General features: G+C 71.7%; 61 protein-coding genes and 4 tRNA genes (2 of these 65 cut by a window edge). 33 read left to right on the top strand and 32 right to left on the bottom strand.

Going from position 1 to position 53572, the window contains the following annotated elements; translation table 11 throughout:
- The 3 genes from H4W81_RS07500 to H4W81_RS07510 form a co-directional block, all read right to left on the bottom strand.
- Positions 1-959: the 5' end (the start) of a 3-keto-alpha-glucoside-1,2-lyase-like domain-containing protein gene (locus H4W81_RS07500; protein ID WP_192774116.1), read on the bottom strand. 1507 nt of this gene lie to the left of the window's left edge; only the first 959 of its 2466 coding nucleotides appear in the window; the start codon lies at positions 957-959; its stop codon lies beyond the left edge, outside the window.
- Positions 960-1147: 188 nt separating this feature from the next.
- The gene (locus H4W81_RS07505) at positions 1148-2266 is read right to left on the bottom strand and encodes a bifunctional alpha/beta hydrolase/OsmC family protein (RefSeq protein ID WP_318781588.1); all 1119 of its coding nucleotides are present in this window, start codon (positions 2264-2266) and stop codon (positions 1148-1150) included.
- A gap of 253 nt (positions 2267-2519) precedes the next feature.
- A complete protein-coding gene (locus tag H4W81_RS07510; protein ID WP_192774117.1) occupies positions 2520-3032 on the bottom strand; it encodes a DUF3841 domain-containing protein in 513 nt (170 codons plus the stop codon).
- Positions 3033-3247: 215 nt separating this feature from the next.
- Between H4W81_RS07510 and H4W81_RS07515 the strand changes: the two genes are divergently transcribed.
- Entirely contained in the window at positions 3248-3670 is a 423-nt protein-coding gene (locus tag H4W81_RS07515; protein ID WP_192774118.1) for a hypothetical protein, read from the top strand.
- Between the two features lie 95 nt (positions 3671-3765).
- Here the strand turns inward: H4W81_RS07515 and H4W81_RS07520 are convergent, their stop codons facing one another.
- A complete protein-coding gene (locus H4W81_RS07520) occupies positions 3766-4440 on the bottom strand; it encodes a PRC-barrel domain-containing protein (protein WP_192774119.1) in 675 nt (224 codons plus the stop codon).
- Positions 4441-4720: 280 nt separating this feature from the next.
- Between H4W81_RS07520 and H4W81_RS07525 the strand changes: the two genes are divergently transcribed.
- Positions 4721-4984, top strand: a complete 264-nt coding sequence (locus H4W81_RS07525; RefSeq protein ID WP_192774120.1) for an SDR family NAD(P)-dependent oxidoreductase — start codon at positions 4721-4723, stop codon at positions 4982-4984.
- The gene (locus H4W81_RS07530) at positions 4981-5559 is read left to right on the top strand and encodes a TetR/AcrR family transcriptional regulator (RefSeq protein WP_192774121.1); all 579 of its coding nucleotides are present in this window, start codon (positions 4981-4983) and stop codon (positions 5557-5559) included. The genes H4W81_RS07525 and H4W81_RS07530 overlap by 4 nt, the downstream gene beginning before the upstream one ends.
- Positions 5560-5563: 4 nt before the next feature.
- On the opposite strand, the gene H4W81_RS07535 is transcribed toward H4W81_RS07530, so the two are convergent.
- Positions 5564-6628, bottom strand: a complete 1065-nt coding sequence (locus H4W81_RS07535) for a glycerophosphodiester phosphodiesterase (protein ID WP_192774122.1) — start codon at positions 6626-6628, stop codon at positions 5564-5566.
- Positions 6629-6814: 186 nt separating this feature from the next.
- Between H4W81_RS07535 and H4W81_RS07540 the strand changes: the two genes are divergently transcribed.
- The gene (locus H4W81_RS07540) at positions 6815-7636 is read left to right on the top strand and encodes an NAD(P)H-binding protein (protein WP_192774123.1); all 822 of its coding nucleotides are present in this window, start codon (positions 6815-6817) and stop codon (positions 7634-7636) included.
- A gap of 21 nt (positions 7637-7657) precedes the next feature.
- On the opposite strand, the gene H4W81_RS07545 is transcribed toward H4W81_RS07540, so the two are convergent.
- Positions 7658-8161, bottom strand: a complete 504-nt coding sequence (locus H4W81_RS07545; protein WP_192774124.1) for a DUF5946 family protein — start codon at positions 8159-8161, stop codon at positions 7658-7660.
- Positions 8162-8575: 414 nt separating this feature from the next.
- Here H4W81_RS07545 and H4W81_RS07550 point away from each other — a divergent pair, with 414 nt between their 5' ends.
- Both H4W81_RS07550 and H4W81_RS07555 read left to right on the top strand, forming a co-directional pair.
- The gene (locus H4W81_RS07550; protein WP_192774125.1) at positions 8576-9097 is read left to right on the top strand and encodes a SigE family RNA polymerase sigma factor; all 522 of its coding nucleotides are present in this window, start codon (positions 8576-8578) and stop codon (positions 9095-9097) included.
- Positions 9094-10341 carry a hypothetical protein gene (locus H4W81_RS07555; RefSeq protein WP_192774126.1) on the top strand — a complete coding sequence of 416 codons (1248 nt, stop codon included), beginning with the start codon at positions 9094-9096 and terminating at the stop codon, positions 10339-10341. Before H4W81_RS07550 ends, H4W81_RS07555 begins: the two co-directional genes overlap by 4 nt.
- Positions 10342-10367: 26 nt before the next feature.
- Here H4W81_RS07555 and H4W81_RS07560 read toward each other — a convergent pair whose 3' ends face one another.
- On the bottom strand, positions 10368-10949 hold the full coding sequence (locus H4W81_RS07560; RefSeq protein WP_192774127.1) for a helix-turn-helix domain-containing protein: 582 nt from the start codon (positions 10947-10949) through the stop codon (positions 10368-10370).
- 58 nt (positions 10950-11007) lie between these two features.
- Between H4W81_RS07560 and H4W81_RS07565 the strand changes: the two genes are divergently transcribed.
- The gene (locus H4W81_RS07565) at positions 11008-11655 is read left to right on the top strand and encodes an HAD-IA family hydrolase (RefSeq protein ID WP_192774128.1); all 648 of its coding nucleotides are present in this window, start codon (positions 11008-11010) and stop codon (positions 11653-11655) included.
- 70 nt (positions 11656-11725) lie between these two features.
- Here the strand turns inward: H4W81_RS07565 and H4W81_RS07570 are convergent, their stop codons facing one another.
- From H4W81_RS07570 to H4W81_RS07590, 6 genes are all read right to left on the bottom strand, one after another.
- Positions 11726-13006 (bottom strand): phytase, encoded by a 1281-nt coding sequence (locus tag H4W81_RS07570; RefSeq protein WP_192774129.1) that lies wholly within the window; start codon positions 13004-13006, stop codon positions 11726-11728.
- A gap of 102 nt (positions 13007-13108) precedes the next feature.
- Positions 13109-13261, bottom strand: coding sequence for a hypothetical protein (locus H4W81_RS49185; protein WP_318781589.1), 153 nt, complete (start codon positions 13259-13261; stop codon positions 13109-13111).
- Complete coding sequence (locus H4W81_RS46810; protein ID WP_225960918.1) at positions 13258-13512, bottom strand: hypothetical protein; 255 nt, start codon at positions 13510-13512, stop codon at positions 13258-13260. The genes H4W81_RS49185 and H4W81_RS46810 overlap by 4 nt, the downstream gene beginning before the upstream one ends.
- A 97-nt stretch (positions 13513-13609) precedes the next feature.
- Positions 13610-14809: an NAD(P)/FAD-dependent oxidoreductase gene (locus tag H4W81_RS07580; protein ID WP_318781590.1), complete on the bottom strand. Its 1200-nt coding sequence runs from the start codon at positions 14807-14809 to the stop codon at positions 13610-13612.
- Positions 14810-14881: 72 nt separating this feature from the next.
- Positions 14882-15142, bottom strand: coding sequence for a hypothetical protein (locus H4W81_RS07585; RefSeq protein ID WP_192774132.1), 261 nt, complete (start codon positions 15140-15142; stop codon positions 14882-14884).
- Positions 15143-15248: 106 nt separating this feature from the next.
- Positions 15249-15875 (bottom strand): CGNR zinc finger domain-containing protein, encoded by a 627-nt coding sequence (locus H4W81_RS07590; protein ID WP_192774133.1) that lies wholly within the window; start codon positions 15873-15875, stop codon positions 15249-15251.
- Positions 15876-15965: 90 nt separating this feature from the next.
- Here H4W81_RS07590 and H4W81_RS07595 point away from each other — a divergent pair, with 90 nt between their 5' ends.
- Entirely contained in the window at positions 15966-17210 is a 1245-nt protein-coding gene (locus H4W81_RS07595; RefSeq protein WP_192774134.1) for an MFS transporter, read from the top strand.
- 8 nt (positions 17211-17218) lie between these two features.
- Here H4W81_RS07595 and H4W81_RS07600 read toward each other — a convergent pair whose 3' ends face one another.
- Positions 17219-17848, bottom strand: a complete 630-nt coding sequence (locus tag H4W81_RS07600; protein WP_192774135.1) for a TetR/AcrR family transcriptional regulator — start codon at positions 17846-17848, stop codon at positions 17219-17221.
- A gap of 124 nt (positions 17849-17972) precedes the next feature.
- Here H4W81_RS07600 and H4W81_RS07605 point away from each other — a divergent pair, with 124 nt between their 5' ends.
- The 5 genes from H4W81_RS07605 (at position 17973) to H4W81_RS07625 (ending at position 23416) form a co-directional block, all read left to right on the top strand.
- Positions 17973-19337, top strand: a complete 1365-nt coding sequence (locus H4W81_RS07605; RefSeq protein ID WP_318781591.1) for a cytochrome ubiquinol oxidase subunit I — start codon at positions 17973-17975, stop codon at positions 19335-19337.
- Positions 19338-19339: 2 nt separating this feature from the next.
- The gene (locus H4W81_RS07610) at positions 19340-20368 is read left to right on the top strand and encodes a cytochrome d ubiquinol oxidase subunit II (RefSeq protein ID WP_192774137.1); all 1029 of its coding nucleotides are present in this window, start codon (positions 19340-19342) and stop codon (positions 20366-20368) included.
- A gap of 364 nt (positions 20369-20732) precedes the next feature.
- Positions 20733-21593 (top strand): TIGR03619 family F420-dependent LLM class oxidoreductase, encoded by an 861-nt coding sequence (locus H4W81_RS07615; protein WP_192774138.1) that lies wholly within the window; start codon positions 20733-20735, stop codon positions 21591-21593.
- Positions 21594-21782: 189 nt separating this feature from the next.
- The gene (locus H4W81_RS07620; RefSeq protein ID WP_192781459.1) at positions 21783-21965 is read left to right on the top strand and encodes a hypothetical protein; all 183 of its coding nucleotides are present in this window, start codon (positions 21783-21785) and stop codon (positions 21963-21965) included.
- Between the two features lie 29 nt (positions 21966-21994).
- Complete coding sequence (locus H4W81_RS07625) at positions 21995-23416, top strand: glycoside hydrolase family 6 protein (protein WP_318781592.1); 1422 nt, start codon at positions 21995-21997, stop codon at positions 23414-23416.
- A gap of 271 nt (positions 23417-23687) precedes the next feature.
- Here H4W81_RS07625 and H4W81_RS07630 read toward each other — a convergent pair whose 3' ends face one another.
- Positions 23688-25388: an AfsR/SARP family transcriptional regulator gene (locus tag H4W81_RS07630; protein ID WP_192774139.1), complete on the bottom strand. Its 1701-nt coding sequence runs from the start codon at positions 25386-25388 to the stop codon at positions 23688-23690.
- A 340-nt stretch (positions 25389-25728) separates the two neighbouring features.
- Between H4W81_RS07630 and H4W81_RS07635 the strand changes: the two genes are divergently transcribed.
- Positions 25729-26166 (top strand): hypothetical protein, encoded by a 438-nt coding sequence (locus H4W81_RS07635; protein ID WP_192774140.1) that lies wholly within the window; start codon positions 25729-25731, stop codon positions 26164-26166.
- A 231-nt stretch (positions 26167-26397) separates the two neighbouring features.
- Here H4W81_RS07635 and H4W81_RS07640 read toward each other — a convergent pair whose 3' ends face one another.
- The gene (locus H4W81_RS07640; RefSeq protein ID WP_192774141.1) at positions 26398-26952 is read right to left on the bottom strand and encodes a hypothetical protein; all 555 of its coding nucleotides are present in this window, start codon (positions 26950-26952) and stop codon (positions 26398-26400) included.
- A gap of 77 nt (positions 26953-27029) precedes the next feature.
- On the opposite strand from H4W81_RS07640, the gene H4W81_RS07645 reads away from it, so the two are divergent.
- The 7 genes from H4W81_RS07645 to ligD are packed head-to-tail and all read left to right on the top strand — an operon-like array spanning position 27030 to position 31541.
- The gene (locus tag H4W81_RS07645) at positions 27030-27776 is read left to right on the top strand and encodes a hypothetical protein (protein WP_192774142.1); all 747 of its coding nucleotides are present in this window, start codon (positions 27030-27032) and stop codon (positions 27774-27776) included.
- Positions 27773-28288: a hypothetical protein gene (locus H4W81_RS07650; protein WP_192774143.1), complete on the top strand. Its 516-nt coding sequence runs from the start codon at positions 27773-27775 to the stop codon at positions 28286-28288. The genes H4W81_RS07645 and H4W81_RS07650 overlap by 4 nt, the downstream gene beginning before the upstream one ends.
- Positions 28278-28820 (top strand): hypothetical protein, encoded by a 543-nt coding sequence (locus H4W81_RS07655; RefSeq protein ID WP_192774144.1) that lies wholly within the window; start codon positions 28278-28280, stop codon positions 28818-28820. The genes H4W81_RS07650 and H4W81_RS07655 overlap by 11 nt, the downstream gene beginning before the upstream one ends.
- Complete coding sequence (locus H4W81_RS07660) at positions 28817-28972, top strand: hypothetical protein (RefSeq protein ID WP_192774145.1); 156 nt, start codon at positions 28817-28819, stop codon at positions 28970-28972. Before H4W81_RS07655 ends, H4W81_RS07660 begins: the two co-directional genes overlap by 4 nt.
- Before the next feature lie 54 nt (positions 28973-29026).
- Complete coding sequence (locus H4W81_RS07665; RefSeq protein ID WP_192774146.1) at positions 29027-29545, top strand: hypothetical protein; 519 nt, start codon at positions 29027-29029, stop codon at positions 29543-29545.
- A 44-nt stretch (positions 29546-29589) separates the two neighbouring features.
- Positions 29590-30330: a crotonase/enoyl-CoA hydratase family protein gene (locus tag H4W81_RS07670; RefSeq protein WP_192774147.1), complete on the top strand. Its 741-nt coding sequence runs from the start codon at positions 29590-29592 to the stop codon at positions 30328-30330.
- 44 nt (positions 30331-30374) lie between these two features.
- Positions 30375-31541, top strand: coding sequence for a non-homologous end-joining DNA ligase (gene ligD / locus H4W81_RS07675; RefSeq protein WP_192774148.1), 1167 nt, complete (start codon positions 30375-30377; stop codon positions 31539-31541).
- Here ligD and H4W81_RS07680 read toward each other — a convergent pair.
- Entirely contained in the window at positions 31538-32653 is a 1116-nt protein-coding gene (locus H4W81_RS07680; RefSeq protein WP_192774149.1) for a hypothetical protein, read from the bottom strand. The two genes, ligD and H4W81_RS07680, sit on opposite strands and share 4 nt — an antisense overlap.
- 72 nt (positions 32654-32725) lie before the next feature.
- The gene (locus tag H4W81_RS07685) at positions 32726-33166 is read right to left on the bottom strand and encodes a nucleoside deaminase (RefSeq protein WP_192774150.1); all 441 of its coding nucleotides are present in this window, start codon (positions 33164-33166) and stop codon (positions 32726-32728) included.
- A 54-nt stretch (positions 33167-33220) separates the two neighbouring features.
- Between H4W81_RS07685 and H4W81_RS07690 the strand changes: the two genes are divergently transcribed.
- Positions 33221-33865, top strand: a complete 645-nt coding sequence (locus H4W81_RS07690; RefSeq protein WP_192774151.1) for a hypothetical protein — start codon at positions 33221-33223, stop codon at positions 33863-33865.
- Here H4W81_RS07690 and H4W81_RS07695 read toward each other — a convergent pair.
- The gene (locus tag H4W81_RS07695) at positions 33850-34245 is read right to left on the bottom strand and encodes a winged helix-turn-helix transcriptional regulator (RefSeq protein WP_192774152.1); all 396 of its coding nucleotides are present in this window, start codon (positions 34243-34245) and stop codon (positions 33850-33852) included. The two genes, H4W81_RS07690 and H4W81_RS07695, sit on opposite strands and share 16 nt — an antisense overlap.
- A 9-nt stretch (positions 34246-34254) precedes the next feature.
- Here H4W81_RS07695 and H4W81_RS07700 point away from each other — a divergent pair, with 9 nt between their 5' ends.
- Both H4W81_RS07700 and H4W81_RS07705 read left to right on the top strand, forming a co-directional pair.
- Entirely contained in the window at positions 34255-35484 is a 1230-nt protein-coding gene (locus H4W81_RS07700; RefSeq protein ID WP_192774153.1) for an LLM class flavin-dependent oxidoreductase, read from the top strand.
- Between the two features lie 44 nt (positions 35485-35528).
- Complete coding sequence (locus tag H4W81_RS07705; RefSeq protein ID WP_192774154.1) at positions 35529-36992, top strand: gamma-glutamyltransferase family protein; 1464 nt, start codon at positions 35529-35531, stop codon at positions 36990-36992.
- A 21-nt stretch (positions 36993-37013) separates the two neighbouring features.
- On the opposite strand, the gene nfi is transcribed toward H4W81_RS07705, so the two are convergent.
- Genes nfi through H4W81_RS07720 form a run of 3 tightly spaced genes read right to left on the bottom strand, consistent with a single transcriptional unit; the run spans position 37014 to position 38655 of the window.
- Complete coding sequence (nfi, locus tag H4W81_RS07710) at positions 37014-37643, bottom strand: deoxyribonuclease V (protein WP_192780682.1); 630 nt, start codon at positions 37641-37643, stop codon at positions 37014-37016.
- A gap of 30 nt (positions 37644-37673) precedes the next feature.
- Positions 37674-38156: a metallophosphoesterase family protein gene (locus tag H4W81_RS07715; protein WP_192774155.1), complete on the bottom strand. Its 483-nt coding sequence runs from the start codon at positions 38154-38156 to the stop codon at positions 37674-37676.
- Between the two features lie 7 nt (positions 38157-38163).
- Complete coding sequence (locus H4W81_RS07720) at positions 38164-38655, bottom strand: copper chaperone PCu(A)C (protein WP_192774156.1); 492 nt, start codon at positions 38653-38655, stop codon at positions 38164-38166.
- A 190-nt stretch (positions 38656-38845) separates the two neighbouring features.
- On the opposite strand from H4W81_RS07720, the gene H4W81_RS07725 reads away from it, so the two are divergent.
- Complete coding sequence (locus H4W81_RS07725) at positions 38846-39106, top strand: hypothetical protein (RefSeq protein WP_192774157.1); 261 nt, start codon at positions 38846-38848, stop codon at positions 39104-39106.
- Between the two features lie 67 nt (positions 39107-39173).
- Here the strand turns inward: H4W81_RS07725 and H4W81_RS07730 are convergent, their stop codons facing one another.
- Both H4W81_RS07730 and H4W81_RS07735 read right to left on the bottom strand, forming a co-directional pair.
- Positions 39174-39632, bottom strand: a complete 459-nt coding sequence (locus H4W81_RS07730; protein WP_225958501.1) for a GNAT family N-acetyltransferase — start codon at positions 39630-39632, stop codon at positions 39174-39176.
- A gap of 90 nt (positions 39633-39722) precedes the next feature.
- Positions 39723-39860: a hypothetical protein gene (locus tag H4W81_RS07735; RefSeq protein ID WP_192774158.1), complete on the bottom strand. Its 138-nt coding sequence runs from the start codon at positions 39858-39860 to the stop codon at positions 39723-39725.
- On the opposite strand from H4W81_RS07735, the gene H4W81_RS07740 reads away from it, so the two are divergent.
- Entirely contained in the window at positions 39859-40482 is a 624-nt protein-coding gene (locus H4W81_RS07740) for a TetR/AcrR family transcriptional regulator (protein WP_192774159.1), read from the top strand. The genes H4W81_RS07735 and H4W81_RS07740 overlap by 2 nt on opposite strands.
- Positions 40483-40539: 57 nt before the next feature.
- Positions 40540-41724: a cytochrome P450 family protein gene (locus tag H4W81_RS07745; RefSeq protein WP_192774160.1), complete on the top strand. Its 1185-nt coding sequence runs from the start codon at positions 40540-40542 to the stop codon at positions 41722-41724.
- Positions 41725-41736: 12 nt separating this feature from the next.
- Here H4W81_RS07745 and H4W81_RS07750 read toward each other — a convergent pair whose 3' ends face one another.
- Positions 41737-43308, bottom strand: a complete 1572-nt coding sequence (locus H4W81_RS07750) for a hypothetical protein (protein WP_192774161.1) — start codon at positions 43306-43308, stop codon at positions 41737-41739.
- Positions 43309-43422: 114 nt separating this feature from the next.
- On the opposite strand from H4W81_RS07750, the gene H4W81_RS07755 reads away from it, so the two are divergent.
- Entirely contained in the window at positions 43423-43836 is a 414-nt protein-coding gene (locus H4W81_RS07755; RefSeq protein WP_192774162.1) for a RidA family protein, read from the top strand.
- Between the two features lie 76 nt (positions 43837-43912).
- The gene (locus H4W81_RS07760; RefSeq protein ID WP_192774163.1) at positions 43913-45202 is read left to right on the top strand and encodes a hypothetical protein; all 1290 of its coding nucleotides are present in this window, start codon (positions 43913-43915) and stop codon (positions 45200-45202) included.
- Between the two features lies 1 nt (position 45203).
- Here the strand turns inward: H4W81_RS07760 and H4W81_RS07765 are convergent, their stop codons facing one another.
- Entirely contained in the window at positions 45204-46484 is a 1281-nt protein-coding gene (locus H4W81_RS07765) for a YibE/F family protein (RefSeq protein WP_318781593.1), read from the bottom strand.
- Positions 46485-46753: 269 nt separating this feature from the next.
- Between H4W81_RS07765 and H4W81_RS07770 the strand changes: the two genes are divergently transcribed.
- Positions 46754-47086: a YnfA family protein gene (locus tag H4W81_RS07770; protein WP_192774164.1), complete on the top strand. Its 333-nt coding sequence runs from the start codon at positions 46754-46756 to the stop codon at positions 47084-47086.
- A 62-nt stretch (positions 47087-47148) separates the two neighbouring features.
- Here the strand turns inward: H4W81_RS07770 and H4W81_RS07775 are convergent.
- The 5 genes from H4W81_RS07775 to H4W81_RS07795 form a co-directional block, all read right to left on the bottom strand.
- A tRNA-Val gene (locus tag H4W81_RS07775) sits at positions 47149-47220 on the bottom strand.
- A gap of 21 nt (positions 47221-47241) precedes the next feature.
- A tRNA-Gly gene (locus H4W81_RS07780) sits at positions 47242-47313 on the bottom strand.
- A gap of 51 nt (positions 47314-47364) precedes the next feature.
- A tRNA-Cys gene (locus H4W81_RS07785) sits at positions 47365-47435 on the bottom strand.
- Between the two features lie 15 nt (positions 47436-47450).
- Positions 47451-47522 (bottom strand) — tRNA-Gly (locus tag H4W81_RS07790).
- Positions 47523-47605: 83 nt separating this feature from the next.
- On the bottom strand, positions 47606-49390 hold the full coding sequence (locus H4W81_RS07795) for an N-acetylmuramoyl-L-alanine amidase (RefSeq protein ID WP_192774165.1): 1785 nt from the start codon (positions 49388-49390) through the stop codon (positions 47606-47608).
- Positions 49391-49608: 218 nt separating this feature from the next.
- On the opposite strand from H4W81_RS07795, the gene H4W81_RS07800 reads away from it, so the two are divergent.
- Together H4W81_RS07800 and glmS are read left to right on the top strand one after the other, a co-directional pair.
- Positions 49609-49884 carry a hypothetical protein gene (locus H4W81_RS07800; RefSeq protein WP_397129312.1) on the top strand — a complete coding sequence of 92 codons (276 nt, stop codon included), beginning with the start codon at positions 49609-49611 and terminating at the stop codon, positions 49882-49884.
- Between the two features lie 12 nt (positions 49885-49896).
- Positions 49897-51717, top strand: coding sequence for a glutamine--fructose-6-phosphate transaminase (isomerizing) (gene glmS, locus H4W81_RS07805; RefSeq protein WP_192774167.1), 1821 nt, complete (start codon positions 49897-49899; stop codon positions 51715-51717).
- A gap of 20 nt (positions 51718-51737) precedes the next feature.
- Here the strand turns inward: glmS and H4W81_RS07810 are convergent, their stop codons facing one another.
- On the bottom strand, positions 51738-53153 hold the full coding sequence (locus tag H4W81_RS07810; protein ID WP_225958502.1) for an alpha/beta hydrolase family protein: 1416 nt from the start codon (positions 53151-53153) through the stop codon (positions 51738-51740).
- A gap of 79 nt (positions 53154-53232) precedes the next feature.
- On the opposite strand from H4W81_RS07810, the gene H4W81_RS07815 reads away from it, so the two are divergent.
- On the top strand, positions 53233-53572 hold the 5' portion of the coding sequence (locus tag H4W81_RS07815; protein WP_192774168.1) for an ArsR/SmtB family transcription factor. 236 nt of this gene lie beyond the right edge of the window; 340 of the gene's 576 nt are visible here — the first part of the coding sequence; it begins with the start codon at positions 53233-53235; its stop codon lies off the right edge, out of view.

Raw genomic sequence — 53572 nt, forward strand, 5'->3', positions numbered from 1 at the left:
CCGCCGCGCGTGTCCAGGCGCGTCACGTGGCATTGGGGCACGATCATCAGCCGCTTGTCGGCGTCGATCCCGCCCGAGTCGGTCCAGGCGGCGCGGGCGGCCTGCACCAGGAGCGGGCCTGCGCTGAACTTGTTGTTCGGGAAGAACCCGGGCCGGCTGCTGGCCTGCACGGCCAGCGGGGCCTCCAGCTTCAGCTGGTCCGCCAACTCCTGGACGTGGTGCTCGCCGGCGCTCTCGGGGCCTATGCCCAGCAGGTGGGTCAGCCGTCCCAGCGAGAAGGGCCCGTCGCGCAGGGCCGGATGGTTGGGCAGCGTCGACAGGTCCATCGCGGCGGGGACGAGCTGCCGGCTCACCGCCTTGTAGAGACGCTCCCGCAGGGCCATGTGCAGCGGGCCGAAGATGAAGTCGTTGGTCTGGTCGACGCCGATCTGCTCGCCGGCCTTGTCGAGCCGGTCGTCCTGGAGGTCGTCAACCACGGCTTTCGGCCAGACCGCAGGCGACAGCTCCTCGGGCAGCGGCCGGGGCGCCCAGCCGCCCCAGTACAGCGACCGGCCGCCCACGCAGTACGCCAGCCCGGGAAACGGCACAGGGGAATGCCATGCCAGCCCCCACACCTCGTTGCGTGCCACCTTCTCCTTCCCGATCCGCCGCAGCGCGGCGATGCTCGTCGGGTCGGGGACGGCCAGGCCCAACATCGGCAGATTCTGGACGTGTTCGGGCAGCACGAACGGGCCGGCCTCGAGCACGAGAACCCGGTGCGTCCGAGAGACGTCGACGTGGAACATGTGCGCGGCCACCACCGCACCGAAGCTGCCGCCGCCGATGACGACGACATCGAACGGGCGGGCGCCGGGGAAGGCCTGGCCGTCTGTGCTGCTCATCGCCTCGGCCAGGGTGTTGCACACGTACCGACCGAGAACATCGCGGGAGAAGTCGGTCACCTGGGCCTGCGTCGCCATGGGCCCCGCCTTTCGTCAGCGCCCTGAAGACGCAGATCCACACATTCCGCTACGAATCTAACACACACAGCTACTCTCTGTAGTTAGTCGTGTGCCCATCGCTGACGCACTGCGGGCGTGATTCGTCATGACGAGCGCGGTGGCCGTGTGCTCCTCCGCGACGGGAAGCGCTTGATCGCGTCCAGGGGCTAACGTCGCTCCACCGTCTGGATGATCACTTCTCTGTTGAGCGTGCGATGCACGGGGCACTTGTCGGCGATCTCGAGGAGCTTGCGGCGCTGCTCCTCGTCCAGCGGGCCGTCCAGCCGGATCTCCCGCTCGATCTGGTCCAGCAGACCCTCACTGGTCTCGCAGTCGGCGCAGTCCTTGGCGTGTATCCGCCGGTGGCGCAGCCGTACCGACACCCCGTGGAGCGGGAGGCCCTTGCGGTCGGCGTACATGCGGATGGTCATGGACGTGCACCCGCCGAGCGCGGCGAGCAGAAGGTCGTACGGCGTGGGCCCCGCGTCGGCCCCGCCCACCGACACCGGCTCGTCCGCGGTGAACCGGTGTCCGCCGGCGGTGATCTCCTGCGTGTAGCGCCCGACCTCACGAACCTCCACCACGCCGTCCCGCTGTTCGGGCCGGGGCGGCGTCGGCGCGTCCACGTAGCGGCGCGCCCAGGCGGCGATCACACCGGCCGCGTACGCCGCATCGGCGTCGCCGCTCAGGAGGTGGTCGGTGCCGTCGAGCGAGACGAACGACTTCGGATGGCGGGCCGCGTCGAAGATCGTGCGGGCGTGGTCGATGCCGACGATCGCGTCTGTCGGGGCGTGCATGACGAGCAGGGCCTTGTGCAGGCCCGTGATGCGCTCGCGCTGCGGCTGGGCGGCGATGTCGTCCAGGAAGGCGCGGCTGACGCGGAAGCTCCTGCCCGCCAGGCTCACCTCCGCTGTCCCCTCGATGTCCTGGTGAGCGTCGGGGAACAACCCCGCCACGTGGGCGGGATCCGCGGGGGCGCCGATGGTGACCACCGCCCGGGACTCCGGGATCCGCTCGGCCGCGGCCAGAACCGCCGCCCCGCCCAGCGAGTGCCCGATGAGCAGGGCCGGCGGCGCGATGGTGTCGCGCAGATGGCCGGCGGCCCTGACGAGGTCCTCGATGGCCGAGGTGAACTTCGTGTTGCAGAAGTCGCCGCCGGGCTGCCCGAGCCCGGTGACGTCGAAGCGGAGGACGGCGATGCCGAGCGCGGCCAGTTCGCGGGCGATGCGGGAGGCGGCGGGCACGTCCTTTCCGCAGGTGAAGCAGTGCGCGAACAGCGCGACCACTCGGGGCGGGCCGTACGGGAGCTCGAGTCTCCCGGTCAGAGGCGTACCGGCTGATCCGGTGAAGGTCACACGCTCACTGCGGATTTGTCCGCCTTGTCCCGTCACGTGGAAAGCTTAGGCAACCTGCTCGCCGCGCGCTCCAACATCTGGCGCCGCAGCTGGATGAAACCGCAAAACGCCTGGCGACGTGCCTGGTCGCTCTCGACGTCGCGTCTGGCCTGTGCCGGCCAGCGACTCGGCGCTCGGGGCACGGTCAGGAGCTGATTTCCTCGTCCTCGTCCTCTTCCGGCCTGAACGGTTCCAACGGACGGACGCCGAGCACCCATCCGGCTGCGACACGCGGAAGGCAGGCCTGCACCCCGGCGAGCTCCTCTTGGCCGATCGACCAATCCATGTCCGGCGATCCCTCGCCCATGATGATCGCCTCCATGAAATCGTTCCAGCGCCCGTACGAGCTGAGCAGGACGGCCTCGTCCGGCACGTCCAGGTCGAGCACCACACAGCGGGCGTACTCCTCAGGGGTCTGCGGGCAGAGGAGCAGTTCCGCCGTCACCGCCACGCTGTTGTCGCGGGTGTCCGGCCCGGCCCACGCCCACACCGGCGGCCGGCCTCCGCAGTCGAGGCCGCGCCGTGCCATCTCCGCCACCATCTCCTCGTAGCAGGCCCGGTAGTTCCAGACCATGATCCGGGGCCAGTCCCCGACCAGCTCGCCGGCATCCTCCAGCGACTCGAGAACCGCTCGATGCTGGACCGTCCACAAACGCATCGGGCGATTGTGTCAGCGCGGGACAGAACGATCTACACATTTAATGCGGGACCCGGTGACGGTCCAGCGGGGCGGACAGGGGTTCGGCCGTGGCGCCTGCAGCCTCAGCTCCACCACCGCGACGTCCACGGTGGTGCTGCGGACTCCTCAGCGCGACTTGCTCGTCAACCCCCGGGAAGGACCCTGCGCTTGGTGCCACCCGCGCGGTGACGAAGATGGATCACTCGACCCCGGGCTCGCTCCCGGCGAACCGGCGCCCGCCGGCCCAAGCTCGGCTCCGGCGGATCCTCGCCATGGACGCGGCCGGGATGACCGTGTTCGCGCTGGCCTATCTCCTGGCCGCCGGCCCCGTCGCACGGGCTCTCGGCGTCGCAGAGCAGCTGGTGCTGGTCGCCGGGGCCCTCATGCTGGCGATCGGCGCAGGCGTCGGGCTGCTGGCGAGCCGCTCCCGCCCGCCGGCCGTCCCGGTACGGCTCGTCATCGCGATCGGGATCGCGTGGGCGCTGGCCAGCGTGGTCTCCCTGGCTCTCGGCTGGTTGCACCCCAGCACCGCCGGGACGGTATGGATCATCCTCCAGGCCGTCCCCGTGACGGTGTTCGCCGCCCTCCAGTCCGCCGCCCTGCGCACCCGAGCCTGACCCCCGCCCCTCTCCCTTGGGGAACGCCGGGTCAGGCGGATCACCGAGTGCCCCGGTCGTGGCCGCCGGGGCACTCTCTCAGCAGCGCGCCGCCGTCAGCGGTCGCGGCGCTTCCGCTCGTCGCGTACGTCGCCCTCGGCCTCCACGCGCTCCTTGCGCACCTTGCCCGAGACGGTCTTCTGCGCGTTCACCTGCTCCTTGGACAGCTGCTCCGTCTCGGTGACCACGTACTTGCGCAGCCGCGCCCGACCGGCCTCGCGCCGCTCCTTGCCGACGCGAAGGTGCTCTTCCGAGCGCGTCATCGCGTCGTCGGCCGACCTGCCTGCCTGGGAGGGGAGACCGGCGTCGGCATTCCCCCGGCCGGTGGCCCGCCCCGCCTGCTGACCGGGGACGACGCCCTGTCCGGGTACGGGTCTGCGGCCGTCTCCGCCCTGCCGGCCCGACACGGCGTTCCAGTCGAGCCCGTAGTAGCGATAGAGCTCGCGCTCCTCGTCCTGCGAGAGATGGCCGCCGGACTCGACGTCGGCGCGCGGCGCGTCCTTGATCATGGCCTTGTCATAGGCGACCTCGACCCGATCACCGTCCACCCGCGCGGCGCGCAGCGGAACGAAGGACTCGTGCATGCCGAACAACCCGGTCTTGACGGTCAGCCACTCGGGCTGGTCGGTGTGGTCGTCGAGGTAGACGTTCTTGACCTCGCCGACCCGGTCCCCGTTCCTGTCGTAGACCGTCTGTCCGATGACCGTCTGGATCTGCTCCTGCGTGATCACGTACAACTCCCCCTTGTGTGGTTCACCGAGGAATTGCCCGCGCTCCTGAGACAGTTATCCCGGTTTGCCGGATTGTGGACGCAATGCGTACCCGGCGGAGGCGGAGCGGGGAGCGGAAGGGGCGGCGGCAAAGATTCGCCCTGGACGGACAGACGGAGTCTGTGCCGCTTGTTTGTTCCCGATCAGGCTTCATCCGGCCGCTGTCTCAACTGCGTCGAAGCGATGATCGAGCTCCGCCCGTGCTTGATATTAGATCAATTCTCTAGAAAAATGCTCTAGCATGGCGTCCACAGTGGTGGTGACGGGCGGGAACCGCGGCATCGGATACGCGGTGTGCGAGCGGCTGGCCGGCGAGGGGTTCAAAGTGCTGCTGGTCGCGCGGGATCCGGAGCGCGGCGCGCGGGCCGTGGCGAGCATCGAGGGCGACGTGGGGTTCGTGGCGGGCGACCTCACGACGATCGCGTCCGTCAGGCGGCTGGCGCGGGACGCCGAGCTGGCCGGGCGCGTCTGGAAAGAGGCCGAGGCGCTAACGTCAGCGGGGTGAGCAGGCACAAGCGCAGCGAGGAGACGATCAGGCGGCTGCTCGACACCGCGCTGGAGATCTACCCCGGCGACTTCACCCTGCGGGCCATGACCACGCGCAGCGGCGTGAGCATGGGCAGCCTGTACCACCACTTCGGGAGCCTGGAAGGACTGGCGGCGACGCTGTACAGCCGGTGCATGGGCGACCTCCTCGACACCCTGCTCGCCGCCGTCGAGGGCGCCGAGACCGCCCGTGACGGTGTACGGCAGGCAGTGGTGGCCTACCTCGGCTTCACCGCTGATCACCCGGACCAGGCCCGCTTCATCCACGCGGCGCCGTACGCCATCGACCTGGGCCCGCACGCGGAGCGGATCGCGGCGGACAAGGCGCCGCGCCTGGACCGGCTGAGCGCCTGGATGCGGCCGCACATGGACGAGGGCACGGTCGCGAGGCTGCCGATGGCCCAGGTGGAGATGCTCCTGATCGGGCCGGTCGCGGAGGTGACCAGGCGGTGGCTGGCAGGCGCGCCGGAGATCGATCTGGCCGAGTCCGCCCGGGTGCTGCCCGAGCGCATCTGGCGGTCGCTGCGCGGGTAGTCGGCTACTCGGCGTGGCTCTTGGGGCGGTACTCCTTGGGGAGCTTGAAGCCGCGCTCGGCCATCACCTGGCGCAACCGGTCCGGATAGTCCGTGATGATGCCGTCCACCCCGTCGTCGATCAGCTTGTTCATCGTCGGCTCATCGTCGATCGTCCACGGAATCACCTTGAGGCCCAGACCGTGCGCCTGCTCCACCATCTCCCTCGTGACGTACGGCTGGTAGCCGGGGTCGGTGATCTTCCCGTTCTGCGGGAAGCCGTGCACCGGCGAGAACGCGTCCGCGCCGAAGGACTTGACCGCCTTGAGCGGGTCGCCGCCGAAGTCGTCGATGTCGATGCCGCCCAGCCACGGCGAGGCGCCGGGCCGTCCGGTCTGCAGGAAGTCGCGGTTGGTCAGCGCGACGATCGGCAGCCGCGGCTCGACCTCCCGCATCCGCATGAGGGCGCCCCAGTCGAAGCTCTGGATCGTGACCTGCCGCAGCAGCCCGGCGCGCCGGATCTCCTCCACCGCGACCTGCACGAACTGCTCCCTCGGCGCCGTCTCATGGGGCGCCCCGGCCTCGACCTTGGTCTCGACGTTCAGCGCGACCCGGCGCGCGCGATAGCTGTTGACCAGGTCGAACACCTCGCGGAGCAGCGCCATCCTGGCCCCGGGCACCGGGCGCTGTCCGGGGAACTCGGGCTTGGTCACCGAGCCGCAGTCCATCGTCCGCACCTGGGCGAGGGTCAGCGTGTTGATGTACTTGCCGACGTACGGGAACTCCGGGTCGTCCGGTACGGCGGGCGCGGTGTCGCGGCAGACCCTGCCGCTGATCCGCCGGTCGTGGGTGACGACCGCCTGGCCGTCCTCGGTGATCTGGATGTCGAGCTCCAGCGTGCTGACTCCCAGCTCCAGCGCGTTGGCGAAGGCGGGGAGCGTGCTCTCGACGACCAGCCCCAGCCCGCCCCTGTGAGCCTGTAGGTCGAAGCCGTGGCGGTTACCGGCCTCGGCGGCGCCGGCCGTACCGGCGGTGGCCGCCAGCGTGGCGCCGAGGACTGCGAACGCGGACAGCGCGCGCCATCTGCTCATGTGTCATCCGTCCGTCGAAGGGTCGTGCGGTCACTCGAAGATCCAGCCATGGTGAGGCCGCCGAGCGTACGGAAGTTGAGCACGAGGCAAAAGATGCATGAGATGTCATCCGCTAATGCGGAACGAATCTTGCCGCATTGGTTCCTAGTGTGGTCATCACAGCCCGCAAGGTGAAGGAGAACCACTATGACCATCCTCGTGACCGGTGCCACCGGAACCGTCGGCCGCCACGTCGTCGAGCAGCTCGTCGAGCGCGGTGAGCGGGTCCGCGCCCTCACCCGGAACCCAGCCAGGGCGAGCTTCCCCGCGGGCGTCGAGGTCGTGGCCGGCGACCTGACCGTGACCTCGACGCTGGAGGACGCGTTCGCGGGCGTCACCGCGGCGCACCTGATCAATTGCGGCGGCGACGACCTCGCGGTGCTCCAGAACGGCAAGGAGATCGTCGACCTCGCCGTCGCGTCGGGGGTGCGCAGGGTGACGGTGCTGAGCGCGTGGGACGACGGACCGCTGGAGCCCGCCGTACAGGCCAGCTCGCTGGAGTGGACGCTCGTGCAGCCCACCGAGTTCATGGCCAACGCGCTGGAGTGGGCGCAGCCCATCCGCGAGAGCGGTGAGGTGCGCGAGCCCTTCCCCGGCACCAAGACCGCGATGATCCACGAGGCGGACATCGCCGCGGTCATCGTCACGGCGCTGACCGAGGAGGGGCACTCGGGCCAGAGCTACTTCCTGACCGGCCCCGAGCTGCTGGACGTCCCCGACAAGCTGCGCCGCATCTCCGACGCCATCGGCCGCGAGATCGGCCTCGTCGAGCTGACCCGCGACCAGGCCAGGGCCGAGATGCTGGCGGCCGGCGTGCCGGAGGAGATGATCGCCTTCAAGTTCATGGTCTTCGGCGACCTGCCCTGGGGGCCCTACACCGTCCAGCCGACCCTCGAGAAGGTCACCGGACGGCCGGGGCGCACCTTCGCCCAGTGGGCGGCCGAGAACGCCGACAGGTTCCGCGCCTGACGCGGGAGCCGGTGGATCGCCTCAGGTGCCGAGGGCCAGGGCGTTCCACCGGCGGACCGTGGCGTGGTGCGGCGACCAGGCCTGCCACACCTCGCGGCCCCATGCCCAGACGAGTCGCTCGTGCTCCACCGCGTCCCGCGCGGCGAGCACGTCGACGGCGGTCATCAGGCCGTGCAGCGGGGGCGGCCGCAGCCAGTGGAAGTAGCCGGGCCGGTCGGCCATCATCCGCTTGTGCAGCATGGCGCCGTCGCGCGGATCGGCGGCGCCCTCGACGAACAGGCACAGCGTCATGAGGCACAGGGCCACACTCTGGATCTCCCTCCGGCTGTCGCCGGCGGGGTGCTGCACGATGTAGGCGTCGACGACGAGCTGGTGGACGTGGCGATACTCGGCGATGCCGTACGAGCGGGCCAGCAGCTCGCCGTAGCGTTCCCGGCACTCGGCCGAGGCGCCGCGCTCGCGGGGGAGCGGCCCCCCGGTGGCCGGGGCCACCAGCCCGCATCCTGGGCAGAAGGTCGTGGTCATCGCTCCCACGCTATGGACTCCCGTACCGTGAGGGTCAACCGCCCAGCGCCACCGCGATGGCCCAGCCGACGTAGCCCGCGTTCACCACCACCCCTCCGACGCCTCCGCGCCGAGGTCGGGATCCCGCTCGTCCGGCTGCGGCAGTGGGGGCGCGCCTGAGAAGCTCGATCGCGCACCTGTCCGGCCATCACGTGGCGCAGGCCGCGGCCGCCGCCGGCTTCGCCGACCAGGCCCACCTGACGCGGACCGCCCGCGGCTTGCTCGGCCGAACCCCCTCCTCGATACGGCGGTGACGCGCATGCCGTCGCCGCGAGGTCCGCGGTGGCGACGATCCGGTGAAAAGGTCGTGGCGGAGGCATAGCGTCATCCCTCCGGGAGCGTCTCAAGGGCGACAACCGAACTGTGGAGGTGATCGTGGACGCCGCAGAAGAGCGACGTTTCCGCGACTTCGTTTCGGCGCGGTCCCCCGCATTGATGCGCCTGGCGTTCCTGCTGACCGGCGGTGACCAGCACGCGGCGGAGGACCTGCTCCAGGCCGCCCTGGCCAAGACGGTCGCCAGGTGGCACGCCGTGGACGCGCCGGAGGCGTACGTGCGCCAGGTGATGTACCGCCAGCAGGTCTCGTGGTGGCGCCGGGGGGCGCTCCGCCGGGAGACCACGGTCGCCGAGCCGCCGGAGTGGGCCGTCCAGGACGCGACGCACGCCGTCGAGGTGGGCATCGTCGTCCGGCGCGCGCTGGCCAAGCTGGCGCCCAGGCAGCGGGCGGTGCTGGTCCTGCGCTACTTCGAGGATCTGCCGGAGGCCGAGGTCGCGGCGGTTCTGGGCTGCTCCGTGGGCACCGTGCGCAGCACCACCCATCGTTCGCTGGCCAGGCTCCGGGCCCTGGCGCCCGAGCTGGCCGAGCCGTACAAGATCATTGGGGAGGCGATGGCGTGAAGATCGACGATGTCGTGAAGGACACCCTGGGCCGGTGGGCCGAGGAGGCCACGGTGCCGCAGGGGCTCGCCGATCGGGCGCTCGGCAGGCGCAGGCGGAACCGGATCAGGGCGTTCGCGGTGATGGCAGGGGCCACCGCGACCGTCGTGGCGGCCGCTCTCACCGTGCCGGCCCTGGTGCAGGGGAGCGGTGGCGAGTCCGGTGTCATCCTCGTCGAGGGGAAGGTCGCCGACGATCCCGCGATCTCCCTGACGGGACCGCTGGAGGTGTCGGCCGACCCGGACGCCACGCCGCCCACCAAGCTGGTGGCGACCGAGAAGGTGGCCATGTACGCCTACCACACCTGGGACTACGAGAAGATCTCGGACACGCGGCAGATCCTCAAGCGGACCTGGTACCTCTACAACCCCGACACGGCGACCTACGAGAAGACCCCGTGGGCCGCCGTCGACGTGGCGGACGGCGGGCACGTCGCGGTGCTGGAGGAGCCCCAGGCCCGCCGGGTCGGCCTGCTGGGGCCGGGCGGCCAGGTGCGGTGGATCGACCTCGAGCAGCCCGCCTCCCAGCTCAAGTGGTCTCCCGACGGCCGGAAGCTGCTGCTCGTCAGCTACGCCGCCAACCCCAACGAGCAAGGCGTCTTCGACGAGGACGGGTCGTCGAGAGAGGTCGTCCCCGTCACGCGCACCGGCTTCTCCGTCGTGGACGTGGCCGCCGGTCAAGCGTACTTCCGCCCGCTCCCCGCCGGCGGCGACACCGCCTGGGCCCGGAACGTGGACCTGCACTGGAGCGACGACGGAACCCTGATCTGGGACTGGGACACCGGCAGCGAGTCGTCGCCGCCCCCCAGGCGGTTCTACGACCTGGACGGCAGACCGCACGCGGCCCCGCCGAACCCGGCCGACACCGGCCAGGAGGCAGGGCTCTCGCCCACCGGCCGTTTCTCGGCCATCCACAGCCCTGACAGGAGCGCGATCGCGGCGGTACTGGACACGTCCTCCGGCGTGACCACTCCGCTCAAGCCCGTCGCGGGGCACTGGATCGAGCAGGTCGTCATCTGGTCCGGTGACGACCACCTGATCACGTGGGCCTGCGAGCTCAAGGGCTCGGACGGTTGCGAGGTCAGCGAGTTCCGCAACCGCCTGCTGCTGGTGAGCGTCGACGGCAGGCAGGCGATGCCGCTCACCGGGTTCCGGGAGAACAGCCAGAAGCCCGGCTCGTGGGAGCCGCTCTTCGCCCGCCGCTGAGGCGCCCGCCCGCACCCTGACGGCGTTCACTGCGCTGTTCTGGGATAGCGGCCGTCGTGTGCGCCGATGTAGATCACCACGACGGTGTATCGGGTCGTCCGGTCCTCGGCGGCGCGATAGGTGTGGGGCCGGTCGCCGCGCAGCGAGAGGGCGTCGAGGGCGGGGACGACGAAGGTGGCGCCGCCGATGTCGACCTGGAGGACGCCCTCGGTGACGTGGATGAGTTCCTTGGTGCCGGCCGGGTGCCCGGCGTCGTGAATCGCGTCGCCGGGGTGGAGGATGTGCTCCCACAGCTCGTGGCGGCCGTCGCCGACCAGGAGCGCGGTGGTGCTGCGGCCGTGCCGGGAGACGAGAGCGTCGGCGCGGCGGGCGAGCGAGCCGAGCTGCGTGGGCGTCTCCACCAGTTCGCTGATCGGGATCTTCAGGGCGTGGCACAGCCGGGCCAGGGTAGCCACGCTGGGGTGCGTGCGAGCGGTCTCGATCTGGTGGATCATCCCGCGGCTCACCCCGCTGGCCGCGGCCAGGTCGTCCAGCCGCCAGCCGCGCAGTCCGCGGGCGGCGCGCAGGTTGGCGGCGAGGGTCTGGCCGACCTCTTCGACGATGTCCACGATCACTCGCTCTCGATGCCAAAATAGTGGTATTGACGTCTATAATAGTGTGATCGGCATGAGGTGGTCAGGTAAGTACGAAGCGATCTTGTTCGATCTGGACGGCGTGCTGGTCGACTCACTGGGCGTGATCGAGCGCATCCTGCGGGAGTGGGCAGCCGAGCACGGCCTCAACGGCGACGAGGCGGTGGCGCTGTCGCACGGCCGTCGCGACATCGACCTGATCCGGTTACTGGCGCCGCACCTGGACGCCGAGGCCGAGACCGCGCGCATCGTGGCCAGGGAGGAACACGACACAGCGGGGCTGCGGGCGCTGCCCGGCGCCGCTGACCTGTTGGCCGCGCTGCCGTCCACGCTATGGGCCGTGGTGACCTCGGGCACGCGGGCGGTCGCCACCGCGCGCCTCCGCGCGGCGGGCCTCCCCGCGCCCACGCTCCTGCTCGGCGCCGAGGACGTGCCGGTGGGCAAGCCCGACCCGACCGGCTACCAGTGGGCCGCGCAGCTGCTCGGCCGCGGCGCGCGGCACTGCCTGGTAGTGGAGGACGCCGAGGCCGGCGCCAGAGCCGCGGGGGCCGCCGGCATGGACTGCGTGGGAATCGGCCCCGCCCTGGAGGGCCGTCGTGACCTGACCGTCGCGCACATGCCGGACCTGAGCCACCTCCGCGTCTCCGTCGAGGGGGACGTCCTGGTGGTCGGCGCGCTCTGACGGATGCCGCGAGCGTGCGGAGGCTCGGTGACGACGCGCGTCACCGAGCCTCCAGGTGGCCCGAGGTGATCTATCCCTGGCCGCGCGGATCCCAGCCATCGGTGTCCACGTCCAGGTCGAGTTCGTCGGCGATGTCTCCCCAGCCGACGAACGTGAAGTTCGTGACCTCCCTGTCGCCGTCCCCGGGGGTGTCGGCCCCGTCGTGCGCGACGAACAGCCCCTCGTCGAAGTCGCCCAGCGGGATGTTGAGCACGGCCGACCCGTCGCTGTGATCGACGCCGTCGACGCCGTCGTCCGCTCCGACGCGGAACCGGCCGAGGTAGGCGTTGGAGCCCTCCCTGCGGTAGACGGCGAAGGTGCTGTCGCCCTGGCTGGAGGCCAGCAGGTAGCCCTTGCCGTCCGCGCGGTGGTAGATCGTCAGTCCCTCGGCGTCGGCCGCCAGGCGCCGGCCGCCGTAGCCGGGGTCCGCGCCGAGGACGCAGTCCTCCGTCTCGGGGTCGTACGTGCCGGGCACGCCGTACTCGCGGACCTTGTCCATGAGCACCGGGGCGCCGGTGAGGTCGGCGCGCATCCGCCAGATGCCGACGTCCTCCTGAGCCGCGTAGAGGACGTCGGCGCGCTGGTCCACGACCATGCCTTCGACCTGGGGCAGTTCGTCCGGCTCGAGGCAGGGCGTCCAGGTCTGGCCGTTCGGCAGGGTGAACGACGCGGGGAGGTCCAGCGTCCTGACGAGCTGGTAGCCGACCTTGCCGCCCGGCTTCGCGAGCAGCCTGACCAGGCCGACGGAGGTCTTGTGCCGCCGGCTGACCAGCGCGTAGGTGCCGGTGACGTCCTTCCAGGTGGCCAGGCCGTACACCGTCTCGGCGGCGTTGACCTGCTCCTGCGTGGTGTTGAACACGAAGGGGGCGGCCGGGTCGGTCACGTCGGTCAGCTGCCCGTTGGAGACGGCGTAGATCCGGAGCCGGTCGCCGCCGCGGTCGGAGACGACCGCGAGGTCCCGCCCGCCGAAGCCGTAGGTGACGTCGACGTTGTTGAACCGCCCTGGCTCGTCGTCGGGACCCGGCGCCGCGGGCGCCGGGACGTGCTGGAGCTGCCGGCCGTCGAGGTCGTAGCTGAAGAGCCCGCCCTCCTTGGCCGTGGCGATCACCACACTGCTGCCGGAGTCGGCGGGGTGGGCCCAGATCGCCGGGTCGTCGCCGTTGGCGAAGCCGCCGGCCGCGTCGTCGAACAGCGCTGGGGTCTCCAGCTCGGGGTCCACGGGCTCGACGCCCTGGCCCGACGCGGGCGCCGCCAGCGCTCCTGCCAGCGCGAGGGTCAGGGCGGCGACGGAAAGCCTTTGCAAGGGACGCATTGCGCCTCCTCGATGTGGGGGGAAGGCCTTACCAGGAACGTAACCATGAACGCACGACGATGCAACACTACGTCCTTATGTCATGACATAATTGCAGGCGGCCTACCAGGCGTAGGCCTCGGGGGCGGGTCCGCCGGGGCCGGGGAAGACGTCGTCAAGCAGCGCCAGCCGCTCCTCGTCCAGGTCGATCTCCAGCGCGCGCAACGCCAGCGTCAGCTGCTCCGCCGTACGCGCCCCCACGATCGGCGCCGTCACGCCCGACTGGTGCAGCAGCCACGCCAGCCCGACAGCGGCCGGATGCTCGCCGTCCCGCGCTCGCGGCCCGGCACATGTCCGGTCACCATGTACGGCCAGCCCAATGGATTGTCCGGGGACTGCTCCAGCAGCACGGGGGCGGGGGCGAGGCCGTCCGGGACGAGACCGAGCGCGGCGAACTCCTCGGGGCACGTCGGCTGTCGCTGGGAAGCAGGGTCCCCGGCACACGGGTTCGCATCTCGCCCGAGCATCCCGCATCCGCCCTCCCCACCAGTGGTCCTTCCCGCCCCGGCGACCGCCAGCATGTACACCCGGGCGAGCCGCGCCGCGACCGGCCGTGGAGAGCGCTCACTCGATGACAGAGGCGGCGCCACGGCGTGGCCCGAGGTATCGCCACAGGAAGCCGGTCAGCACGTTGATCCGGTTCCGTCCGCCCAGCAGGTAGGCCACGTGCAGGCCGATCCAGGCCAGCCACGCCGGCAGGCCGTGGACGGTCCAGCCGTTCGGTAGCTGCAGCACGGCCTCGGCCCGCCCGACCGTCGCCATGATGCCTGGATCGCGGTACTCGAAGGGGACGACCTCGCGGCCTCGGGCCGCCGCGATGATCTGCCGGCCCACGTGTGCGCCCATCTGGATGGCGGGCTGCGCGAGCTGCGGAGGCGCGTCCGGCGGCCCCGCGAGGTCACCGGCGACGAAGACCTCGGGGTGCCCCTCCACGTTGAGCGCCCGCGTGACCGCGATCCTCCCTCCTCCGCCCTGCGGCAGGCCCCAGTTCGCGACCGCCTCGGGGGCGGTGACGCCCAGCGCCCAGACCGTCACGTCGCTGGGCAGTCGGGTGCCGTCCGCCAGGATGACCGCGTCGGGCCGGACCTCGGCCACCGTCGAGCCGAGCCGCAGATGCACCCCCCGCTTGCGCAGAGCGCGCGCGGCCTCGTCCCGCAGGCCCGGCTTGTACGGCGCGAGCACGTAGTCGAACCGCTCGACCAGGGTGACGCTCGACTGCTTGGCCGAGAGCTCGGGATGGGTCAGCGGGATCGTCCGGCGGCGGAGCTCGGCCAGCGTGCCCGCCATCTCCACGCCCGTGGGCCCTCCGCCGACCACCACGACGTGGACGCTGTCGCGTTTCCCGACGGCGGCCTCCTCCAGGCGGCGTTGCAGCCGCTTGCGCAGCGCAACCGCGTCGTGGACCGAGTAGATCGGCAGCGCGTTCTCCTCCGCGCCGTCGATGCCGAGCCAGTTGGTGGTGACGCCGCTGGCCAGCACGAGGTAGTCGTAGTGGAGGCTGGTGCCGTCGTCCAGCTCCACCCGCCGCTCGTCGGCCCGCACCTTGCTCAGCGCGGCCCGCCGGGTGCGCACCCTCCGGTATCGGGCGGCGAAGGTCCTGGTGGGGAAGGCCACGTCGCCCGGGCCGAGTCCGGCCGTCGCCACCTGGTAGAGCAGGGGTTGGAAGGTGGTGTAGGGGTTGGCGTCGACCAGGGAGACGCGGGCCCCGGCGCGGGCCAGCTCCCTGGTCGCGGCGAGACCGGCGAAGCCGGCCCCGACAACCACGACGTGCGGTCTCACCGGCCGCGGGGTCGTTACGGTCACAGGCTGTCCCTCCGCTGCGCGTGCTGCTTCAGGTCATATGGCGCACAGGGCACGCGCTAAACCACCGCACGCCGCTTGGCGCGGATCACCCGCCCGCCCGAAGGCCTTGACCCCGAGGGCCAGGGTCCTGCGCTCGGCAGCGGAGGTGTGGGCGCGCAGCTGCATGAACTCGTAGCGCTCCTCGCTGCGGGCGTGCGCGGTCACGGCGCCGCTGATCAGCGCGTGCTGGGCCAGCAGCAGGTCGATGACGTCGTTCTCGTCCATCGTCTCCGGCATCGGCTGGTGATCGGCCACGGGTGATCTCCCCTGGGATACGGGCGATGCCTACCCCGGCGGGGAGGGGCCACGCGCGGCTTTACGCATTCCACGACACCGGGCCGTGGCATGCCCGAAATCGGCACTAGGGATGGCCCACTACCCGGCTCTCCGACTCGCTGACAGAGGGCGCCGGCGAGGCGGGGATCGCCGCATCAGGAGGTGACGAGCGGGTGGCGTAGTAGCGTCGCGACTTGTCGCGGCTGCCGCACGAGGCCATGCTGCACCACCGGCGTCGGCTGTTCCTGCTGGTGTCGAGGAACAGCCAGCAGCACGACGGGCACTCGCCGAGCCGGTCCAGCCGTCCATGGGTGAGGAGTTCGACCGCCGACGTCGCGACCTCCCAGAGCAGGACCCGCGCCGTCCGTGGGGCCCGCCACGCCAGCCGGTACCCGCCGCCGTCCGCCTCGAGGTGGCTGTGGGCGACCCCCTCGGCATACCGGACGGCGATGGCGTCGAGATCCGCCTGCGCCGGATCGCCGCCGTGCGCCAGCGGCTGGAAGGCCCGGAACACCGCCTCGCGCAGGTCGCGGGCGGCGGGCAGGGCGGCGGCGAGGCCCTGCGGGTCCTCGATCGGCCGGCCCGCGGCGGCTGCCCAGGTCGTCGCCTCCGCAGGGGTGGCCAGCCAGTCGCGTCCCGCCACCGGCCGGCTGTTGACGGTGTTGGCGAAGTCAAGGCAGAGCGCGTTGCCGACCAGTTCGACATCGATCATGTCACCAGTTTCTCACCAATCACCAGGCATTGACAGGTCAGATAGGTTCAGAGATATTACCGATCAAATCAACTTGATAGGTGAGAATCCATGCGCTTCCTTCCCGAGTCGCTGAGCCGGTCGTTCACCGGACTGTGGTTCGGCACCGGCGCGGCGAACCTGGGGGACGGCACGGCGCTGTTCGTGCTCCCGCTGCTCGCGATCGCCGCCGACGCCTCACCCGGTGGGGTGGCGGCCGTGACGGCGGCGCTGACCCTGGCCTGGCCGATCTTCGGGCTGCACGCCGGTTGGATCGTCGACCGGGTCGACCGGCGCGCCCTGCTGGGCAGCGTCAACGTGGTGCGGGCGGTCGTGCTGGCCGGTCTCACGGCAAGTCACCTCACCGGCACCCTGTCGCTGCCGGTGCTGCTGGCCGCGGCGGTGCTCCTCGGCCTCGGCGAGACGCTGGTCGACACCGCGCTGACCGCCACCATCCCGCTGGTCGTCGAACCCGGCGGCCGCAACAGGGCGAACGCGCGGATCGAGGCGACCATCAATGTCACCAACCAGCTGGCGGGCCCGCCGCTCGCGGGACTGCTGGCAGGCGTCACCCTGGCGCTCTCCACGGGCGTGAGCGCGGCCCTCTACGCTCTGGCCGTCGCCGGGATCGCCGCGATGACGCTGCGCCGCGCGCCGGCCGAGACCAGGGCCGCCGCGCGCGGCGGCGTCGTGGCCGGATTCCGGCACCTGTGGCGGCAGCCCGTGGTGCGGACGCTGACGCTGTTCACCGCCGCGATGAACGTGGTCTGGGCGGCCTCGACGGCGTTGCTCGTCGTGTACGCGGTGCGCCCGGGCCCGCTCGGCCTCACCGCCGCGCAGTACGGGCTGCTGCTCACCGCGATGGCCGTCGGCGGGCTGCTCGCGTCGACGGTGGTCGAGCGGTTGCGGCGCCGGTTCGGGGTGACCACGCTGTTGATCGCGGACGCCGTCGGCACCGTCCTGCTGGTGGCCCCGGTGGCGGTGGACGCCGCGGCGTGGGTGGTGGCCGCGGGGGCGGTGGCCGCCGGAGCCGGTTCGAGCATCTGGCGGATCCTGGTGGCCACGATCCGGCAGAACCTGTCCCCGCCGGAGCTGCTGGGCCGCATCTACTCCGCCTCGCGGGTGCTCAGCTGGGGCGTCATCCCGGTCAGCGCCGCGCTGGCCGGCCTCGGGGCGGAGCTGATGGGCGTGCGGGCGGTGTTCGCCGTCGCCACCGGCGTGGCGGTCCTCATCCTGGCCGTCTTCGTGCTGTTCGCCCGCCGTACCGACCTGTCAGCCGCGATGGAGCCGAGCCCGGAGCGCCGAGCCGCCGTCTGACGGCCCGCCTACCCGGACGGGGCCATCATCCGGTCGAGAAGCAGGTGCATGTGCCTGCGGAACCGGCGTAGGGCGGCCGGGTCGTCGGGGCCGTGCCGGGTGCCCTCCTCGTCGAGCAGGCCGCCGCCGCAGAAGCCCTGCGCGCACCAGATCGTCGCGATGAGCGTGGACTCGATGTCGCCGTCCGGGTCGATGTATCCGGCCTCGACCGCGGGCCGGACGATGTCGCGGACCTGGACGAGCATCGGCCGGGCGTAGCGGCACTCCAGCTCGGTGATGTCCTGCGCGTCGGAGAGGCTGCGATGGATCCAGAGCGCGGGTACCTCCGGATTGGCGATGCAGAAGTCCAGATGGCGATCGGCCAGCACGTGGATGATCCGGGGCACGTCGGCGGGCGTCCAGGGGGAGAACTCGGTCACGATCGTCTCGATCATGTCCCGCCCGCCCTCGTAGGCGCGCTCCATGACCGCCAGGTAGACCTCGCGCTTGCTCCCGAACTGCGCGTTGACCGTGGCGATGTCGACCCCGGCCGCGTCCGCGATCTGACTGGGGGCGGTCCCGTCGTATCCCAGGCTCGCGAACAGGCGGGTCGCCGCCTGGAGGATCGCCTGGCGCTGGTCGTGGCCGGCAGAGGTCATGAACCGGACGCTATGAACCGGAATTCGGCTGGTCAATAACGCGAAGGGAAAGCCCAGGGCATTTTCGGGAGTGCGTGCCCCCTTGACGTCGGTTACCCGCTGACCTGGGGGAATGGAGACCAGCGTGAACCCAGCGGACCTCTTGGCGGTGACCGGCGCCGATCTGGCCGCCGCGCGGATGCAGATGGCGCTCTCTCTGGGCTGGCACATCGTGATCGCCTGCTTCGGCGTGGGCATGCCGGCCATCACCTTGATCGCCGAATGGCGGGGGCATCGCAGCGGCGACGTCCACTACCGGCTGCTCGCGCGCCGGTGGGCCAAGGCGATGGGCGTGCTGTTCGCGGTGGGCGCGGTGTCCGGCACGATCCTGTCGTTCGAGATGGGCGTGCTGTGGCCGGGGCTGATGGGCGCCTACGGCCAGGTCATCGGCCTGCCGTTCTCGCTGGAGGGCATCGCCTTCTTCATCGAGGCCATCTTCCTGGGCATCTACCTGTACGCCTGGGACAGGTTGCCGCCGCGGATCCACCTGCTGTCCGGGATCCCGATCGTGCTGGCGGGCGTGGCGAGCGCGTTCTTCGTGGTCACCGCCAACGCCTGGATGCAGCAGCCGACCGGGTTCGACGCCGAGGGCGGCCGGATCGTGGCGGTGGATCCGTGGGCGGCGATGTTCAACCCGGCCACGCCTCCGCAGACCGTGCACATGATCCTGGCCGCGTTCATGGTCGCCGGGTTCGGCATGGCCAGTGTCTACGCCGTCGCCATGCTGCGCGGCCGCCGCGACCGCTACCACCGCCTGGGCCTGCTGCTCCCGCTGGCGGTGGCCGCCGTCATCACCCCCGTGCAGATCGGCGTGGGCGACTGGGCCGCGCACTTCGTGGCGAGCAACCAGCCGGTCAAGCTCGCCGCGATGGAGGGGGTCTTCGAGACCGAGCGCGGCGTCCCGCTGCACGTGGGCGGCATCGCGGTCGACGGCGAGATGCGCTACGCGCTGGAGATCCCGTACGGCCTGTCGCTGCTCGCCCACTGGAACCCGAACGCCGAGATCATGGGGCTGAACGAGGTGCCGCCCGCCGACCGCCCGCCGGTCAACGTGGTGCACTGGGCGTTCCAGATCATGGTGGGCGCGGGCTTCGCCCTGCTGGGCCTGTCCGCGTGGCTGGCCCTGGCCTGGTGGCGGCGGCGCGACCTGCCGAGCTCGCCGTGGTTCCTGCGCGCCGCCGCGCTGTCGGGTGTGGCCGCGGCGCTGGCGCTGGAGGCCGGTTGGGTCGTCACCGAGGTGGGCCGCCAGCCGTGGATCGTCTACGGCGTCATGCGCACCGCTGAGGCGGTCAACCCCGCGCCCGGCCTGGTGTGGGGGTTCGTGCTGGTCACCGTCGTGTACGCGGCGCTGACCGTCGCCACCGTGTACGTGCTGCGCCGCCTGGCTCGCGACATCCCCGTCCCGATCGCTCCGCAGGAGCGCGACGTCACCGGCTACAAGGTCGTCTGATCATGTCGCTGGCGGAGATCATGCTCGCCGTCCTGTGGGCCGGCCTGACCGCCTACGTCCTGTTCGGCGGCGCCGACTTCGGCGGCGGGATCTGGGACCTGCTGGCCGGCGGCGCCCAGGCGGGCCGCCGGCGGCGCGACCTCATCGAACACTCCATCGGCCCCATCTGGGAGGCCAACCACGTCTGGCTGATTTTCGTGATCGTGCTGATGTGGACCGGCATCCCCTCGGTGTTCGCCGCCATCGCCTCCACCCTCTACATCCCGCTGACCCTGGCCGCGCTGGGGATCATCGCCCGCGGCGCGGCCTTCGCCTTCCGCAAGGTCTCCATCGAGCTGTGGCAGCGCCGCCTGTTCGGCGCGACCTTCGCCTTCTCCTCGATCGTCACCCCCTTCTTCCTGGGTACGGTGGCCGGCGCGATCGCCTCCGGCCGCGTCCCCGCCGGCATCGCCGAGGGCGACTTCCTGACCAGCTGGCTCAATCCCACCTCCGCCGTCGCCGGCGCGCTGGCCGTGGGCACCGCCGCCTACCTCGCCGCCGTCTACCTCACCCGCGACGCCCAGCGCGTCGGCGACAAGGACCTGGCAGAGGACTTCAGACGCCGCGCCCTGGCGTGCGGCGCCGTGGTCGGGCTGGTGTCGGCCGCCGGGCTGGTCGTGCTGCGCGCCGACGCCCCGCGGCTGTTCACCGAGCTCACCGGTGGCCGGGCGCTGCCTTTCCTGGTGCTGTCGATCGTGGCCGGGCTGGTCTCCCTGGTGCTGCTGTGGCGCCGCGCCTTCCTCGCCGTACGGATCACCGCCTCGCTGGCCGTGGCCGGACTGCTGTGGGGCTGGGGCGTCGGCCAGTACCCCTACCTGCTGGCCGGCGTCACGCTGCGGCAGGCGGCGGCCACCGACGCGGTGCTGGCCGCCAGCCTGGGCGCGCTGGCCGTGGGCGCGCTGCTGCTCCTGCCGTCGCTGTGGTGGCTGTACGCCACGTTCCAGCGCGACCACACCGCGCGGGCCACCGTCCCGCGTGATCTGGATCACTGATTCCTGCTGTCAGGAACGTCCGGTTTCCTCGTCCTAGTGGTGATTTGCGGAGATCCCTCATCGCACGGAGACAGGAATTGACCCCGCACACTGACGAACCGGTCGCGGGCCGGCTCAGGCCGCGTCGTTGGGCGCGTCGTGCCCTGCCGGCGCCGGCCGGGCTGCTGGCGCTGACGTTGACCGCGGCCCTGCTGGTCGCCTACGTGTGGCAGCCCCCCCGAAGCCCGCGAGTTCCGCTCCGCCCACCAGGGTGGCTCGCGATACGCAGACGCCCCGGTGGGCCGCTTCTGTTGCCTTGACACCGGCGGCAGGGTCCTAGGGTGACGGCCACGCCATGACCCGCCCCTACGAGAGGGAATGATCGATGAGGTTCGCGATCAACTACAGCACGCCCTTCCACGGCGCCGATCCCGACCGGATGACCGCCTTCGCGCGGCACGCCGAGGACTGCGGCTTCGAGGCCCTGTACGTGCCGGAGCACATCGTGCTGTACCCCGGCGCGCAGGTCGGGCCCGTCGAGTTCCCGCCGTCGCTGCCGTACCCCGACCCGCTCGACTGCCTGGCCTTCGTCGCCGCGGGCACCCGGCGGATCCTGCTCGGCGTGGGCGTGCTGCTGCTGCCGTACCACCACCCTGTGATCCTGGCCAAGCGGCTGGCGACCATCGACGCGCTGTCCAAGGGGCGGATGCGGCTGCTGACCGTCGGACTGGGCACCCTCCCCGGGGAGGCCGAGGCGGTGGGGGTGGACTTCGGCTCCCGTGGCCGCCGGGCCGACGAGGCGATCGATGTGCTGCGGCTGCTCTGGGGCGGTGGCGAGGACGGCGTCAGCCACCAGGGGGAGTTCTTCGCCTTCGACCACCTGACCAGCTTTCCCAAGCCTCACGGGGTCACGAGGCTGCCCGTCCACGTCGGCGGATCGAGCCGGGCGGCCGCCCGGCGCGCGGGACGGCGCGGCGACGGCTTCTTCCCCGGCGGGGCGCTCGACGCCGAGGAGCGCGCTCTGCAGTGGGAGCTCGCCCGGCTGAGCGCCGCCGAAGCCGGGCGCGATCCCGAGGCGCTGGAGTACACGCGCTGGGGGTCCATCGGCATGACGGCCGACGACGCCGAGGCGCTGGCCGCGCAGGGCGTGACCCGCGTCGTCGTCAACCCGATGAGCCCGGAGCTCCAGGGGCAACGCGATGAGATGTCCGCGTTCGCCGAGCGCTTCGGCCTCCTCCCCGGCTAACGCGTGCCCTTCCTCGTCGGACATCGGGACGCCCGAGGCGGTGCCACCGATGATCTGGCGGCCGAACAAGACGAACCCGGCGAGCAGGTGCAGCGTCGCCACCAGCGCGTATTTTGGGAGCGCTCCCAAGAAGCGCGGAGCACAAATTGGCCTACGCAAAAAGGGTCGACTTAACAGAGATCTACAGTGATGTCATGTCTTGACCAGGACCCTGTCGCCCAGCGCAGTCTCCAGGGCTGCGCCCCCGTCACGTACTACCTCGACGACATCGGTTTCCAAGCGACCAACGAGGTCGCGATCAACTGGAACTCCGCCCTGGCGTGGCTGACCGCCTTCGCCGACACCATCCACCGATCCGACACCACCCACTGAACCGACGACCCCTACCGAAAGGTGACTTCGTGCGAACCATCGCAGGGAAAGCCGCAGCAGCCTTAGCCGCCGTCCTGGCGGCCGTCCTGATCGCCCCGCAACCCGCCTCGGCGGCGACACAGCTGATCGCGAACGGCACCTTCACCACCGGCACCAGCGGCTGGAAGCAGATCGACAAGGCGACCATGACGGCCGAGTCCGGTCGCATGCGGGTGACCGTGGGGACGGGCGCCACCAAGCCATGGGAGGCCATGGTCGCCACCACCAGCGCCATCACGCTGACCCCGGGCAGGAGCTACACGCTCTCCTTCGACGCGTACGCCACCACGGCCTTCAGAGCCGTCACCACCGTGCAGTACCTAGCGACTCCCAGCACCAACCAGTCGCTGGCCCAGGACGTCAACCTCACCACGTCCAGCAGGCGCTACAGCTTCCCGTTCGTGGCCACGGCGACGGCGGACCCGAGGGCCGAGGTCACCTTCCAGGTGGGCGGGTCCGGCGGCACCCCCACGGTGCGCTTCGACAACGTCTCGCTGATGGAGACGCAGTCGACCAGGCCGACCGCGCTGTACGTGTCGAACCAGTCGAACCCGGCCAGGTGGGTAGCCGCCAACGCGGGGGACTCCAGGGCACAGGCCATCGGCTCGAACATCGCCAACAAGCCGATCTTCGCGTGGTTCGGCGGCTGGTTCACCGACATCACGCTGGCCGTGGACACCTACGTCGGCGCCGCGCAGGCACAGGACAGGCTGCCGATGCTGGTCGCCTACAACATCCCCAACCGTGACGCGTGCGCCGGGCACTCGGGCGGCGGCGCGGGCGACAAGGACGCCTACCACGCGTGGATCAACGAGTTCGCCAGGGCGATCGGCAACCGGCACGCGATCGTCGTGCTGGAGCCCGACGCGGTCGCCGCCGCCGAGTGCGTGAAGCCGGAGAACGGCGGCCCGGCCGGGCAGTACGCCATGCTGGCGGACGCCACCCAGGTGCTGAAGGCGCAGGCGCCCAACGCCTGGGTCTACCTCGACGCCGGCAACGCCACCTGGCACACCGCCGACGAGACGGCCCGGCGGCTGGGCCTGGCGGGCATCGCCAACACCCGCGGCTTCTCGCTGAACGTGTCCAACTACATCACCACCGCCGACACCGAGGCCTACGCCGTCCAGGTCAGGAACAGGCTGTCGGCCACCTACGGCGCCAAGCCGTATGTGATCGACACCAGCCGCAACGGCAACGGCCCCTACGTGGACTCCACGCCGGGCGACAACTGGTGCAACCCGCCCAAGCGCAAGCTCGGCGTCCCGCCCGCCAAGCAGTCGACCGGCGCCGAGTACGTCCTCTGGGTCAAGGTCCCCGGTGACTCCGACGGGCCGTGCGGCATCGCGCCCACGATCCCCGCGGGAACCTTCAGCCCCGACCTCGCCATGGCCCTGATCAACGGCAACCCCTGACCCCCGAAGCCCGTTCACCGGGGGACGCCCGCTCCTCAGCGGACATCCCCCGGAAGCGGCCCCCGGTCCCGCCATGGAGCACGGCGGCGCCGGTCACGGCTCGGTCGGACTCGTCGAGCCCGAAGGGGCGGTGACGACGCGCAACGAGGTGGCGGCGGCGAACTCCAGCCGGACACGGCCGTCCGCCGCGTCACGCGGCGGAACGCGGCAGGGCGCCGAGGTCAGACGACACGGAGCCCCGCCTGCCGAGGAGAGGGCGGCCATGACCGGCTCAGCGCGCCACCGCGGGCACCGGCTCGGGCAGGAGGGCCTGCTCGGCGTAGTGGTGCAGGATCATGGCCCGGATGGGGGTCAGCAGCCGGTACCTCCGCCCCGACCCCGACTCGTACGGCAGGACCAGGCAGTTGTCCACCAGGGCGGCAAGCGAGTTGAGGACCATGCGGTGGTCCAGAGGAGCACCCCCGCACACGGCGATGGCGCACTCGACGCTGAAATCGTGGGGGAGGCCGGCGAGCCTGAGCAGCAGGAGTTGCTGGGAGGAGGTGAGGCCGCGCCACACCTGGTGGACGCCGGAACCGAACAGGACGGCTGACGGGTTGGCGCCGTCGATGAGCGAGCCCAGGTCCGCGACGGCGTGCTCGGCCAGGACGGGGAGGGGGAAGGTCCGCAGGAGGGCGGCGAGGCTCTCGACGACGGCGGGGAGCCCGTCGGCCTGGCGGCACAGGCTCCACACGTGGGGCCGATCCTTCGCGGTCAGGGACAGGCCCGGCACGGCCTCGGCGGCCCTGCGCCTGAACAGCGTCTCGGTCGCCTCGGGGTCCAGCGGGCGCATCGCCCAGGTGACCTCTCCCGAGATCCCGAGCGGGCGATGCGCGGCGAGCAGGACCGTGGGGGAGCGCCGGCTCATGAGGAGCCTGGCCAGGGGGCCGCGCACCAGGTCGGGGCGGCTGTCGCAGTCGTCGATCACGACGAGCTCCGTCCCTGTCTCCGGGAGCCGCTCGAGCTCCTTCTCCGCCGTGGCCTCGCCCAGGCTCAGGTAACGGACACCGTCACGGTCCTGGTCGGCGGCCTCGGCGAAGAGCTCCAGCGCGAGTCTGGTCTTGCCCACGCCAGGCGGGCCGATGACGGTGACCATGTGGTGTCCGGCGAGCAGCCCGGCGACCTGCGCGACGTCCGACTCCCTCCCCAGCGCCCGGCCGCCGGGGCGGGGCCGGGGCGGCTTCGCGCCTTCACCGCCGCGCGGGCCACCGGCGGCGGACCTGCCCAGACAGGCGAGATGCGCCTGCTGGAGCTGGGTTCCAGGCTCGATGCCGAGTTCGACCGCCAGTCGCTGCCGGATGCGGTCGTAGACCATGGTGGCCGTCCCCTGCCTGCCCGCCGCCACCAGTGCTTCCATCAGGACGCCGTGGGCCGCCTCGTCGAGCGACTCGAAGTGGCACAGCGGTTCGATCAACCTGATCGCCAGTTCGGGGTCGCCCTGCTCGATCGCCGCCCGCGCCGCGCGCCTCGTCACGTCGTCGCGCTCGGCCAGGAGGGAGTCGACCAGACGGCTGTCGAACCGCTTTCCCGGCACGTTCGCGAAGGGACGCCCCCGCCAGAGGGCGAGCGAGTCCGAAAGGGACTCCAGGGAGGCATCCGGTCTGGACGCCTCCGCGCGGAACAGCGTCAGGTCGGTCACGCCGCCATCCAGGTCGAGGTGGTAGCCGGAGGCGACGGTGACGATCCGCGACCCCGCCGCCGTCTCCCTCAGCCAGCCGCGCAACCGGCAGACGGCCAGGTGGAGGGCGCCTCTCGGGTCTCGCGGCGGATTGTGCCGCCACACCACTTCAATGAGCGACTCGGTGGCGAGCGGGCCGGGTGACGCCGCGAGCATACCGAGGAGCGCCCGCACGACGGGTGACGGAGGGCTGTGCAGCACACCCCCTCTGACCAGGCCGATCGGGCCGAGCACCCCCACGAATTCTTCATTCATCTGTCCTGCCCCCGAATAAACGGCCATGAAGGCATCAACTGCTGACGACGCAGTGAATGAAAATTAAAGAAATGCCCCCCGTGGGCATCTCGCCTGACGGGCGATTTGACCATGATCGTGCCTGGGCGGCGAAATGTGAACCCCTCGGTCCTTGAATAGCGACGGCCCGATTCCGTATGCAGCCTTTCGGCGCGGTTTCCGCGATCTGTCCGCGCCGGTTAACGCGTCGATAGTCCGATTCGATCCCCTTGGAGGATCTTGACCCACCGGCACCGCCGCAGTGATCGTCAACGACGGCGGCGGCCTCCTGGCCGCCGCATCACTGCCAGAAAGGTGCCTCATGGAGAAGATGCGACGTGACGTGACGCGCGCGGTCGTGCTCGCGGCGGCGGCGGCCGCCCTGGTCGTGCCCGCGTCACCGGCCAACGCCGCGCTCTCCCCGCAGAGCGTGTGCGGGTCCGGATACGGGATCATCGATTCGGTGCCGATCAGCACCGGCCGGCTCTGGGCGACCTCCTACCTGCTCTACAACAGCGGGAACGGCTACAACTGCGTGGTCACCATGAAGCAGACCGACCTCACGGTGGCCACCTTCACCGAGGCGCGGATCCAGGTGCAGGGGTCGAGCACCATCCATCGCGACGGTGGTTACTACAAGTCCTACGCGGGGCCGGTGCGCGTGCGCGCCGCCGGGAAGTGCGTGCAGTTCGGAGGCGTGGCCTCCGACCGGGCGGGGCAGCGATTCCAGTCGTTGAGCGGCTGGGGACACTGCGGCTGATCTGTCTCACCGCCTTTCGGAGCGGAAAGACGTGCTGAAAGACCCGGAAACATCGCAGATCTTGCGATAGAGCCTGGCATCCGAGAGAAATTTCTGTCATTCAGGGCTCGGTGCCCCAAAGAGAGAAAGCAAACGCCACGTTCAGGGCGGGCGAGCGGCTTTCCTGGTGCTTTCCGTGGCCTTTCGCCGCCACTCGGCCGCCTTGACCCGATGTGACGTCAACGCTGATCGTCAATGGCGTACGCCAGGCGTGCCGCGCCGCCGGGCGCGCACCACGGCCAGCGGCGTCACCACCACCAGAACCACCACGACCCCCATCAGCGCCACGACCGACGGCGCCGTCCACCACGGGCCCCCCGGCGCCGGGGCGGCCTCCGGCAGACCGAACCCGACCAGCGTGTCCTTGAGGAAGGAGGGCGCTTGCGACCACCCATGGCGTACGGCCAGCGGCTGCGCGGGCGTGTGCACCCACGGTCCGGGCTCGGCGTACGGGTAGACCTCCTGCACCACCAGGGCGCGCTCCTCGCCCGGCGCGTGCCACACCAGCCGGTAGGCGGGTCCGAGCGCGGCGACCGGCCGATCGGCCCGCGTGGTGCCGGGAAGCTCCGTCAGCAGGATGGCGTCAATGCCGGACGCCTCGCGCAGCAGGGTCAGCCCCGCCGAGTCGGCCTCACTGCCCGGCCTGATCTCCACGGCGCCGTCAAGCCCGGGCCCGGTGAGGGTCGCTCGGTCCGGGCCCTTCGCCCAGGCTGCTCCACCGGCTGGGAGCAGCAGGGCAGCCAGCACGCCAAAGATGATCGCTATTCGCCGCATACCCCTCATTACACCCGGCGTCCCTTAGAGGTTCCAGGAAAAGAGGCACGATGACCACCACTATCGCCGAGGTCGTCAGGGTCGCACCTGACGGCGGGCGCGCGCAGATCACCCTTCCCGAGGAGGCGGGCGTGCTCAACTGGCACGCCCGCACCCGGATCGCGGGGCCGCGCCTGATGCGTGACTTCGACCTGGCCCAGGCCGGCCAGCACCTCGTCGTCCCCCGCAAGATCTTTCCCGGCGGCCGGACCGAGGTGTTCCGCCGCAACGGCTTCGACCTGGTGCTCTACGAGGCGGCCGACCGCTCCGACAGCTGCCTGGTGTGGGCGGGGCCGTACAACGAGGCCACCACCTGGTTCGGCGCGCCCGCGCCGCGCACCGCCGTGCTCAATCGCCTGGTGTCGAGCGTCTCCTTCACCGACACACCCGAGGGCGCGCTGCTGTCTCCTGCAGGAGCGACGGCGGCCGAGCAGTTCTCGTCCCAGATCTACGGCGAGAACGACAACCTGCTGATCACGATCCGCGACGCGCGGGCCGCCCGCCAGTCGGTGCCGGAGTGGCGCGGCGCCCAGCAGGGTGACGCCGAGGTGTGGAAGGAGGAACTCGACCTGGACCCCGAGCAGAAGGCCGGTCTGGCGGGCACGCCGTACGAGTGGCGCTACATCTACGCCAACGCCACCGCCGTCTTCGAAGTCGTCCTGCGCAAGCGGGCCGTCGCCGGCGAGCAGCGCTCCGCCGCCGCCGAGGACCGCGCCACGGCCGTCCTGTCCGGCCTGCGGGTGGCGTGGACGGCATGAGCCTGCCCGTCGCGCTCTCGCTGATCGCGGTGTTGCTGTCGGTGTTCGCCCTGGTCGCCGTCGGCGGGCTGTTCTTCAGACTGCGGCTGCTGGAGCGCACCGCGCTCGACCCGAACGGCGCCCTGTTCTCCGACGACGTCAGGCAGGCGCCCGCCGCGCTCTGGCCGAGCGGCGAGCAGACCAGCACCCTGGTCATGCTCCTGGACGCCGGCTGCACCACCTGCCACACGCTGTGGGAGGCGGCAGGCACGCTCGACGCGTCGGACGTGCGCGTGGTCGGCCTCGCCTCGGGTCCCCAGGCCGCCGCCGTCTTCGAGGGGCAGGCCGAGCTGCTCGTCGACCCCGACCTGTGGACCGCGCTCTACGAGGGCTACAGCCCCACCGCCTACGCCATCGACCGCCAGGGCGCGGTCACCGGACGCCGGTTCGTGTACGCCGACTCCGACGTGCCCGCCCTCCTGGCCGAACTCCTGCCCGCCTCCGCACTCCAAGGAAACAGCCATGCGCATTGACCACATCCCTGTCGCCGGCGGCGAGCCGCCCGCCGGAGCCGAGCCCAGCCGTGTCAGGTCCCTGATCCGCGAACTGCGCCCCTCGCGCCGCTCCGCGCTGAAGGGCCTGGGCGTCGCCGTCGCGACCGCCGCCCTCGTCCCCCTGGAGTGGGTCTTCACCAAGAGCATGGCCCTGGCCGCAGGGCCCACGTCGGAATGGACGCGGTCCAACTGCACGGACGGCTACCCCAACGGCTACGGCCAGCAGTCCAACAACTGGTGGGTGGGCGGCACCGCCACCTGTTTCGGCGGCTGGCGGCGCGGCTCCTACCCGTGCTCCGGCGGCTACCACTTCGAGGGCTGGCGCGGCTACTCCGACGAGGGCTACACCTCCTCCCGCACCGCCTCGTACTGCGGCACCAGCAGCACGAGGAACGCCTGGCGCTGGACCACCAGCGGCCTGGTCTACCGCTGCTCCGACGCGATCACCACCTGCGTCTGGAACAGCGGTGAGCGCCACACCGCCCTCACCATCTCCATGTGCCGGGTATGACCCGTCTGCGAACGCTCGCTCTCCACCCCGTCGCCGTCGCCCTGCCGATCGTGCTCGGCGCGCTCGGCCCGGCGGCGGCGTGGGGCCCCGCGGTCCTGCTGTTCCTGTGGGCAGGGCTGAACGCCGGCTACGCCAACTCCGGCAGCACTTGAAGCCACAACTCGGCCTTCCTGCTGAGCGCGTCGGTCTGGCGCGGTTCCGGTGCGGTGTTCTACTTCGGCCTCGGCCTGCTCCTGGGCGCGAGCACGGTCGCGTTCGTCGCGGGCGTGTTAGGCGGCGTGGTCCAGGCGCTCGTGCCCGCCTCCGTGCGGCTCGGCGCGCTCGCCCTGCTGGCCGCGGCCGTCCTGGCCAGGGAGACGGGACTGGTCTCCTTCAGGGTGCCGGAGAACCGTCGGCTGGTGCCCGAGCACGTCCTCAACAAGGGACGGGTCGTCGGCGGCATGCAGTTCGGGTTCGAGATGGGCACGGGCATGCGCACCTATTCGCCTTCCGCGCAGCCTCACCTGGTGCTGGCCGCCATGGTGCTGGCCCTGCCGTTCGGCGGAACGCTCGCCGCCGGCGTCGGCTTCGGCCTGGCCCGCTGGGCCATGGCCGCGGCCAGCATGGCGCACAGTGACGACGGTTCGTGGACGGCGGCCTGGCACCGCAACCAGCGGCCACTGGCCGTGGCCACGGCCGTGGCCACGATCGGCTCGCTGGCGCTGGGCCTGGTGATGTCGGCATAGTCGCCGTATGGCCGGAAACGGGGCCCGAACGAACGGAGAAGCACATGAGCGTGCGCGTCGAGCGGGAGGGCCCCGTCACCACGGTGGTGCTCTCCCGCCCCGAGGCCCGCAACGCCGTCGACCGCGCGACCGCCGACGCGCTGTCCGAGGCGTTCACCGCGTTCGAGGAGTCGGACGCGGCCGTCGCGGTCCTGTGGGGTGAGGGCGGCGCCTTCTGCGCGGGGGCCGACCTCAAACGCCTCGACAACCACGTGGGCGAGGAGGGCGACGGCCCGATGGGCCCGACCAGGATGCGGCTGTCCAAGCCGGTCATCGCCGCCGTCGCGGGTCACGCGGTCGCCGGCGGCTTGGAGCTCGCCCTCTGGTGCGACCTGCGGGTGGCCGAGGAGAGCGCGGTCTTCGGCGTCTTCTGCCGTCGATGGGGTGTCCCCCTCATCGACGGCGGCACCGTACGGCTGCCGCGCCTCATCGGCCTGTCCCACGCCATGGACCTGATCCTCACCGGCCGCCCGGTCCACGCCGACGAGGCGTTGCGCATGGGCCTGGCCAACAGGGTCGTGCCCGACGGGCGGTCCCGTCAGGCGGCCGAGGCGCTCGCCCGCGATCTGGCCAGGTTCCCGCAGACCTGCATGCGCGGGGACCGGCTCTCCGCGCTGGAGCAGTTCGGCCTGCCCGAGGAGGCGATCCGCAACGAGCTGCGGATCGCCATGACCGCGCTCGGCGACGCGGTCACCGGCGCCGCCCGCTTCGCCGAGGGTGCCGGTCGCCACGGCGACTTCTCCTGAGAAGGGTCCATGATCTTGTCGTACCCGCCGCGTAAGGTGAGGACATGCCGGACATCGACGGTGTGACGATCAGCAGCCCGGACAAGGTGATCTTTCCGCAGGGCGGGCGGACCAAGCTCGACCTGATCCGCTACTACCAGGCCGTCGCCGACGGCGCCCTGCGCGGCGTCTCGGGACGGCCCATGATCCTCAAGCGCTTCGTGCACGGCATCGAGGAGGAGGCGTTCTTCCAGAAGCGCGCCCCCACCAAGCGCCCCGACTGGGTCGAGGTCGCCGAGCTGCGCTACCGGTCGGGTCGCAGCGCCGAGGAGGTCGTCGTCACCGACGTCCGCCAGCTGCTGTGGGTGGTCAACCTCGGCTGCGTCGACCTCAACCCGCATCCGGTGCGCGCCGCCGACCTGGCCCACCCCGACGAGCTGCGGATCGACCTCGACCCGGTGCCGGGCGTGCCGTGGGGCCAGGTGGTGGAGACCGCGCAGGTGGCCCGCGAGGTGCTCGCCGACCACGGGCTGACCGCCTGGCCCAAGACGTCGGGCTCGCGCGGCTTCCACGTCTACGCCCGCATCACGCCGGACTGGCCCTTCGCCCAGGTGCGCAAGGCCGCCGAGGCCGTCGCCCGCGAGGTCGAGCGCCGCGCGCCCGACCTGGCCACCAGCAGGTGGTGGAAGGAGGAGCGGCAGGGCGTCTTCGTCGACTACAACCAGAACGCCTACGACCGCACCGTCGCCTCCGCCTACTCCGTCAGACCGGTCCAGGACGCCCGCGTGTCCACGCCGCTGACGTGGGACGAGGTGCCGGGATGCCGGCCCGAGGAGTTCACGATCGACACCGTGCCCAAGAGGTTCGCCGCGCTCGGCGACCCGTGGGAGGACATGGACCTGCACGCGGGCTCGCTGGCCCCGCTCCTCGAGCTGGCCGAGTCGCAGGGCCCGCCGCCCGAGCGCGCCGAGCTGCCGCTGGTCGAGATCGCGCGAGCGCAGCACAAGGACGAGGCGCTGGCCGGGCTCGACCGGTGGAAGGCCCGCCACCAGCGGGTCGTGGAGTTCCTCGAACCCGCCGACGTGCTGGTGGACGGCATGCGCGGCCGCAGCAGCGTGTGGTACCGCATCAGGGTCAACCTGCAGCACGTGCCCGCCGAGCTGCGTCCTGATCAGGAGGCGCTGGAGGTCGACTACAACCCCTGGCCGGCCGACTGGCGCCCGCCCGGCTAGACCCGCTGCTCGGAGTCGTGCCCGTGGTCCTGGGCCTGCTCCTGTTCGAGGTCGCGGTCGAGCTCGGCGATGACCGCCGTCACAGGGGTGCACACCGGCAGTCTCGGCGTGCTGAAGTAGCCGGGCTTGTGCGTCCGCAGCAGCGCCTCGCCGTCGAGCTGCCAGGTGAAGCCGCGCCTGCCGAGCAGGGTGGCGAACAGCCGGCTCGCCCGTTCGGGGTCGCGCGCGGCCAGCCGCCTGATCGGCACCGGTGAGACCGCGTCGCCGCGCAGGTAGCGGCTGACCGCGTCGCGGTAGCGGGTCCTGGTCACCAGCGAGGGGTCGGCGAAGGCCTCCTCCACGGCGGCGAAGTCGGTGTAGTAGCCGAGCCCGTCGCGCTCGTCGAAGATCAGCGCGACCGACTCCTCCCCGGCCAGGTGGTCGGGGAAGCTCAGCGAGGTGAACGCGCCCATCCGCGCCGACACCTCCGCGCCCTGCATCACCACCAGGTCGGCGCCGAAGTGCTCGGTGAACTGCCGCCGCTGCGCCGCCTGGATCTGCCAGGCCTCGGCCAGCAGGGCCGGGTTGCGGAACACCCTCGCCGGGTTCCGCAGCGCGGCCTCGGCCGCGGCCCGCACCAGCCGCCCGCGCGCGTCGGCGGTGTAGACGGCGGGCGTGGCGCTGATCATCCAGTCGTCGAGCGTGACGGGGATGATCCGCCCGACCAGGAACATGCCGGGATCGAGCGCCTCGAAGGCGTCCTCGCCCAGATCGGAGTGGGCGGTGTAGGTGAGCTCGTCGATCAGGTTGTGCAGGATGAGCGCGGGGCCCGCGACGGTGCGGACCTCGAAGATGCCCTCGACGACGTCCTTCCAGCCGAGCACCATCGCGCGCTCGGCCTCGTCCAGCTCGGGCCGCTCGGCCAGGAACCTGTCGATCAGCAGGTCGCCGCCGGGCAGGCGGTACTCCAGCGCGAAGTGGTCGAGGGCGAGCGCGGACGTCGCCTCGTCGGTGACCACCCCGTCGGGGAAGAACCGGCTGTACACCAGGCCGAGCTCCCTGGTGAACCTGCCTGACACCGCGAACTCCAGCAGCTCGGGTTTCAGCTCCGCGGCACGCGCGAGTAGATCCATGGGGCGACCTTAGCCGCGCGCCGTACCGGCTTGAGGTGATTTCCGGTAACCAGACGGTCACTCGCCGAGAGGTCAGGACGGCTCGCCGATGTCCTCGTTCCACACCTGCGGCCAGCGCTCGACGAAGGCCGCCATGAGCGCGCGGCACTCGGCGGAGTCGGCCACCACGACCTCCACTCCTTCCGCTCTGAGCAGGTCCTCGCGCCCCATGAAGGTGCGGTTCTCGCCGATCACCACGCGGGGGATCTCGTACAGCAGGATCGCCCCCGTGCACATCGCGCAGGGCGACAGCGTGGTGTACATGGTCGAGCGCCGGTAGACCTGCGCGGGCCGGCGCCCGGCCCGCTCGAGCGCGTCGGTCTCGCCGTGGCGGATGACGCTGCCCTCCTGCACCCTGCGGTTGCGTCCCGCGCCGAGCACCCGGCCGTCGGCCACCAGCGCGGCGCCCACCGGCACCCCGCCCTCGGCCAGGCCGATCCTGGCCTGCTCGATGGCGATCTCCAGGAAGTCCATCAGCCCACCCTAGGCTGCAACCGGCGTGCAAGCCCGCGAGCCTACCTTCGTCGCGTGTCCAGACGATGGTTGACCGGAGTGGCCGCCGCGATGGCGGCCGCGACCATGACGCTCCCCGCCGTCGCGGCCCAGGCCGCGACCATGACGCTCCCCGCCGTTGCGGCCCACGCCGCGGCGCCGAAGCCCGCCACCACCGCCAAGAGGCTGTTCGAGGCGTGGTCGCGCGCGGACAGGACCGCCGCGGCGAGCGTGGCCGCGCCCGGCGCGGTGAACACGCTGTTCGCCTACCCCTTCAGGGCGCCCGACAGGTTCGCCGGATGCTCGGGCGGCGCCTGCCGCTTCGTGCACACCAGCGTGCGCGTGCCGGGCGAGCTGAACGGCCTGCTGATGATCGTTTCCGGGGCCAAGGTGACGAAGGTCTACACCTCGCGCCACCTGTCGGCGGCGGCCGCCGCCAAGCACCTGCTCAACGCCTGGCACCGGGGCGACCGCAACCAGGGCCTGGAGGTCGCCGGCGCGGCGGCGGTGAAGACGATCTTCAGGGTGAAGTGGGACCCGCGCGGCGTGCCGTACACCTTCCAGGGCTGCGACAAGAGCGTCTGCTCGTGGTCCTACGAGGGCGGCGCGATGCTCATGCACGTGAGGGGCTCGAAGGCGCGCGGATACGAGGTGCGATCGATCAGCTACCTCGCCGACTGATCCGCCGGCTGATCCGCCGGCTGATCCGCCGGCTGATCCGCCGGCTGATCCGCCGGCTGATCCGCCGGCCGGCCCGCCCACTGGTCGGCCCACGCCATCAGCGGGCGCATCGCCTCCACCAGGGCCGCGCCGCTCTCGGTGAGCGTGTAGCGAATCTGGACGGGAGTGGTGGGCCGCACGTCGCGGGCCACCACCCCGGCCTCCTCCAGCTCGCGCAGGCGCTGGGCGAGCAGCCGCTCCGACAGGCCGGGCACGTCGTCGCGCAGCTCGCCGTAGCGGGTCGCGCCCCTGGCCAGCGCCAGCAGGATGACGCCGTTCCACCTGCGCCCCACCAGCTCGATCGCGAGCTGGAACTGCGGGCAGTGCCGGCTGAGCGCCACGTGGCCAGTGTGCCGCTCCGTCCCCCTGCCATGCTGGCCAGAGCCGCCGCCAGCCTCGACATCCTCAGCGGGGGCCGGCTGGAGCTGGGGGTCGGCTCAGGCGCCTTCTGGGACGGCATCGCCGCGATGGGCGGCGAGCGCCGTACGCCTGGGGCGGCGGTGGCCGCGCTCGAGGAGGCCATCGCGGTGATGCGCGCCCTGTGGACCCCCGGTGCGGCGGTCAGCTTCGACGGCGAGCACCACCGCCTGGACGGCGCCGCGCCGGGGCCCTTCCCTCCCCATCCCGTCGGCGTGTGGATCGGCGCCTACAAGCGGCGCATGCTGGAGCTGACCGGGCGGACCGGTGACGGCTGGGTGCCCTCCTCGGCCTACGCGGCGCCGTCCGAGCTGGCCGCGATGAGCGCGGTCATCGACCGCGCCGCCGAGGACGCGGGGCGCGACCCCGCCCTGATCCGCCGCGTCGACAACGTCAACGGCCGCTTCTCCAGGCTCGCGGGCAAGGGCTTCCTCGACGGGCCGCCCGCGCTGTGGGCCGAGCAGCTCACCGAGCTCGTCCACGCGTACGGCATGAGCGTCTTCGTCATGGCGCCGGGGGAGGAGCGCGACCTCAAGATCTTCGCCGAGGAGGTCGCGCCCGCCGTCAGGGCCGCGGCCGGCCGCGAGCGGCCCGAGGCCGTCCAGCGGGTGGCGCGCGGGCCGCTGGAGGAGTCGACCAGGCCGAGGCTGCCCAAGCGGGACCTGTCGGCGCTGCCCGCCGCCCAGCAGGAGCGCGGCCTGCACCTGGTGATGGTCCACGACCAGCTGCGCCAGGAGCTGACCCAGATCCGCGACGCCGTGGAACAGGTCGCGGCCGGCCGGGGCGAGGTGGCGGCGCTCCGCTCGATGATCAACCAGCTCACGATGCGGCAGAACTACTGGACGCTCGGCAGCTTCTGCGCCTCCTACTGCAGGATCGTGACCGTGCACCACACGATCGAGGACGAGCGGATGTTCCCCGCGCTGAAGGGCGCCGAGGCGGCGCTCGCGCCGGTCATCGACCGCCTCCAGGAGGAGCACGAGGTCATCGCGGAGCTGCTGACCGGCCTCGACGCGGCGCTCGTGGCCATGGTCGAGGACGCCGACGCCATCGACGGCGTGCGCGAGCGCCTCGACGTGCTGTCGGAGGCCCTGCCGTCCCACCTCGCCTACGAGGAGGAGCAGCTGGTCGAGCCGCTCGCCCGGCTCGACCTCGACATCTGACCCCTGGCGCGGGGTCGCGCACGCGGGCCGGGCACTATGAGCGGATGTCCTACACCTGCGCCATCGCGACCCCGCACGCCCTGGCCACGGCCGCCGCCGAGGAGGCGGTCGCGAACGGGGGCAACGCGCTCGATGCCGCGCTCGCCGCGGCCGCCACGCTGTGCGTCGTCTACCCGCACAACACCTCCGTCGGCGGCGACCTGATCGCGCTCGTGCGCGCCCCCGACGGCCGCATCACCTGCGTGAACGCCAGCGGGCCCGCCCCGGCGAAGGCCGACCGCGCGGCGCTCGCCGACCGCCACGGCGGCCTCATGCCGATCACCGGGCCCGACACGATCACCGTGCCCGGCGCCGTCGCCGGGTGGGCGGCGCTGCACGAGGAGGGCGCCGCGCTGGAGTGGCGGGCCTGCTTCGAGGCGGCCCTGCGGCACGCCGCCGCCACCCCCGTCGTCCCCGGGCTGGCCGAGGCGATCGCCGACGCGGCCGACCTGATCGACGCCGACCCCGGCATGCGGCAGGTGTTCAGCCCCGGCGGCAGGCCGCTGGCCGAGGGCGACACCCTGCGCCAGCCCGCGCTGGCCGCGACGCTGGCCGACCTCGCCGCGAACGGCCCCGCCACCCTGTACGGCGGGCCGCTCGGCCGCCGCCTGTCGGGCGTGCTCGACCTGGCCGACCTGGCGGCCTTCGAGGTGGAGCGCACCGCGCCGCTCAGCCGTACCCTCCGCGGCCACGACGTGCACACCAGCCCGCCCAACACCCACGGCTTTCTGCTGCTGCAGGCCCTCGCCGCCACGGAGCCGCTCCCTCGGGCCTTCCACCGCGGCATCGCCGACCGGGCCGGGCACCTGGCCGACCCCCGCTTCGTGCCGGTGGACGTCGACGCCCTGCTCGACCCGGACCGGGGGCCGCTCGCCCCGCCCGAGACGGCCGTCACCGGCAGGGCCACGGGCGACACCGTCGCCGTCGTGGCCGCCGACAGCGACGGGTGGGCGGTCTCGCTGATCCAGAGCCTGTTCCACAGCTTCGGCTCGGGCGTGCTCGACCCCGCCACCGGCGTCCTGCTGCACAACAGGGGCTCGTTCTTCTCCCTCGACCCCGCCTCGCCCAACGTCATCGCCCCCGGCAAGCGGCCCGCGCACACGCTCATGCCGGTCATGGTCACCAGGGGCGGGCGGCTGGTCTGGGCCGCGGGCACGATGGGCGGCAAGGCGCAGCCGCAGATCCTCACCCAGGTGCTGACGCGGCTGTTCGACGGGGCCGACCCGGCCTCGGCGGTGGCCGCGCCGCGCTTCGTGGTGGGCGGCCTCGAGGTCGGACAGCGCGAGGACACCGTCAGCGCCGAGGCCGACCACGCGGAGCTGGCCGAGCTGGCCGCCACGGGCGCGCCGATGGTGACGCTTCCGTCGCGCTCGGAGTGGGTGGGACACGCCCAGGTCGTCGCGGCCGATCCCTTCGCCGCGGGAAGCGACCCGCGCAGCGACGGCAGGGCGGCCGTGGTCCACAGGTGACATGCGGGGGATGTCCGGCTCTCATGAGCGTGAGAGCCGGTCGGCCATTCTGATCGGCTCGGGCAGCCGGAAGCCCGGCGACAGGCGCAGCACGTGGGAGCAGGCGTTGTCGAGGCTGATCCGGTGGCCCTGCGAGACGTAGACGGGTTTCACGCCGTCGCGGGTGCGCAGGGCCCGGCCGACCACGTCGCCGTCGAGCACGATCGGGCTCCACGAGCCGCGTTCGGCGGCCGGCTCGTCGTGCCGTCCGACGAAGGCCGTCTTGGCGACGCCGATCGTCGGCAGCCCGGTCAGCACGCCGAGGTGGCAGGCAAGGCCGAAGCGGCGGGGGTGGGCGAGGCCGTACCCGTCGCAGACCAGCAGCTCCGGCGCCACGGTCAGCTTCTCCATGGCGGCCAGCAGCGGCGGCAGCTCCCTGAAGGCGAACAGGCCGGGCACGTAGGGGAAGCTCGCGCGCTGACGGACGGCCACCTGGTCGGCGATCTCGAGCGTGGCCGCCCTGAGCACGACCACGGCTCCCGTCACCTCGTCGTCGCCCGCGTAGCCGACGTCGAGCCCGGCGACGTACTCCACCCGCTCGGGCCCGGGATCGGCCAGGTCGACCAGTGGGCGCAGCCGCTCCTGCTCGGCCTCCGCCTCCTCGATGGACATCACACCCCTATCCAACAGGACCCGCCGCGCTCAGGTGACCGGCACGATCCGCGCCTCGACGAGCGCGCCGTCCTCGACGAGGAGCAGCCCCATGGTGCCGTGCGGCTGGCGGCGGCGGTCGGTGGGCGAGCCGGGGTTGAACAGCCGCAGGCCCTCGGCCTTCAGATCCATCGGGATGTGGGAGTGCCCGAAGACCACGAGCTCGGCCCAGGGGAAGCGGTGCCGCATCCGCGCCGCCCTGCCGGTCGCGGGCCCGCTGTCATGGATCATGGCCACGCGCAGGCCGTCCAGCTCCAGCTGCAGGGTCTCCGGCGCCACCACGTCGGGCCCGTCGTTGTTGCCCTTGACGACGTGCACGGGCGCGAAGACCGCCAGCTCGTCCAGGACGGAGGGGACGCACACGTCGCCCGCGTGCAGGATCAGGTCGGCGCCGCGCAGGTGCGCCGCCACCCGCGGCGGGCACGACCGCCACCGGCGCGGCGCGTGCGTGTCGGACAGGACGGCGACCCGCATCCGGCGCTCAGTGCGTCGCGGTGGGGCTCGCCGTGGGCGTGACGCTGGACACGGGACCCGCCCGGTACTTCAGCGGCACCTGCACCCGCACGTCACCCGCGTCGCGGAAGGTGAACGTCATCGGGATCCAGCTCTGACCCTTCAGCCCCGAGACGGTGGCGATCGGTCTGTCGGTGCCGACGGGCTGGTTCGGCGGCAGCTCGACCGGGGCGGCCAGCCGTACGGACCCGCCCTGGACGGTGATGCGCTCGAGCCGGTCGGCCGCGGTCCTGTTGTTGATCAGCACCGCGTACAGGGGAACCTCGGCGGGGGCCGACTGGCCGGGCGCGCCGCCGAGCAGGTACGCGTTACGCAGGTGCACGCCGTGCACGCTGGCGTTGGCCCCCTCGTTCTGCTGGAACTTCGTCACGTCGCCGTAGTCGGTGACCATGGCGGTACACGCGCTGGTCGCGAGAGCGAGGCAGAGCGCGGTGGTCGTGAAGGCGCGAAGCGTCGGCACGGCAGACCTCCATTCACGCGGGGTCGGACCACTCGCGCTACCCGGGCAAGGCCCCATGTAACCCGCGTTTCACCAGGTCGGGGCGGTGACGGGGGCACGGGACACCTTGACCGACATACCCACCTATCCGGATAGCCACATCATCTGAAAAGGTAGGACATCAATAGACAGACCATCAGGGGTGAGAAAGATGACCGTTGGCTCCCGGCACCAGCGTGCCCCGGGACTACCTCCCCCCTGGCCCGGTGACCGCTACGAGGTGCTGTGCCAGCGCCTTGCCCCCTTCAGCGGCACCAGGGACCAGTACCACTTCGCGCAGTTCGCGATGGAGTCGGCGAGGGCCCTCGAGGACGCGGGTCTGGCGACGCGGGTCGCGGTCATCAGGCTGGCCGACGACACCGTCATCTACGACCCGGTCGGAGGTGTCGAGCTGCCACAGGAGCAGTGGTGACGCGCGGGGTCAGGCGTCGTCCTGCGGGCGCAGGACCGAGTAGAGGAGCTGGTCGTGCCAGCGGCCCTCACGCCACTGCGCGCGCCGGATGAGGCCCTCCCGCTCGCCCCGCCCGGGACAGGGCGCGCTGCTCGGCGATGTTGGCGACGTCGGTCGACGCCTGCACGCGCTCGGCCCTGGTGTGGGCGAACAGGTAGGCCGCCAGCTGCCGCTGGGCCTGCGTGCCGATGCCCTTGCCGCGGTAGCCGGGGAAGACGGCGATTCCGATCGTCCAGCACCAGGAGGTCGGCAGGGGACCCCACGCGCTCTGGTGCCAGCTCACCGTGCCCGCGGGCGCGCCGTCCGCCTCGATGGTGAAGCGCCCGCCTTCGGGACTGAGCAGCCCGTTGTCGGCGAAGTCCCTGCGCATCGCGTGGAAGGACCGGTACCCGAACCACTGCAGGGGCCCGGTGCCGTCGGGGCCGTCGGTGTGCTGCTCGAAGAGGTCCAGGTCCGCTTCGCGGACCGGCCGCAGGGTCACGTCCATTGTTCCTCTCCTATACGGCGGTGCGTGAGCCGTCCAGGCTAGAGGGGGCGGACCGGCCCGCGCACCCCGATATCGCCCCTGCCCGCCCGTTCAGGTGAGGACCCCGCGGACGGCGGCCTCCTCCTCGGCGGAGATCGTGGCGCCGTACCTGCCCTGCCAGAAGTCCCCGAGCCCCATGGGGCCACCGTATGGACGCGGAGCTGAACGTCTGTTTAGTATGCTGTCCATGCGTTCAGACAGTGACCTCACGGCTCGCGCCAGGATCAGGGACGCGGCGCTGGAGCTGTTCGGGGCCGAGGGCGTCAACCGGGTGAGCGTGCGGGCCATCGCCGCCCGCGCCGGCGTGTCGCCCGCCCTGGTCCTGCACCACTTCGAGTCCAAGGAGGGGCTGCGCGCCGCCTGCGACGCGTACGTCATCTCGCTGGTGCGCGGCGGTCCCAAGGCCGACCTGGAGGACACCGCGGGCCTGGCGGCCATGCTCGACGCCGGCGCCGCCGTACGGCGCTACCTGGGCCGCGCCTTCCTCGACGGCACGCCGGAGGCGGCGGCGCTGTTCGACGAGATCGTCGCGGCCACCGGCCGCTGGCTCGACGACGGCGTGCGCGAGGGCTGGGCGCGGCCGAGCGACGACCCGCGCGCCCGCGCCGCCATCTATGTGACCTGGCTGCTCGCCCCGCTGGTGTTCGGCGACCACCTGTCCAGGGTGCTCGGCGTGCCGGACCTGCACACGACGGACGCGACGCTGCGCCACTCCCGCGCCGGCATCGAGATCTTCACCCACGGCGTGTTCGCCGACGAGCGGTTCCTGGGCGCGTGGGACGACGTCAGGAACGAGCGGAAACCGCGATGAGCCCCCGGACCCCGTCGAGATCCCCTCTGCGCATCCCCCCTCCATGGAGCCATGATCATGAATGAACCGGAGATCATCGGGCTGCTGACCGCCGCCGACAGGGACGCGTTCCTGTCAGGACTCGGCGCGAAAGGCCCCGTCACCCTCGGCCGCTACGTCGACGGCACCGCCATCTGGCTGGTCACCGGCTACCAGGAGAGCGTCACCGCGCTGACGGATCCGCGCTTCAGCAGCGACCTGGCCCGGCAGTCGAAGGTGGACGTGGCCGCCGCGGCCGGACTGCCCGCGGACGTGGCGCCGTACCTGATGAGCACGCTGGGCGCCTACGACCCGCCGGACCACACCAGGCTGCGCAGGCTCGTGTCGCGCGCGTTCACCCCACGCAGGGTGGAACTGCTCAGGCCGCGCATCCAGGAGATCGTCGACACCCTCCTGGACGGCCTCGGCGGCGGGGGCGACCTCATCGAGGGCTTCGCCTACCCGCTGCCCATCCAGGTCATCTGCGAGTTGCTCGGCGTTCCGGACGACGACAGGGACACCTGGCGCGCGTGGGCCGCCGACCTGTCGGCCCCCGACCTCACGCGCGTTGCCTCGGGAGCCCGCGGCCTGGTCGGGTACATGGCCGGGCTGATCGCGGACAAGCGGACCTCGGCCGGCGACGACCTGCTGTCGGCGCTCGTCCGCGTCCAGGAGGACGACGGTGACCGGCTCGGCGAGAAGGAGCTGATCGCGATGGCGATCAGCATCCTGGTCGCCGGGCACGAGACCACCGTCGGCCTCGTCAGCCAGAGCGTGTGGCTGCTGCTCACCCACCCCGGCCTCATGCGGGAGCTGCGCGCCGACCCCGGCCTGATCCCCTCGGCCGTGGAGGAGTTCCTGCGCTACACCGGTCCCGCCGAGATCGCGGTCATGCGCTACACGCGCGAGCCGGTCGAGCTCGGCGGGGTGACGCTCCCCGAGGGGGAGGCCGTGCAGGTGGTGTACGCGGCGGCCAACCGCGATCCGCGCCGCTTCGACGGCCCCGACCTGATCGAGCTCGGCCGCGCCGACAACGCGCACCTGGGTTTCGGGCACGGGATCCACTACTGCCTCGGCGCCGCCCTGGCCAGGGCCGAGGCGCAGATCGCGCTGCGGAGCCTGCTCGACCGCTTCCCCGGCCTCGCGCTGGCCGTACCGGCGGCGGAGATCACCTGGCAGCCAGGGATGAAGCGGGCGCTGAGCGCGCTACCCGTACGCACCTGACCCGCGGCCCGGTCACGGTGTCCTGGCCAGGAGGGCGGCCATCTCGTCCCTGGTGACCTCGTCGGGTTCGACCGCCGCCGCCTGCCGCACCCAGCCCACCGCCTCCTCCGGTACGGCCGGCGCGGGCCAGGCGGCCAGGGCGCGGACCGCGTCGCGCCTGACGTGGACGACCCTGTTGGCCAGCGCCACCCTGATCAGCGGCAGCCCCGTCCGGGGAAAGCCGTCCAGGCCGCCGACCACGCTGCCCAGAGCGCGGTCGGCGGTGCACTCCTCGCCGAAGCCGTAGTGCTCGCCGGGGCCGTTGACGAGCTCGGCGAGGGGAAGCAGCCGCCCTGCCAGGTGGCACAGCCGTTCGGCCTGCCCGGGGGTGGCGTGGCGGATCGCCAGCCGCCAGGTCCACTCGTCCATCGGGTCCGACTCCAGCCGGGCGACGGCCTGCTCGACCATCGGCACACCGAGCGCGGGCGCCATCCAGAGCGCGGTGCCGAAGCCCGGGTCATGAGGGTCGGACAGGTGCGTCAGCACCAGCTCGCGCCAGCGCCGCTGGCCGGCCAGCCGTTCGTATCGCCACAGGAGCCGCTCGGTCTCCTCCGCCGGCCACGGCGGCGAGCCGCCCGGATCGCGAAGGAAGCGCAGGACGGCGTCGAGGCTCGTCAGCCGGACGAGGCCGGCGTCACGGCCGTCGAGGAGGTCGGCGAAGCGGTGCATCGCGGGCACGGCCTCGGCGTAGTCGCCCATGTCCTCGGCGGGTCCGCCGATCGCCAGGGCGGTCAGGATCAGGCCCGCGCTGTCGAGCAGCTCGTCGTCGATGTCCGGCTCGAGGAGCGCCGTGTACAGGTCGCCGGTGGTGGCGGCGAGGTGGGCGAGGTACTCGTTCATGATCCCGTTGCGGTATCCCTCGCGCAGCAGCCAGTCCTTGACCTCCGGATCGTCGCAGTCCTTGAGCCGTTCCACGGCGTGGATGCGGCCCCAGGCGGACACCCGGCGCGCCAGCTCGTACACCGCGCGCTGCCTGTCGGGCTGGGTACGCGTGAGCGCGACCACCGCGTACAGCGTGAACTCCTCCAGCGTGCCGAGCAGCAGGAGCAGGTCGCGGTCGCGCTCGTCGCCGCACGCGCCGACGAGGACCAGGCCGATCTTGACGGCCTCGCGGCGGGTGCCGTGCTCGGCCAGGTGGCGGCCCAGCGCCCGGATCCGGTCCCCGCGCGGGCGCCGTCGCCCCAGCTCGGCGATGAGGTCGTCGGCGAGGTCGATCGCCCGCGCCGCCGCCAGCAGGTCGTGCAGCCGCACCAGGTCCGCGTGGGCGGGCTCGGCGGTGACGAGCTCGACGAGCAGATCGGCGGCCCGCGTGACGGCGCCGGTGTCGGGAGTGGTGCCGAAGTGGTGGGTCCGCACGCCGTCCAGGACGACGCTCGGCACGTACGGCGCGCCGTCGTCGGGGCGGGGCGGTTCGTCGGGTAGTCGCTGAGCGTCCTCCGGCCACGGGCCGGGGCCGTGCAGGAGGGACATCGCGAGCGCGTGTGCGAGAAAGGTGGGGCGATCGTCGAGGGGATCGTCGCCCAGCTTCCACGTGCCGGGGTTCACCGGCTGGGGCGGTGGCCGCCCTTCCCGTAGATCATGCCGCCATGATGGCCCAAGGGCGGCGCCGGCCGCAATAACCGGTGGCGGGCAAGATCTCGACGCGGCACACTCGGGCGCATGAGCCCGTCGATCGTCCGAGTCAATCCTGAAGGCGCGCATCCCACTCCGGGATACAGCCATGTCACCGTGGTCGAGGCGGGGCGTACCGCCTTCCTCGCCGGCCAGTGCCCGCTGGACGCGTCGGGCGCCCTGGTGGGCGCCGGCGATCTGGACGCCCAGGTGGACCAGGTCGTCGCCAACGCGCTCCTCGCGCTGGACGCGGTGGGCGCCAGCCCCGGCCAGGTCGTCCGTTCCGTGATCTACGTGGTGAGCGACGAGACGGCCGTTCTCGGCGCGGTGTGGCACCGTCTCACCGCGTCGGCGCTGGCCGAGGCGTTCTCCACCGCGAGCACGCTGCTGGGCGTCGCGCGGCTCGGGTTCACCGGACAGCTCGTCGAGCTCGACCTGACCGCGGCGCTGCCGGGGCGCTGATCTCCCGAAGATCGCAATTCGGGCACCGGCCTTGTACGATCATGCAGACCTTTCGACTGCGAACGAGAGGGACGCCATGCGACGGATCCGGATCGCCGTGGCGATCGCCATGGGACTGGGAGCGGTGACGGCCACGGCCACACCCGGTGTCTCCGCCGTCGGCCCGGACGCCGCGGCCAGCGCGCCCGCGCCGCTGAAACGCCTGGACACCACGGGTCTAGACCTGCGCGTGGGCAGTGATCCGTACACCGTTCCACCGGCTGCGGAGTTCGAGCCGGTCGGCATCGACGGGGCGCTCACCGGAGACGGCCGCACCGCGTTACCGGGCGCCGAGGACGCCGAGTGCGCCGGGCGCGCCGCCTACCTGCCGAGGCTGCCCGTCAGCTCCTGGTTCTGCTGGGACACGCGGGCGCAGGGCGACAAGCAGGACATCCCACACTCGCCGTGGGTGCCGCAGGGCCTTGCCACCTCCGGCGAGGCCCAGCTCGACGGCACCCCCGTCGGCAGCGCGCACCGGGCCCTGATCACGAGCTGGACCTGGCAGAACTCGCCCGATCCCAGCGCGCCCGACTACCGCACCAACTCGGTGAACCTGTCGGTGGTGAACCTCGACGACCGCCGCTACCGCAATGTGCTGCCCGTATGGGTGGACGGGGCGGGCGTCCTGCGCCGGGTGTACGGCCACGGCGGCGGGCTGGCCTGGTACGGGCCCTACCTGTTCATGACGTCCAGCTCCAACTGGAACGGCTACCCGGGCCCGGACGCGGGCAGGCACACCATCAGGGTGTTCGACACGCGCAAGATCTACCGCAAGAGGGACGGCGGCGGCGGCGACTACCGCTACGTCATGCCTGAGGTCCGCCACTACATCACCCCTCTCCTGTTCGACTACGTGTCCCTGGACCGCAACAGCGCGGGCGGCGCCAGCCTGGTCGCCGGCACCTACAAGCGCTCCGGCAGCACGTCCGCCTCGCTGGGCGGCACGAAGCTGGTCCGCTACCGCTTCCAGTCCGGCCCGCTCGGCGACTACCGGCTCGTCGCCGCGCCGGTGCAGGCGTGGGTGTCCACGGTCCCGGCGAATCCGGCGGACGTCATCAGCGACGTGCAGGGGGTGCAGGCCGACGGCGACCGCCTCTACCTCAACATGTCGGCGGGCTCCGTCCCCGGAGCCGACCCCAGCCGGCGCTTCGCCACCGTCGAGGTCGGCGGCGACCCCTCGACCTGGACGATCAACGCGCACAGGAGCTGGGCCTACCGGCCGGAGGACCTGTCGCTGTGGTACGCCACCGGCGAGCTGTGGGGCCTCACCGAAGGCGAGGAGGAACGCGTCGTCTTCTCGCTCAGGCTGACTCACCTGAACCCCTAGCTCACCCGACGAGATCGGGCAGTGAGTCGGGCCTGCGCCGGTGCCGCGCCGCGGCGGCCGCGTGGTCGTCGTCGCCGCCGCGCGTCGCCCGGATGCCCGCCAGCGCGGCCAGCGCGGTCGTGATCGGCACGGCCGCGATCAGCCCGAGGGTGCCGACCACACTGCGGACGATCTCCTGCGCCAGGACCGGGTTGGTCACGATCTCGCCCAGCCCCTGGTCGCCGACGCTGATCAGCAGGAGCAGCGGCAGGGAGGCGCCGGCATAGGCCAGGATGATCGTGTTGATCACCGAGGCGATGTGCGCCCGGCCGACCCGCGCGGCGGCGCGATACAGCTGGCCGAACCGGTAGCCGGGGTTGGCGTGGGCGAGCTCGGCCACGGTGACGGCCTGTGTGACGGTGACGTCGTCGAGCACGCCGAGCGACCCGATGAGGATGCTGGCCAGCAGCAGGCCCTCGGTGTTGATCCGGTAGCTGGTGTCGAGGTAGAAGGAGCTCTCGTCGGTGATCCCGTTCAGCTGCACGAGGTCGATGGCCGCATACGACAGCAGGCCGGTCAGGGTGAGGCTGGCCACCGTCCCGAAGATGGCCATCGACGTGGTGATCGTGAAGCCGTGGGTGAGGTAGAGCACCGAGAACATGATCGCCGCGGCGCCGATGATGGCCACCAGCAACGGCGGCTGACCGGCCAGGATCGCCGGGATGACGAACGCCAGCAGCAGCACGAACGTGATGGCCAGGCCGACCAGCGCCGTCAGCCCCCGCCAGCGGCCGAACGCGACCACGGCCAGCACGAAGGCGGCGGCCATCAGCCACAGCGGCGATGACCTGTCGTGATCGGAGATCTGGTACGGCGAGACCTCCAGGACGGGTTCGGGCGAATAGATCAGCCGGATGTCGTCGCCCACGGCGAACCGCTGCGCCCCCGGGCCGCTGGGCAGCTGCGTGATGATGGTCTCACCGGTGTGCGGACCGCTGGTGAGCTCGACCTGCGCGTCCCCGCACGTGGCCGGGTCCGGGGGCACCGGCTCGCCCTGGGGCGCTCCTTCGAGCGGGGGCTCCTTGGGGCACCGTTTCAGCGTGATGGCGGTGACGGTGCCGGTGAGGCGCTGCACTCCGGCCTGCGGCTGTGACGTCTGCGCGGGCTCCTTCCGCTCGGCCGGCCACATCCAGATCAGCGCGATCAGCGTGGCCAGCGCCAGCGGGACGATCACCGCCACCGTCGCGATCAGGGTACCCCGCGAGGTGGGCCCGGCCGGTTGATGCGAATGGTTGGCACCCACGCGAACACGCTCTCCTTTTCCGATCACCTGACTGCGCGGCGCACCGGGCCACGGCATCGCCGTCCGGCCCGGACGGCCGCCGGGTTCCAGGGTGCCATCCATGGGACACCGGTCGATCCGTGTCATCGACGCGCACGCGCTCACCTGGCCGGGCACCACCAGACCAGTACCCGGCGATGATCACGAAACCTCTGGTTGCTGGTGCTGGAAGAGCGGCGCCCGGGAACAGCGGGTTCGCGGGGTGGAGTCGTCTCGGTAGCGTCGTCTTCATGACGATCGTCAAGTCCCTGCTGCTGTTCTGCCTCGCCGCGCTCGCCGAGATCGGAGGTGCGTGGCTGGTCTGGCAGGGCGTGCGCGAGCAGCGCGGCCTGCTGTGGATCGCCGCCGGCGTCATCGCGCTGGGCGCGTACGGTTTCGTCGCCGCCTTCCAGCCGGACCCGCACTTCGGTCGCGTCCTGGCCGCCTACGGCGGGGTGTTCGTCGCGGGGTCACTGCTGTGGGGAGTGCTGGTCGACGGCTTCCGCCCGGATCGGTGGGACCTGATCGGAGCGGCCGTCTGCCTCGCCGGAGTCCTGATGATCATGTACACGCCACGACCCTGAGATGACTCCAGTAAAGAGCGAGAGGCTGGATCCGATGTCTCGGATCCAGCCTCTCCATCAGGTGGACGATACTGGGATTGAACCAGTGACCTCTTCCGTGTCAGGGAAGCGCTCTCCCGCTGAGCTAATCGTCCGTATTGAGTTGTGTAACTCAGAGCGGAAGACGGGATTCGAACCCGCGACCCTCACCTTGGCAAGGTGATGCTCTACCACTGAGCCACTTCCGCATGGCGCTCGCACTACTTTAGCGGATCCGCGAGGTTCCGCGTCACGCACCGAGGTGGAGACGGGATTTGAACCCGTGTAGACGGCTTTGCAGGCCGCTGCCTCGCCTCTCGGCCACTCCACCAGGAGATCGTCTCCGAGCGGAAGACGGGATTCGAACCCGCGACCCTCACCTTGGCAAGGTGATGCTCTACCACTGAGCCACTTCCGCGTGTGTTCCGGTGAGGTGCTCACCGGCCACGGGAAAACAATATCGCCTCTTGGGAGTGCGTGTGCGCATGGAAGGCGGGATTCTCAGGAGATCACCCGTACGTCACCGGCCCTGACGAACATGACCCTGTGCCCGAGCTGGATCTGGTGGTAGCGCAGCTTGCCGCGCACCGTGACGTGCCTGGACGGGTTGAAGGAGCCCGCCGCCAGATAGGAACCGGTCAGCGTCTGGGCGAGCGAGTAGTACTGGCCCTTGCGTAGCGTGTACGGCAGCGCCGCGTGCTCCTGGTAGCGCACGCCCCTCGGGTAGGCCGACCTCTCGGGGTAGGCCCTGCCGTACACCTTGACATGGTCGGTCAGGGGGGTGACCAGCGGGCCCGTGGCGCGGACGGCGGTGGGGCTGGAGGGCGGGTTCTGGAACCACGCCTTCTGGCCGAGGTACCAGATGGCCGTCCACTCGCCGCTGGTGCCCGCGAGGGCGTAGCGCTGTCCCGCGGAGGCACGGGCGCTGTGGTCGTAGACGCTGTAGGTGGATGCCGCGCCGGGGCGCTTGCCCGCGTCGTCGACCAGCGCGGCGTCGGGGTGGGGCGCGGTGTGCAGCCACACGCTGGCGGCGCCGTGCGGGTTGCAGGTCCTGGCCGAGGTCTTGCTCACGCAGCCGGTGAAGGTGGGCTGGTGGGTGGCGTAGTCGGGGTTGATGATCACCGACGAGCCCTCGCCCTCGCCCTCGATGGGCGCGTCCATGAGGGCGAAGAAGCGCCCCCAGTCCCAGTAGGGCCCAGGGTCGTCGTGCATGCCGGGGACGGTCTTGGGGGTGGTGCCGGGCACGTTGTCGTGGCCGATGATGTGCGCCCGGTCGAGCGGCACGCGGTGCTTGTCCGCCAGGTAGCGCACCAGGTCGGCCGAGGAGCGGTACATCGCCTCGGTGTACCAGGTGCCGCCCTTGGCCAGGTAGCCCTCGTGCTCGATGCCGATGGAGCGGGTGTTGACGTCCCAGTTGCCGGCGTGCCAGGCCACGTCCGTGGTGCGGACGTGCTGGGCGACGTGGCCGTCGCGCGAGCGGATCGTGTAGTGCCAGCTCACGTACTTGGGGTCCTTCACCAGCGCGGGGATGCCGCGGAAGGAGCCCTCGGTGTCGTGGATCACGATGTAGTCGACGCGCCGCTTGGACCGCAGCCTGTCGTGGTTGCCGTAGTCGTCCTTGCCGACGCGCTTGTAGGCGGCGGGCATCCAGTCGCAGGCCAGGGTGGAGGGGCACTCGGCCGCCGTGGTCTTCGCCGTCCTGAAGGCGGGCACGGGCGTGGCGGGCAGGCGCACGACGGACCCGTCGTCGGTTCGCCGTCCCGCGCCCTCGCGCATCACCTCGAACACCTCGTGCGCGAAGGCGGGGTTCGCGTAGCGGGCGACGGCGCCGTACCAGGCGGCCGGGTCGGGACTCAGCGGGGCGCCGAGCCTGCGCTGCTCGTCGGCCAGGAGCGCGGCGCCGCCCCTGACGTTGGCCGCCGTGTCGCGCCGCAGCGTGGCGGCGGGCAGCCCGGTGAGGCGCGCGGCCCGCTGCAACGTCTGCTCGGCCGGCTCCGAGGGCGGCAGGGGAGTGGTCATGCGCATGGGCCGCGCCGCGTCTCCGCGCGGGTCGCCGAGGTGGTGATCGCCGCCCTCCGGTATGGCCGTGGCGTCCACCAGGTGCATCGGGCCGTAGCCGCCCGACACGCTGGGCCGGCCGCCGTTGGAGTCCCACCGCGACTCGAGGTAGGAGACGCCGAGCAGCACGCTCTCCGGCACGCCGTACTCCGTGGCGGCGGCGCTAAAGTCGTCTTGGAGGCCCCCCGTGGCGCTGGCGGCGAGAACCGCGGCGGCCCAGAACAGCATGACATCCCCCTACGTAGCGATATCAGTCAGCTACGTAGCGTAGTACCGTGGTCGTTCCGCTCTTCCCGGTCAATGCGGCGATTCGGCGAGATCGCCCCAAGATTTACTGCCAATCGACCGGCGGTCTGCGTGCGTGTCGCGGCAAAGGCAGGCTAATCCTGCCCGAATTCGGGCAGGATGTTGGCATGACCGGCGATCTCTGCGTAGTGTCCTCCTCTGTGTCCACGGCCCCGCCTCCGTACGAGGACCTCATCGCGCACCTGACCAGGACGAGCCCGCTCGGTCATGGAGAGGCCGCGCGCGTGGTGGCGGAGGTGCTGGCGTACTTCTCCGAGACCGTCGAGGAGTTCGTACGGCGGCGCCACGAGGAGCTGAAGGCTCGCGGCCTCACCAACGACGAGATCTTCCCGAGGATCGCGGCCGAACTACCGGCGCGCCGCGTTGCCGCCCCCGAGCTGTCGCTGAGGCAACTGCGCCGGATCGTCTACGGATAAAGGAGACCTTGCATGTGCGGAATCGTCGCCTATGTCGGCCCCAAGGACGCGGCCCCCATCCTGCTGGAGGGGCTCCAGCGTCTGGAATACCGCGGCTACGACTCGGCGGGGGTGGTGGTGTCGAACAAGGGTCTCAAGCTGCGCAAGGTCAAGGGCCGCGTGGCTGACCTGGCGAAAGCCGTACCCGCCAAGTTCAAGGGGACGCTCGGCATCGGGCACACCCGCTGGGCCACCCACGGCGTGCCCAGCGACGAGAACGCCCACCCCCACCTGTCGACCGACGGGCGCATCGCCGTCGTGCACAACGGCATCATCGAGAACGCCGACGACCTGCGCGCGAAGCTCATCGCCGAGGACGTCGTCTTCGCCTCCGAGACCGACACCGAGGTGCTCGCCCACCTGATCGCCCGTACGGTCACCGAGACCGACACCCTCGAGGAGGCGGTCAGGAAGGCTCTCAAGAGCATCGTCGGCACGTACGGCATCGCGGTCGTCGACTCCGAGCGGCCCAAGGAGGTCGTGGTCGCCCGCAACGGCAGCCCGATCGTGCTGGGCCTCGGCGAGAAGGAGATGTTCGCCGCCTCCGACGTGGCCGCCCTCGTCCGCTACACCCGCCAGGTCGTCCACCTGGAGGACGGCGAGCTGGCGGTGCTGACCGCCGACGGCTTCCACACCTTCGCCAGCGGCGGGCGCGAGACGGCCAAGGAGCCGCTGACCGTCGACTGGGACGCGGGGCACTACGACACCGGCGGCTACGAGCACTACCTGCTCAAGGAGATCTCCGAGCAGCCCGAGTCGATCGCCCGCACCCTGCGCGGCCGGCTCGACGAGCGCTTCCACATCGCCCACCTGGGCGGCCTCAACATGGACGCGCGCGAGACCCGCTCCTTTCGCCGAGTGAAGATCATCGGCTGCGGCAGCGCCTACTACTCGGGGCAGATCGGCGCCCAGCTCATCGAGGAACTGGCCCGCATCCCCGCGGACGCCGAGCCCGCCAGCGAGTTCCGCTACCGCAACCCCGTCGTCGACCCCGACACCCTCTACGTCGCGATCAGCCAGTCGGGGGAGACCTACGACACGCTCGCCGCCGTCCAGGAGATCAAGCGCAAGGGCGGCCGGGTCATCGGCATCGTCAACGCCGTGGGCAGCGCGATCGCCCGCGAGGTCGACGGCGGCATCTACCTGCACGCGGGGCCCGAGGTCTCGGTGGCCTCGACCAAGGCGTTCACCTCGACCGCGATCGCCTTCGCACTGCTCGCGCTGCACTTCGGCCGCGTGCACGACCTGTCGCCCTCCGACGGCAGGCGCATCGTCGAGGGCCTTCGCAGGCTGCCCGACCAGATCGAGCAGATCCTCAAGCAGGGCGAGCGCATCGCCGAGCTGGCCAGGAAGTACGCAGACCACCCGAGCATCATGTTCGTCGGCAGGGTGCGCGGCTACCCGGTGGCCCGTGAGGGGGCGCAGAAGCTCAAGGAGATCTCCTACGTCCACGCCGAGGCCTATCCCGCCAGCGAGCTCAAGCACGGCCCGCTCGCGCTGATCGGCCCCGACATGCCGACCGTCGCGATCGTGCCCGACGACGAACTGCTGGACAAGAACCTCACGACGCTCGGCGAGATCAGGGCGCGCGGCGGGCGCGTGCTGATGGTGGGGCACAGGGAGCCCGACGCCCGGCTGGCCGACGACGTGATCGTGATCCCGAAGAACGAGATCGAGCTCGACCCGATCCTGCTCACCATCCCGCTGCAGTTGCTGGCCTACCATGCCGCCGTCACGCTGGAGCGCGACGTCGACAAGCCCAGGAACCTGGCCAAGAGCGTCACCGTCGAGTAGCGCCCTCCGGCCTGCCGTGCTCAGGGCAGCAGCAGGCCCCAGTAGAACGCCCACGGGATCAGCACCGCGCCGCCTGCCACCAGTGCGCCCAGCCGTACCCGCTCCGAGCGGCCGGGAGCGCGCCGCCAGGCGCGCGCGGTGCCGACGGTGGCGACGGCCGCGGTGAGGGCCAGCGCCTGCAACAGCAGCCAGAGCACCGGTCGCCCCGCCACGACAGGGCCGGGGGAGGCCAGCTTGCCGCCCGTCATGAGCAGGTACATCAGGTAGCAGAAGCCGCCCAGGGTGACGGCGAGGCCGGAGAGGGCCAGCACCCGAGGCGCCCATCCCGCCGGCACCGAGGTGCCCCTGATCCGGCGGAGCAGGGCGGTGATCGGGTAGGCGAGGAAGGCGACGAGGAACAGCACGAGCGCGGCGGTCTGGACCGGCGCGGACTCCCACCAGGCCGGCGGCGGCGTCGCCACGGTCGGGGAGTCCTGGCTGGGCCGCGGGCCCTGGACGGTGTCCTGGGTGCGGGGCGCCCTGCCCTCGGCCGCCTGCTCCACCCACGAGCCGACCAGGTCGGCATAGCCGGGGGCGAGCTCGGGCAGTCGCGTCACGCCGCCGTCCGGGCTCTGGTGGGCGGCGTGGTCGGCGCCGGCGAACATGCGCATGGTCACGTGCCCGTTGCCGCCGCTCGCCAGCGCCCGCGCCATCAGCGGCGGAGTCTCCGCCGGCGGGGTCAGCAGATCGTGCGTGCCCCAGATGGCCAGCACGGGCTGGCGCACCTCGCCCAGTGTCGGCAGCGGGTCGTACCACGGCTCGGGGAACAGGCCGCCGTCGGCGATCGCCCGGTACAGCGTCGGCACGGCCCGGTCGGGCAGCGGACCGGTCACGCCCGCCTTCCGCAGCCCCGCCGACACCGCCCACGCCTGCTGGCGCAGCGGCTGGTGCGCGTTGGCGCCGACCAGCACGACGAAGGCCACGTCGGGGGAGCGGGTGGCGGCCAGCGGCGCCACCCAGCCGCCCTCGCTCAGCCCCCACAGGCCGACCTTGGCCGGGTCGACCCCCGGCTGCGCGCGCAGCGCCTTGACCGCGCCGAGCGCGTCGTCGGCCAGCTGCGAGTAGGAACGCTCGAAGAGCGAGTAGCCCTCCGACCGCTTGTCGTAGACCAGCACCGTGAGGCCGCGCCTGGCGAACTCGGTGGCCTCGGTCATCAGCTTCGTCCTGGGCGTGCCTGTTCCGGCTCCGTGGACGAGGACCAGGCCGGGCCTGCCGCGCTGGTCTCCCCGGGTGGACAGGACCGTCCCGCGCAGGGTGAGCCCGCCGCCGCCGGTGAAGCTCACCTCCGTCGCGACCAGCTCCTCGGGGGCGGGGGCCGCCTGCGCGGCCGTCGCGGGCCCGGTCAACGCGATCAGCGCGATCAGCGCGGCCACGATCATCACCAACACTCTGCTCATATCGCCGACAGTAGTCTGCAGAGAGTTCTCGGCAAAGCTTTCTCTGCAGATATCCTTCTGGAGTACTAGGCTGCTCGTCATGAAGGATGACGAGCCGTGGGTGCTGGACGATCCTGGGAAGCTCAAGGCGCTGGCCCATCCGATGCGCCGGGCCATGCTGCGCCACCTGGGGCTGCACGGGCCCGCGACGTCCACCACGCTCGGCTCGCTACTGGACGCCAAGACGGGCACCACCAGCTACCACCTGCGGCAGCTGGAGAAGTACGGGTTCATCGAGGAGATCCCCGAGCGGTCGGCGGGGCGTGAGCGGTGGTGGCGGCGGGTGGAGACCGGCGACATCCGGCTGCCCCTTCCGGCCGAGCTCGCGCCCGAAGACCGTCCCGTGCTGGCCGAGTTCCACCGGATCGGGCTGGAGGAGG

Origin of the sequence: Nonomuraea africana, from assembly GCF_014873535.1 — a bacterium.
Classification (GTDB): domain Bacteria; phylum Actinomycetota; class Actinomycetes; order Streptosporangiales; family Streptosporangiaceae; genus Nonomuraea; species Nonomuraea africana.

Bases quoted from the DNA above. Each gene is read 5' to 3' on its own strand.
- H4W81_RS07615 (WP_192774138.1), top strand. From the start codon at position 20,733: ATGAGGTTCGCGATCAACTACAGCACGCCCTTCCACGGCGCCGATCCC.
- H4W81_RS07705 (WP_192774154.1), top strand. From the start codon at position 35,529: ATGTCCTACACCTGCGCCATCGCGACCCCGCACGCCCTGGCCACGGCC.
- nfi (WP_192780682.1), bottom strand. From the start codon at position 37,643: ATGTCCATCGAGGAGGCGGAGGCCGAGCAGGAGCGGCTGCGCCCACTG.
- H4W81_RS07725 (WP_192774157.1), top strand. From the start codon at position 38,846: ATGACCGTTGGCTCCCGGCACCAGCGTGCCCCGGGACTACCTCCCCCC.
- H4W81_RS07510 (WP_192774117.1), bottom strand. From the start codon at position 3,032: ATGCGTTTGTGGACGGTCCAGCATCGAGCGGTTCTCGAGTCGCTGGAG.
- H4W81_RS07745 (WP_192774160.1), top strand. From the start codon at position 40,540: ATGAATGAACCGGAGATCATCGGGCTGCTGACCGCCGCCGACAGGGAC.
- H4W81_RS07740 (WP_192774159.1), top strand. From the start codon at position 39,859: ATGCGTTCAGACAGTGACCTCACGGCTCGCGCCAGGATCAGGGACGCG.
- H4W81_RS07670 (WP_192774147.1), top strand. From the start codon at position 29,590: ATGAGCGTGCGCGTCGAGCGGGAGGGCCCCGTCACCACGGTGGTGCTC.
- H4W81_RS07515 (WP_192774118.1), top strand. From the start codon at position 3,248: ATGGATCACTCGACCCCGGGCTCGCTCCCGGCGAACCGGCGCCCGCCG.
- H4W81_RS07650 (WP_192774143.1), top strand. From the start codon at position 27,773: ATGAGCCTGCCCGTCGCGCTCTCGCTGATCGCGGTGTTGCTGTCGGTG.
- H4W81_RS07685 (WP_192774150.1), bottom strand. From the start codon at position 33,166: ATGGACTTCCTGGAGATCGCCATCGAGCAGGCCAGGATCGGCCTGGCC.
- H4W81_RS07660 (WP_192774145.1), top strand. From the start codon at position 28,817: ATGACCCGTCTGCGAACGCTCGCTCTCCACCCCGTCGCCGTCGCCCTG.
- H4W81_RS07715 (WP_192774155.1), bottom strand. From the start codon at position 38,156: ATGCGGGTCGCCGTCCTGTCCGACACGCACGCGCCGCGCCGGTGGCGG.
- H4W81_RS46810 (WP_225960918.1), bottom strand. From the start codon at position 13,512: ATGCTCGGGCGAGATGCGAACCCGTGTGCCGGGGACCCTGCTTCCCAG.
- H4W81_RS07770 (WP_192774164.1), top strand. From the start codon at position 46,754: ATGACGATCGTCAAGTCCCTGCTGCTGTTCTGCCTCGCCGCGCTCGCC.
- H4W81_RS07600 (WP_192774135.1), bottom strand. From the start codon at position 17,848: ATGACCTCTGCCGGCCACGACCAGCGCCAGGCGATCCTCCAGGCGGCG.
- H4W81_RS07655 (WP_192774144.1), top strand. From the start codon at position 28,278: ATGCGCATTGACCACATCCCTGTCGCCGGCGGCGAGCCGCCCGCCGGA.
- H4W81_RS07680 (WP_192774149.1), bottom strand. From the start codon at position 32,653: ATGGATCTACTCGCGCGTGCCGCGGAGCTGAAACCCGAGCTGCTGGAG.
- H4W81_RS07730 (WP_225958501.1), bottom strand. From the start codon at position 39,632: ATGGACGTGACCCTGCGGCCGGTCCGCGAAGCGGACCTGGACCTCTTC.
- H4W81_RS07535 (WP_192774122.1), bottom strand. From the start codon at position 6,628: ATGAGCAGATGGCGCGCGCTGTCCGCGTTCGCAGTCCTCGGCGCCACG.
- H4W81_RS07565 (WP_192774128.1), top strand. From the start codon at position 11,008: ATGAGGTGGTCAGGTAAGTACGAAGCGATCTTGTTCGATCTGGACGGC.
- H4W81_RS07525 (WP_192774120.1), top strand. From the start codon at position 4,721: ATGGCGTCCACAGTGGTGGTGACGGGCGGGAACCGCGGCATCGGATAC.
- H4W81_RS07570 (WP_192774129.1), bottom strand. From the start codon at position 13,006: ATGCGTCCCTTGCAAAGGCTTTCCGTCGCCGCCCTGACCCTCGCGCTG.
- H4W81_RS07620 (WP_192781459.1), top strand. From the start codon at position 21,783: ATGTCATGTCTTGACCAGGACCCTGTCGCCCAGCGCAGTCTCCAGGGC.
- H4W81_RS07545 (WP_192774124.1), bottom strand. From the start codon at position 8,161: ATGACCACGACCTTCTGCCCAGGATGCGGGCTGGTGGCCCCGGCCACC.
- H4W81_RS07635 (WP_192774140.1), top strand. From the start codon at position 25,729: ATGGAGAAGATGCGACGTGACGTGACGCGCGCGGTCGTGCTCGCGGCG.
- H4W81_RS07590 (WP_192774133.1), bottom strand. From the start codon at position 15,875: ATGATCGATGTCGAACTGGTCGGCAACGCGCTCTGCCTTGACTTCGCC.
- H4W81_RS07755 (WP_192774162.1), top strand. From the start codon at position 43,423: ATGAGCCCGTCGATCGTCCGAGTCAATCCTGAAGGCGCGCATCCCACT.
- glmS (WP_192774167.1), top strand. From the start codon at position 49,897: ATGTGCGGAATCGTCGCCTATGTCGGCCCCAAGGACGCGGCCCCCATC.
- H4W81_RS07760 (WP_192774163.1), top strand. From the start codon at position 43,913: ATGCGACGGATCCGGATCGCCGTGGCGATCGCCATGGGACTGGGAGCG.
- H4W81_RS07735 (WP_192774158.1), bottom strand. From the start codon at position 39,860: ATGGACAGCATACTAAACAGACGTTCAGCTCCGCGTCCATACGGTGGC.
- ligD (WP_192774148.1), top strand. From the start codon at position 30,375: ATGCCGGACATCGACGGTGTGACGATCAGCAGCCCGGACAAGGTGATC.
- H4W81_RS07610 (WP_192774137.1), top strand. From the start codon at position 19,340: ATGTCGCTGGCGGAGATCATGCTCGCCGTCCTGTGGGCCGGCCTGACC.
- H4W81_RS07810 (WP_225958502.1), bottom strand. From the start codon at position 53,153: ATGAGCAGAGTGTTGGTGATGATCGTGGCCGCGCTGATCGCGCTGATC.
- H4W81_RS07795 (WP_192774165.1), bottom strand. From the start codon at position 49,390: ATGCTGTTCTGGGCCGCCGCGGTTCTCGCCGCCAGCGCCACGGGGGGC.
- H4W81_RS07595 (WP_192774134.1), top strand. From the start codon at position 15,966: ATGCGCTTCCTTCCCGAGTCGCTGAGCCGGTCGTTCACCGGACTGTGG.
- H4W81_RS07645 (WP_192774142.1), top strand. From the start codon at position 27,030: ATGACCACCACTATCGCCGAGGTCGTCAGGGTCGCACCTGACGGCGGG.
- H4W81_RS07630 (WP_192774139.1), bottom strand. From the start codon at position 25,388: ATGAATGAAGAATTCGTGGGGGTGCTCGGCCCGATCGGCCTGGTCAGA.
- H4W81_RS07540 (WP_192774123.1), top strand. From the start codon at position 6,815: ATGACCATCCTCGTGACCGGTGCCACCGGAACCGTCGGCCGCCACGTC.